The following is a 55,522-nucleotide window of genomic DNA, read 5'->3' as shown; positions in this document are numbered from 1 at the left end:
GTCGAGGGCAACAGCACCCCGGCGCGCTATGGCGATCAGCCCGGCGATGACAACGAAGCCCCGGTGCGCGCCCAGGACCAGGCAGGCGCGCGGGCGGCGCGACGCGAGACCCCGGTGCCGGTTGTCCTGACGCGCTTCGCCGCGCAGAACCTCTACGCGCCGCTACGCACCGTGGAGCCGCTGGCGGGCGTCATGCGGGTGAACTTGCGCCGCGACCTGGACCTCGGCACGCTGGTGCCGACGCTGCCGGTGCGCGCGGTCGCGCTCGCCTCATGGCGTCTGGAAGACCAGTGGGTCACTGCCGTGCGCCTCACCAATAGCAGCGGCGGCTGGATCACCCTCGACCCGCGCGTGTTGCAGGGCGATTTCCTCACCGCCACCTTTCAGCACGAAGCCCTCGGCCCGCGCGGGACGCCAGAGGACACGACCGTCCTGTATTTGGTGACGCGGGGGCACAGCCTCGCGCAATCGCTGCTGCCGGCGATCAACCGCTTCGATCCTGCCGCGCATCTGCCGCAGCCGGAAGCCAGTTCCCAGGACCTCACGGAGGCCCGCCATGCGCAGTAACGGACTCCTGAAGTGGTTGATGATCCCTGTGGCCTTGCTGGTGCTGTTCATCGCCATTCGGCTGTTCTCCGGTGGAAGCACGTCGGCGCCGCCCGCCGCGGATAGTGGTGCCCAGCTCACGCCGGAAGAAATGAAGGCGCTGGGCATTGAAGGCGATACCCCACGCGACACCGTGGCAACGCTGGTAGCGCAGGTGAAGCAACTGCGAACCGAGCTTCAGACCGCGCTCTCCGACAACAAGTCCCAGCGCGAGGAAAACCAGCGCCTGCGCCAGCGCGAGAACTCGATCGATCAGCGCATCACGTCCGCACTCGAATCCGAGCGCGCCAACCTGCGCCGCGACCAGCAGCAGGCGGCCAGCGAGCGCCAGCAGACCGAGGGGCTGCTCGCCGACCTGCAGCGCCGGCTGGACAGCATCGGCGGGCGCGGCGGCGGCCACGCCGATCTGCCGGTGGGCCTCGGCCTGCGCGACGGCGACGACGCCGGCATGGAGGGCGGTGTGCGCTGGGTGGAACCGGATGACGCGAAGCAGACCGATGGACGGGGAAGCAGCCGCGGCACAAGCGGCAACCTGAGCTTCCCGACGAGCTTCGGCCCAGCGCAGCGCACGCTTGAAACCACGGCGGAGACCGTGGCAAACGTAGGTGCGCGTGCCGCCGGGGTCACGTCCGCCAAGCCCGTCTATACCGTGCCGACTAACTCCACACTCATGGGATCGGTGGCGATGACGGCGCTGATTGGCCGTGTGCCGATCGACGGAACCGTCAACGATCCATACCCCTTTAAAGTCCTCGTCGGCCCCGACAACCTCACCGCCAACGGCATCGATATTCCCGACGTGGCCGGTGCTGTATTCAGCGGCACGGCTTCAGGGGATTGGACGCTTTCATGCGTGCGCGGCCAGGTGCGCAGCATCACCTTCGTTTTCCACGACGGGACAGTTCGCACCATCCCGGAGGACCGCGACGGTAACCAGCAAAACGACCAGCAACGCGACGGCCTGGGCTGGATCAGCGACCCGTATGGCATTCCTTGCGTCAGTGGGGAGCGGCGCAGCAACGCACAGCAATACCTCGGCTCGCAAGCCCTGATTACTGCGGCCGGTGCCGGCGTCGCCTCGCTCATCGACAGCGACAGCAGCCAGATGTCTTACGTAGGCGCCGATGGCTCCATCGGCAGTGTCGGCATCTCAGGCAACGAGGCCGTGGGCCGCATCCTGGCCGGGGGCGTGCGCGACATGGCCGATTGGGTGAACAAGTTGTACGGCCAGGCATTCGCCGCCGTCTATGTCCAGCCCGGCGCGAAGGTTGCCGTCCACCTCGAAAAGCCGCTCGCCATCGACTTCGATCCCGAAGGCCGCAAGGTCGATCACCGCGCAGGAGAAAGCCATGCTCTCGAACTTGACTAAGGGCCTGGCGCTGGCCCTCGCCGTCGCGGTGCTCGGCGGCTGCGCCACCAGCAAGGAAAAGCTGCTGCCGCACGGCGACAGCACGATGATGGACATCTGGCAGCAGAGCGCCGGGGACGGCGGCGGTGGCAACGGCCAGGTGGCCCGCAGGCAGTTGCTCGATGCACGCCAGAGCCTGCGCCGGCCGCTGACCGAGGCGGACGTGCAGGCCGCGCCCGTCGAGCAGATGCGCTATACGCGCACGGCGCGCAACGAGGTCTATCGCCAGTTCCAGCGCCTGCCCAATCCCGATCTCGTCATGTACGTGTACCCGCACCTGGCGGGCACGGACCCGGTGCCGGTTCCGGGCTATACGACGGTCTTCCCGCTGTACCAGCGCGTGCAGTACGCCATGCCTGGCGAGCGCGTGGAGGACTACTGATGCGCTGGAAGCTCCCCTGGCCGAAGCCCACCACATTCGGCGCTGGCGATGACGAGCAGCCGGACGGTTGGCAGCGCCACGTCGAAGCCTTGCGCCAGACCGGCATCCCCGAACCCGGTGCAACGGTCCAGGGCCGCAGGCCGGCGACCCTGGCGGACGAACAGGCGCTGTATGACGTCGCGCCGTCGTTCGTGGAGTTGCTGCCCTGGGTGGAGTTCCTGCCCGAGTCGAAGTCCATGCTGCTGGAGGACGGGCAATCGGTGGCGGCCTTCTTCGAACTGGTTCCGCTGGGCACCGAGGGCCGGGAGCCCGGCTGGCTCGCACACGCCCGCGACGCCTTGGAGAACGCGCTCCAGGACAGCTTCGATGAACTGGACGAGAACCCTTGGGTGCTCCAGCTCTATGCCCAGGACGAACCCAGCTTCGACCAGTACATGCAGACCCTGCGCGACTACGTGCAGCCGCGCGCCCGCAATACGGCTTTCACCGAGTTCTACCTTCGCTTCTTCGGACACCACCTGCGCGCGGTCGCGAAGCCGGGCGGGCTCTTCGAGGACACGGTGGTCACGCGGCTGCGTTGGCGCGGCCAGACGCGGCGCGTGCGCATGGTCGTCTATCGCCGGGCCACCGGGCAGGCGAGCCGCCGCGGCCAGACGCCCGAGCAGATGCTGAACATCGTCTGCGATCGCCTGTGTGGTGGGCTGGCGAACGCCGGCATCCAGGCCCGGCGCATGGTCGCGGCCGACGTTCATGACTGGCTGCTGCGGTGGTTCAACCCGCGTCCCACGCTGCTCGGGCCTGGGGTCGAGGACCGCGAACGCTTCTATGCGCTGGCACGCTACCCCGACGAGACAGAAGACGGCGAGATCGAGCTGGCGAGTGGGCGGGATTTCAGCCAGCGGCTTTTCTTCAGCCAGCCACGCTCGGACGCAGAGCACGGAACCTGGCACTTCGACGGCATGCCGCACCGTGTGCTGGTCACTGACCGGCTGCGCATGCCGCCTGGTACAGGTCACCTGACTGGCGAAACTCGTAAAGGCGATGCGATCAACACGCTGTTCGATCAGATGCCCGAGGACACGACGATGTGTCTGACCATGGTGGCGACACCCCAGGACATCCTCGAATCGCATCTGAACCACCTGGCGAAGAAGGCAGTCGGCGAAACACTGGCATCGGAGCAGACTCTCAAGGATGTGCAGGAGGCCCGCTCGCTCATCGGCAGCGCTCACAAGCTCTACCGGGGAACGCTGGCCTTTTATTTGCGCGGCCGGGATGAAGCTGAGCTGGACCGGCGCGGCCTGGACCTGGCGAACGTGATGCTCAACGCTGGTTTGCAGCCCGTGCGCGAAGACGATGAAGTCGCGCCTTTGAACAGCTACCTGCGCTGGCTGCCATGCTGCTACAACCCGAGCCAGGATCGGCGGAACTGGTTCACCCAACTGATGTTTGCCCAGCACGTGGCGAATCTCTCTCCGGCCTGGGGCCGCAGCCAAGGTACGGGCCATCCCGGCAATACGTTCTTCAACCGAGGCGGCGGGCCGATCACCTTTGACCCGCTCAACCGCCTGGATCGACAGATGAACGCCCATCTGTTCCTGTTCGGCCCGACCGGCTCCGGCAAAAGCGCAACGCTCAACAACCTCTTGAATCAGGTCACGGCCATCTACCGGCCACGCCTCTTCATCGTGGAAGCCGGCAACAGCTTCGGCCTGTTCAGCGATTTCGCCAAGCGTCTGGGCCTGACCGTGAACCGGGTCAAGCTGGCCCCAGGCTCAGGCATCAGCCTCGCACCCTTCGCTGACGCGCGCCGGCTGATCGAAACGCCGAGTGACGTGCAGACGCTCGATGCGGATGCGCTGGATGAAGACCAGCCGCCGGACGTCTCGGCCATGGAGGCGGACGAGCAGCGCGACGTGCTCGGTGAACTGGAAATCACTGCACGGCTGATGATCACTGGCGGCGAGGATAAAGAAGAGGCCCGGATGACTCGGGCCGATCGTTCGCTGATTCGACAGTGCATTCTCGACGCCGCCGAACACTGCGTGGCCGAGAAGCGCACCGTACTCACGCGCGACGTGCGCAACGCGCTGCGCACGCGCGGCCAGGACTCGACACTGCCGGAGATGCGGCGCGTGCGGCTGCTGGAGATGGCGGACGCGATGGACATGTTCTGCCAAGGCACGGACGGCGAGATGTTCGACCGCGACGGCACGCCGTGGCCCGAGGCCGACATCACCCTGGTGGATCTCGCGACCTATGCGCGCGAGGGCTACAACGCGCAGCTCTCCATCGCCTACATCAGCCTGATCAGCACGGTGAACAACATCGCCGAGCGCGATCAGTACCTGGGCCGCCCGATCATCAACGTGACCGACGAAGGACACATCATCACGAAGAACCCGCTGCTCGCGCCCTACGTCGTGAAAATCACAAAAATGTGGCGCAAGCTAGGAGCCTGGTTCTGGCTCGCTACGCAAAATATCGACGACCTGCCGCGTGCTGCGGAGCCCATGCTCAACATGATCGAGTGGTGGATCTGCCTGTCGATGCCGCCCGATGAGGTCGAGAAGATCGCACGCTTCCGCGAACTCTCGCCCGCGCAGAAGGCGCTGATGCTTTCGGCGCGCAAAGAGGCGGGGAAATTCACCGAGGGCGTCATCCTCTCCAAGAGCATGGAAGTGCTGTTCCGCGCCGTGCCGCCGAGCCTGTACCTCGCGCTCGCGCAAACCGAACCCGAAGAGAAGGCAGAGCGCTACCAGCTCATGCAGCAATACGGCTGCACCGAGTTGGAAGCAGCTTTCAAGGTCGCCGAGAAGATCAACCAGGCACGCGGCATCGAGTCGCCTGCCCTGGAACTGTCGTAAGCCGGAGAACACCATGGAGCAGAAGCGTCCTTCCATTCCGATACAAGTTCAGGCGTTCCGCCGTCGCCACGGGCGGCCCCGCTGGCTTTGGGCTTTAGCTGTTGCGCTGGTCGCGCTGCTGCTGATCTGGCTCGTGTCCCGGTCGCCCGGCGAACCCTCACCACAGTCGCCCACGCCGGTCAGCACGGCACTGATGTCCGGGCCGCCCTGGCAGATGGGCAATCCCGAAGGGCGTTTCACGCTGACGCTCTATGCCGATCTGGAATGTCCGTTCTGCCGGGAGTATTTCCCGCAGCTCAAGCGCTGGGTCGGCAGCAACGCCGACGTGGCCCTGCAATGGCACCACCAGCCGCTGGCCGCACATGAGCCGGCCGCGTCGGCCGAGGCGCGTCTGGTCGAGTGCGTCGCCGAAGCCGGCGGGCATGCTGCCTTCTGGCATGCCGTCGAGTGGGTCTATGCCCACACGCGCAGCGACGGCCAGGGATTGCCCGATGGCCTGCGCTACCCGGAATCGACGCCGGCCGTTGAGCAGTGCATGACAAGCGAGCGAGCCGATGCAGTCATCCGCGCCCAGGCCACGGAAGCCACGAAAGGCGGCGTGACGGCCACGCCGTCGCTGCGCCTGCTTGATCGCCAGACGGGCCAGTCCATCCTGCTGCAGGGGCCAATCGAAGGCGATGCCTTGCTGTCGGCCATGGACATGCTGGCGGCTGACGAACCTGCCGCCACACCTACCACCGAAATGCCTGCCGACGTTGTCGGCGACATGCCCAGGTAGCCCTGGTCTTCAAGGCTACGGCGCGGTTGCCCGCGCTGACCGATACCCGTTCGCTCCGCATCCTGGCCGCGAACAATCACCGCTGCGCGGTGGTGGATGCACCTCGTTCCCTTGTTCCTATCCCCAGGAGGGCTTGCCCTCCCAGGGCGTGCGCCCTCCGATCTCACCTTCCGGAGGTTCGCCATGTCTTTCGTCGTCAATGACTCCTGCGTGGAGTCGCTTTCCGCCGTCGCAGCCCAGCATGAGGACTGGATCATCAAGCAGGCTATCGCGTTGCTGGAGAGACGGATCTTCAAAGTCGGACCGTGCCTCAGCCAACCGGCCGCCGTGCGGGACTACCTGCGTCTAAAACTCGTCGCTGAGCCCAACGAAGTATTCGCAGTCGTGTTCCTGGACAGCACGCATCAAGTGTTGGCCTACGAGCCACTGTTCAGGGGCACGATCAATTCGACTGCAGTCTATCCGCGTGTCGTCGTACAGCGTGTATTGGAGCTGAAAGCCGCCGCAGTGGTCTTCGCGCACCAGCACCCTTCGGGTGCCACCGAACCGTCGAACGCCGATCGCGCGCTGACCCAGCGATTGCAGGCTGCGCTGGCACTCATCGATGTTCGGGTACTGGACCACATCGTCGTCGGCCTGGGAAATCCGTACTCCTTCGCTGAGCACGGCTTGCTGTAGCGCATCGCTTCATTGATCACTGCGGGGGCTTCGGCCTCCGTTTTTCTTTGCGGCGAGACAAGCAGGTATGCGGGGTGTCCGCGATGCGCATTGTTTGTTGGGGCTGCATCAGGTTCGGCGTTTGACTATGGCCCTGATCAACTTCCCGGGGTACGCGACATGCCGGCATCTATTTCCAGGTTCTCGCCGGGATGGCGAACCCTCGGCCTGGCCGTTGCGCTGCCGGTCGCTCTGGTCGTTTTCAGCCCGGCCACCTTCGCCGCCGACGTGCTGGTCGTCACCGACAGCCGGCACCCCCTCAAGACCGTGGGCGGTGAGCGGCTGATCGAGTTGGACGAAGCGCATCGGATCGAAAGGGAGCTTGCTGCCGAACTCCCCGCAGATCCCGAACAGGCTGCCGTCATCGTCAAGCGTCGGCTGAACGGTGGCGGTGGCGACCTCCACCGCCGCATTGCGTCCGCATACCAGGGCGTCACCGACGCATGGAGCCTGGGCATCACCAGCATCCCGGCCGTCGTCGTGGACAAGCGCTACGTGGTCTATGGCGAGCCGGACGTGGCCCGCGCAGTCGCGCGCATCGAGCAGCACCGGAGGACGCAGCCGTGACCCATCGCCCATTTGACCTGCTGCGCCGTCTGCGTGTTGTCGTGGCCTCGGTGCTACTGGTCGGCGCCACGAGCAGCTACGCCCTGAATACCGCCACCATCGTGTCTTCCGTCATGTCGCCAGACTGCCTGGAATACCGGGTGGTTGGCATCTGCTATTGGCTGTTCTGCTCCTGGGGTGGCTGCACGGTGCGCACGTCCATCAAAGTCCGCCACTACATCCCCGATGCGGTCGTCTCCAGCTACAGCAACACCGGCGAAAACCCGTGGATCGAAGTCCGGGCGATGAGCACACCCAACCCGTCGGCGCAAGCCGGCGGCGATGGCACCACGAACGAAGACCACGAAAACAACCTCGCCAAGTTCAAGAACGCGGACGTCATCGGCCACCCGGGGGTCGAGGTGTTCAACCAGTTCGTGTCGTCCTCAGGCTACTTCTGTGAAGGTGCGGGCACGGCGTTCATGCCGTACTTGCTCAGCACCCTGGACACGCTGGCCTGGCGCTACAACGTGCCCGAGATGGCCTACCCGGAAGCGCTGATTCCCGGCATGCGCGAGGTCGGCGCACGCACCACGATGAACCTCTGGGGCAACGTGTATCCCCGCGGTGGGTTCTTGCACCAGACCGACGACCACAAGGCCGGCGCCGTGGTGGCCCAGCGCGCAGGCGATGTCGTCACGCGCCGCGGGCAGATCCATGTTTATCAACCGCTGCTCGCCAACTCCCGTGATGGCTACTGGCCGGCTGGCGCGCTCATGGAGGGCGATGCCTCGACGGGCAAGTGGCAGGAACTCACGCCTGTCCTGTCCTCGTCCTGCGCGGTGTTTCCCCGCGATGGCTCCCTGACGCAAGCTCAGCAAGGCGACTACGCCTGGGCGCTCTGGCGGCCGTATGCCTGCTGCGAGCGCCGGGGTCAGGTGTTTCTCGGCAGCGTCGATTTCCTTTGAGGTGGTGCCATGAAGTTCCGTCCTGCATTCAATCCGTTCGCCCCCCGGGTACGTCGCACGAATATCATCCTGGCGCTGGCCGGTGCGCTCGCGCTGACGAGCGGTGTGGCCTTGGGCCAACTGGGCTATCAGACCGGCGGCAGTGTCATCGGCGATGACGTTATGTACTCGATCGGCGGCGGAAACGCCGTGTCGATGGGACGTGCGGCTGGCATGCGCTCTCTTGGGGTCGGCGTGGGCTGGAACAGCAACTTGATCTGCGGTGACATGAGCATCCAGACCACGTTGAAAAATCAACTCAACGGCGTCACCAACGGCTTCCAGCAAATCATGTCATCGGTGATCCAAAGCGCCACCAGCGCGGTGGCATCGTTGCCGGCACTGATCATTCAGCGGGCCGATCCGGGCCTTTACAACCTGCTTACCAATGGCGTGTTGCAGGCACGGCTCGATTTCGACCGTTCCAAGCTGACATGCCGTGCCATGGCGGAGAAGATGGCCGAGACGGCGGGCGGGCAGCTCGGCTGGAGCCAGATGGCAGAAGGCTTGGCGTTGCGCGATGCGGTGTCGAGCACGGATGCGGTCTCAGCCATCGAGCAGGCGGAGACTCGCCGCGGCAATGACGGTGTGCCGTGGGTCGGGGGCAGTAACGCGGGGGGCTCCGGCCAGCCCGCGATCAAGGTCGTCGGCGATGTCACTCGTGCCGGCTACAACCTGGTCAACGGCCGCGGCGTGACCGATACGTCGTCCATCGCACCGACCAGTTGTAGCAGTCTCTCGTGCCAGACCTGGAACTCGCCGCAGGCCGCCGTCGATTGGGCCACACGCGTGCTCGGCGAAAAGGAACAGCGCACATGCGATGCATGCACCAAGACCGAAACGACGCCCGGCGTAGGGCTGACGCCGCTGATCCAGGAAGAATACGACGCCAAGCTGCAGGCGCTCCAGGATCTGGTGTCCAAGGCGAAGAACACGACTCCCGAGAACCTGCGCGAAGCTGGCAGTGCATCGCTGCCCATCACGCGCGGCGTGATCGAGGCGCTGCGTGACGAGCCGGACCAGCACCTGCTGTCGCAGCGCCTGGCGTCCGAGGTTGCGCTGGCGTCGGTGCTGGAGAAAGCGCTACTGCTGCAACGCACGCTGCTGACCGGCAAGAAAGAGCCCAACGTGGCGGCCAACCAGCTCGCCGTGGAAGCTGTGAACCACGAGAGCGACACGCTCGATCGCGAGATCCGCAACCTCAAGACCGAGCTGGAGCTGCGCCGGGAGCTGGCAAACAATTCGCCCATGGCGATCATCCAGCGCCACGGCACGCGCGCGGCGGGCTCGCGTGGGATCTACGAAGGCGATCCGGTGCCTGACCGCCTCGATCAATTGCAGAAGGGCAATCCGGGAGGCCGGCCATGAGCCCGATGCGTGCCGCTTGGCTGCGCCCGCGCTGGCTGTTCAGCCGGCGCGCAGCGACGGCGCTGCTGTGGACGGTGGTACTCGCGGCCGTCGCCGTGGGCGCCAACATCGTTGGCATCTACCTCGTCGGAAGCGTCGCAGGCTGGGGGCGTTGGCTGGCGGCAACAGCGGGTTACTTCCTGATCTGGCGGCTGTGCCTGTACGGCGCGACGGCCTACGGCTGGGTCTGGATGCGTCGCCGACTGCTGGCGCGCGAGGACGACGCGCAAGCGCGGCGCCGCCTGGTGCGCAGCGAGATCGCCGGCGTCATTGCCATCGTGGCGCTTGAAGCCTGCCTGTTGATGCAGGGCTGAGGGGAGATCCGAGCCATGACGCTTTTCACGACCGACTACCTGGAGTACTACCTCACCCTCGTGTCCTGGATCGTCAACAACGGCATCTGGGCGGTACTGGTATCCAGCGGGGTATTCGCACTGCCCTTCGTGGCGATCATCGTGCAGGAATGGCTCAAGGCCCGTGCGGAGGGTGCTGACGAAGGCAATAAGGGCGTGCTCTCGGCCGCACGCATTGAGAACCGGGTGTTCGTCGCCATCGTGGTCGTGATGTTCGCCGGCATCCCCTTCATCGACGTGGACCTCAACACCATTCAGTACGACAGCTCGCGCTCGGCTCAATGCCAGGTCAGCGTGCCGCAGCCCACGGATACCGGCTGGTCCCAGTCCTTCAGCACCATCAACAACCAGAGTGCCAAGGTGCCGGTCTGGTGGGCCTTCATGCACGCGCTCTCGCGCGCCGTCACCAGTGCCTCGGTGGCAGCGATCCCGTGCGGAACAGACCTGCGACAGATGCGCATGGAGATCGACGCTACCCGCATCAACGACCCGGTGCTGGCTCAGGAAGTGGCCGATTTCACACACGACTGCTACGGGCCTGCACGCGCTAAATTGTTCATGGCGCGACCGGAGCTGGACGAAGCTCAAATGAACGACGTGACCTGGATCGGTTCGAGGTTTTTCACGAACACCGGCGGCTACTACGACAGCTACCGCTCCAGCACGGCGCGCGAGTCATGGCCCTATGACGACACTCGCGACGCAGGGCTTGCGCAGGTGGCCAGTGGCGGCGGCTACCCGACTTGCAGGCAGTGGTGGGCCGATGGCAGCAACGGCCTGCGAGCACGGCTGCTGAGCCAGGTGGCCCCCAGCCTATTGAATCGCTTGGCGGGCTGGGCCGGGTTCCTGAGCCGTACCGAGGTGGACGATTCGGTGGTCCGTACCATCGCCTCACCGCGACAGCAGAAGCTCAACCAGGGTTCGGTCTATACCGACTACGGCGGCCAGATCGACAAGACCCTGCCGAACATCGTGACGCGGGCCACGGGGGACGTAGGAATGGCGGTCGGGGCACTTGCCGCATTTCCCGCCATGGACGTGGTGCGCCAGGCGCTGCCCATGGTGCTTGCCTTGCTCAAGATGGCGCTGGTCATCTGCATCCCGCTCGTGCTGGTCGTCGGCACCTATGACCTGAAGACGGTCGTCACCGTCAGCGTCGTGCAGTTCGCGCTGTTCTTCACCGATTTCTGGTTCCAACTCGCACGCTGGATCGACAGCACCATTCTCGATGCGCTCTATGGGTGGGGCTTCGGCTGGAACCGGCCGCACACTAACTTCGATCCGCTGGTGGGGTTGAACAATGCCTTTGGCGACCTGCTCCTGATGTTCGTCATGGGCACGATGTTCTTGGTCTTGCCGGGTTTTTGGCTTGCGAGCCTTACTTGGGTTGGGATTCGGGCCGGACACGTCATCCAAGGGCTTTCGGATGGCAGCAAGAGTGCCGGCCAAGCAGGCGGTAAGGGCGCTGGGGCCCTCACCGGAGGTAAGCTGAAGTAACGCGGCGCCGGTCAGTCGTCGGTGTACAACTCGTGCGACGTATCGTTGTATAGGTTGGGATCGTAGCCCGGCGTCTTGCGCAGTTCGGTGAGGTCGGTGAAAGGCCACTCGTCTTCATCCGGGGTATTGGCAGCAGCCGCCCATCCCGCCACCACGACTCCCAACAACACGAGTGCGAACCAGAAGGCGACGTAGAGCAGCGCGCCCAGCACAGCCAGCTTGACCGCCCACAGCAGCACTGTGGCACCAACCAAAGGCACCCCTTTGGCCATCAACCAATTCGATACCCGCCGTTCGCCACGCGCATAGGCACGCCATCCACGGCCAAATGCGCGGCCGATACGTTCTGCGGTGCTGATGCGGGTTGTCGTGTTCATGGTCATCACCTGCTACAAGGGGTGGACTTGCTCCAGTCTGTTCCAATCGGTTCTGCTTCTGGCTTCAATGTGTTCTCTATCTGGTTCAGGACGCTTCGTCATCAAGTTCTACTGGGCCTGGGTCAGGTCCCACGCCGACGCGATAGGTGGCTACGAAACGCGGCCAATCCACATGGTCAACCAGGTCGATGTCCTCGATGACGCTGACCTTCGTTCCCGCACGCTCGAACAGGGCGATGCTCGTGGCGGGATAGTTGTTGCGCGACGGATAGAGCACCCCGTCGAACAGTGGCTGGCCGTCGTCACCGAGCAGCGCATGCACCTGGGCGGACACGTGCTGGGTGTGCCTGTAGTCGCGGCTGGCCAACTGCTCCAGATTCAGGCCGAAGTAGCCCGCCATGACGCCCGGCGCCGTGAGATCGGCCAGGCGCAGGTCGCGCAAGACGCCCACGGCACGCACCATTCGGCTCTGGACTTCTTTCAGCGCGATCGAGCGCTTCGTGTCCGCGAGCCACTGGTGCTTGTGAAACACCGACTCCATCAGCGCCGTCGGCAAGTCGCGGCCCAGGTAGAGCACGCCGTAGGCCCGCGCCGGGTCATCGTAGCGATTGGTGCTGCTGCGTCCATAGTACAGCGGGCTGCCCCGATAGGCGATGCGGCTCACATGCTGGAGCAGTTCACCGGCATCGATCAGGAACGGAGGCAGCTCGTGGCTCATGGCGGTCTCGCTTCAATGCACCTGAACGCCCAGCACGTTGAACACGGCCCCGGCCACGTCGTCGATCGTGCCATGCGTCACCGCATCCACCGGCGAGCGACCGCCCAGGCCTTCGAGCGGTTCGGACAGCGCGCGGTAGATCGTCCAGTTGTCGATGCCCTCGACCTCCTGGAGCACGGTCTGCGTCAACTGCTGCTTCACCGGGTCGAGTTGCCAGTCGGGCAGCTTCTGGCCGCGCGGCCCCACGTTCAGCGCCAGCAGCCGACGGGCAACGATGTCCTTGTAAATCTGCGCGCGCGACTTATCCGCCAATTTGGCGAACTCGGGGATCGGCAGGTTGTGCGGCTGGCCGAAGGCTTCCAGCAACACGGCGCGGCCACGCTGGATGTCAGTTTCGCCAGGTGCCCAGCGCGTCTCGGCGCGCAGCGCCGCCGTCTTGCGCTTCAAAGCCTGCTCCACCGTTTCGCCTTCGAGGCTGGCAGGCAGTTTCACCGCCTCCACACGCTCGTGAATGAACGCCTGCAACTCGGCCGCGAAAGCCGGCGCATCCCGGATTTCAACGGTACCCGCGAAACGGCGCACATCCTCCACGGTGACGCGCGGCAGACGGTCGGCAATGAATTCAATGGCGGTGGGCATGATCATCTCCCAGGTAGGTTTGAGACAGGATTTACTCTAGTCTCCTTTGTCTCTCTTGTCAACTTGGTCTCCTGATCGGGAGCCAACCTGCCAGGGGTAGCGTCCCCGCAGCATAGGCCGAGGCCAGCGCCGGGTCCCCCTCCAATCCATTCGTGCGGGTTCCACATTGACGCTGGAGCCGCAACCCTGGCCCCGCTATACCGAAACGGTTAAAGGCCAAAGGCCGAAACGGCAAGGGAATGGGGTGCAAGGGGAAAGGCCCTACCTCGAAAAGGCCAAAAGGCCTCCCGGTCAGCTCGCCACCAGGACATCCGCATGCTCTCTCTGTTCCAGCGAAAACGGCCATCGGTCGCGGCTACTCCGTCGCCAGCACCCGCCACTGATCCTCCGAAAGGGCTGCTGCGGCCCGAGTCGGCCGCATCCCTACTGGCGACACCGCGCCGGCAGAAGCTGCTGGAACACATCTGGCAGCGCACGTCGCTGTCGCGCAAGCAGTTCGCCACCCTCTATGGCGCACCGCTGGAGCGCTACGCCGAGCTGGTCCAGCAGTTTCCCGCATCGGAGGCCCATCACCACGCATACCCCGGTGGCATGCTGGACCACGGCCTGGAGATCGTTGCCTACGCCCTCAAGCTGCGTCAGTCGCACCTCCTGCCGGCCGGCAGCACCCCCGAGGACCAGGCGGCGCAATCTGAAGCCTGGACCGCCGCCGTGGCTTACGCGGCACTGCTGCACGACATCGGCAAGCTCGCTGTCGATCTGCACGTCGAACTGGCCGACGGCAGCACCTGGCACCCCTGGCACGGCCCCCTGCGCCAGCCGTACCGCTTCCGCTACCGCGAGGACCGCGAGTACCGGCTGCACACTGCCGCAACAGGCCTGCTATATCGCCAACTGTTGGACGCCCAGCTTCTGGACTGGCTCAGTCGCTACCCCGCCCTGTGGGCGCCGCTGCTCTACGTATTGGCTGGGCAGTACGAGCATGCCGGCATGCTGGGCGAGCTTGTCGTACAGGCTGATCGTGCTTCGGTGGCGCAGGAACTGGGCGGCGACCCGGCGCGCGCCATGGCCGCACCCAAGCACGCACTGCAGCGCAAGCTGCTGGACGGGTTGCGCTACCTGCTCAAGGAAGAGTTGAAGCTGAACCAGCCGGAAGCCTCCGATGGCTGGCTCACCGAGGATTCCTTATGGCTGGTAAGCAAGACGGTCTCGGATAAGCTCCGTGCGCATCTACTGTCCCAAGGCATCGACGGCATCCCCGCGAACAACACCGCCGTGTTCAACGTGCTTCAGGATCACGGCATGCTGCAGACTACATCGGACGGCAAAGCGATCTGGCGCGCCACCGTGACCAGCGCCACCGGCTGGTCCCATTCGTTCACTCTGTTACGTCTCACCCCCGCCTTGATCTGGGACGCGACCGAGCGGCCTACGCCATTCAGCGGCACGATCCAGGTGGACACCGTTACTGCGACGGCGCCACAGATAGAGATAACAGGCGAGTTTGCATCAGGAGGTAGCGCTGGGATGCCAGCACCCGCCGCTCCGGCTCAATCCATAACGGCACCGACTGCTGACGGCGTCGATGTGCTGCTTGGGTTGCTAGGCCCTGACATGCAGCCCATTACGGAAAGGTTTGAATCTGCGCCAGTTGCATTAACTGGGGATGCGACGCAGCAAATTATTGTTCCGGAGCAGAAGGTCACTGTTCCGAACAAAGCCCAAGTGTCTGGCGAGCACTTCATGGATTGGCTCAAGAAAGCCATCTCAAGCCGCAAACTCATCATCAACGACGCACGTGCGCTGGTGCATACCGTGGACGGCACGGCCTTTCTAGTCAGTCCTGGCCTGTTTCAGCGGTATGCCCAGGAATATCCGCAGGTTGCCAGCCTGGCAGGGCTGGAGAACGCGGCCGACTGGCAGTGGGTTCAGAAACAGTTCGAACGGTTGCATCTGCATCGCAAGCAGGCGAGCGGCCTCAACATCTGGACGTGCGATGTGACCGGCCCGCGCAAGGCGCGCCGCTTGCACGGCTACCTCTTGAATGCCCCTTCGGGGCTGTTTGAGGAAATCCCGCCAGACAACCCATACCTGTCGGTACAGGTTCGTTCCTCGGCTATCTGACCCGCTTTCAGAGCTCCATCAGTGAAAGCTTCGAGGCGGCACGGAAGCATCTCCGCCCGAGGAGTAGCGAGTCGACCGCTGGTCCGCGCACACAAAATTCTCGATCCGAAGCCTTGAATGTAACTCCATGATCCTCCGAGAATTAAGTACTATTCTCCGAATTTGTAGACTTCTTGGAGCATGGATAGCCAGTATTGTGTAAATTGTGATGGCACATTCCTAGACTAAAATAGTATGGATCTACTAGATCATAAAACGCCGCTGACCTCCCGAGAGACCATCACCAGTGAGCTTGCCTCGATCGTGGAGCGCTTCTCGCCCATCGATGGCGAGCATCGCGTTGCGATCCCATCTCTGACGTTCTGGCGCTTCTCCGCACCGTCGAAGGAAGAGTCAGCCTTCAGCAAAGTGGCACTTATCTTCGCCGCGCAAGGAGCAAAGACTGTTACTGCGGGCGATATGAGTTACGACTACGACTCTGAACGGTGTTTGGTCACATCGATTGATATCCCGATCATCGGGCGAGTGACCAAAGCGAGCCGCGAAAAACCTTACCTGTGCTTCTCCTTTGAGATTGACATGGAAAAGGTCGCACATCTGGTTGCCACTCGTGAACTGCCGCCTCCCGATGAGACCCCGCTCGGGCTCGGCATCAGCGTAGGGGATCTATCGCTGGATTTGCTGGATGCCGCATACCGGCTGGCTAGGCTCCTTGACACGCCTAAGCACATCCCAGTACTGGCGCCATTGATCGAGCAGGAAATCATTTATCGGCTGCTGATGAGCAGTCAGGGGATGCGCCTGCGTCACGCTTTAGTGGCCGACAGTCGCGCTTTCAAAGTGGCCAAGGCTGTCGAGTGGATTAAGGCTCACTTCGATGTACCTATGAGGATCGACGATCTGGCAGAGCACGTAAACATGAGCGTTTCCTCATTGCATCAACATTTCAAAGAAGCGACGGCACTGAGTCCTCTGCAATATCAGAAACGGTTGCGACTCTTCGAAGCGCGCCGTCTTATGCTTAAGCGCGCAAGCGATGTGGGGGTCGTTGCTTCGATGGTGGGCTATGACAACCAGTCGCAGTTCCATCGTGAATATAAGAGGCTGTTCGGTGCGCCCCCTATGCAGGATGCGATGAGACTTCGAGCGGAGTCTTGAAACATGTCGCGCCAACGTGCCAATTAGTCTACGACTTCTCCATGGCGAACTCTCGCGGGCGCTGGACTGGTCGACTACATGTGAGGCGTCCACAGATAGCACCACGTAGAGACAAGCACTCAGCGGGATGCGCCACGTATCTTAAACTCATTGCTTGCCCAGTCGAGAAACACTCGTACCCGTGGCGACAATTGCCGGTTGCGCGGATAGACGAGCGACACAGGCGCCGACGGCGGTGGGCGTTCGCGCAGCACGGGGACGAGGCTACCGCGCTTGAGGTCTTCATCGATATGGAAGCGCGGCATCTGCGCTAGACCGAAACCAAGCCGTGTTCCGGCCAGATAGCTTTCCGGTCCTGTCACCGATAGTGTGGCCGGTAGCGTGATGCTCTCGTGCGCCTCGCCGCCGGTGAATTCGAGCGGCATCAAGTTGCCACTCGAAATCAGGCGAATGCCCACCATACGATGCCCGGAGAGGGAGGCGACATCGGTCGGCGTGCCGAACTTCTTCAGATAGCCGGGCGTGGCGCAGGTCACACGTTCCAGCATCGCCACCTGCCGCGCGACGAGATCGCTGTCCGGCAGCCTGCCGTAGCGCAGCGCGCAATCCATGCCTTCCTGCACCAGATCGATCCAGCGGTCGCTTTCGCTCATCGAGAGTTCGATGTCCGGATAGTGCTCGAAAAACGCTGGTAAGCCGGGCATGAGAAAGTGGCGGGCGAGAGTACCCTGTACTTCGACACGCAACTGCCCCTTGGGTTGCGCGCCAAGAAAGGCTCCTTCCGCGTCCTCCAAGTCGTCCAGGATGCGGACGCATCGCTGGTGAAAAGCCTCACCGTCAAGCGTTGGACGCACCACGCGTGTGGTCCTCTGTAGCAGCCGCGCACCCAGCCTAGCCTCCATCTCGGCGACTACTTTCGTTGCTGTCGAGCGAGGGATTTCCAAGTCGTTTGCCGCCAACGTGAAGCTGCGCCGCTCCACGATGCGCACAAAGAGCCTTAGTGCATCCAAACGATCCATGACATGTTCCCCAGATTGCCTATTGTTCGTCCTCAAGAAATAGTGATGTGCACTTTACACCGATTATCTCTAGCAGGGGAGATTGCATAGTTCTTCTAACGCCGCGATCCCCGCGGTCTGAAAGGAGAACTTCCATGACTACCCAAGAGAAAATTGCCCTAGTGACGGGCGCTTCGCGTGGCATCGGTGCGGCCATTGCCCGACGTCTGGCCGCGGATGGCTTCACCGTCGTTGTCAACTACGCCGGCAATGCGACCGAGGCCGAACAAGTGGTCGCCGATATCGAGAAGTCCGGCGGACGCGCGATCAGTGCCCAGGCCGATGTCAGCGATGCGGCCGCCGTGTCGCGCCTGTTCGACGGTGCCGAAGCGGCCTACGGCGGCATCGACGTTCTCGTCAATAACGCCGGCATCATGAAGCTCGCGCCGCTTGCCGATAGCGACGACGCGTTGTTCGATAGCCAAGTCGCCGTCAACCTGAAAGGCACCTTCAACACGTTGCGCCTCGCATCGCGCCGCCTGCGCGATGGCGGCCGGATCATCAACTTCTCCACCAGCGTAATCGGGTTGAGGCTGGAGAACTATGGCGTCTATGCCGCGACCAAGGCTGCAGTGGAGACGCTGACCGCCATCCTGTCGAAGGAGCTGCGCGGCCGTTCGATTACGGTCAACGCCGTGGCGCCTGGTCCGACCGCGACCGATCTGTTCCTTCACGGCAAGTCCCCTGAATTGATCGAGCGCATGTCGAAGATGAACCCGCTGGAACGCTTGGGTACGCCGGATGACATCGCACATGCGGTGGCCTTCCTGGCCAGTCCGGCCGGCGGCTGGATCAACGGCCAGGTTCTGCGCGCCAACGGCGGGATGGTCTGACCGCGGGCTCCCCGCCGCCCGAATCCGCAGTCTTTCCCATCAGGAGAAGTTTCATGAGCAAGATCATCCTCATCACCGGCGCTTCCAGTGGCTTCGGCCGCCTGACTGCCGAGGCACTGGCCCGCGCCGGCCACACCGTCTATGCCTCGATGCGCAACACCGCCGGCCGCAACGCCGCAGTCGTCGAACAGATGGCCGCCTTCTCGCAGGACAACGGCGTGGACCTGCGCACGGTCGAACTGGACGTGCAATCGCAGGACTCGGCTGATGCCGCCGTGGCGCGCATCATCGCCGCGGCCGGCCGCATCGACGTGCTGATGCACAACGCCGGACACATGGTGTTCGGTCCAGCCGAAGCCTTCACGCCCGAACAGTACGCGCAACTCTATGACGTCAACGTGCTGAGCACGCAGCGCGTCAACCGCGCCGTGCTGCCCCATCTGCGCCGCCAGCGCGAGGGGTTGCTGGTGTGGGTGTCCAGCAGCAGTTCGGCCGGCGGCACGCCGCCGTATCTGGCGCCATACTTCGGCGCCAAGGCGGCGATGGATGCGATTGCCGTGCAGTACGCGCGCGAACTGTCGCGTTGGGGCATCGAGACCTCGATCATCGTGCCCGGCGCCTTCACCAGCGGCACCAACCATTTCGCCCATACCGGCACGCCGGCCGATGCCGCGCGCGTGGCCGAGTACGAGGCCGGTCCATACGCAGGCTTCGGCGAACAGGTGCAGAAGGCCTTTGCCGAGATCGTGCCGGCGGATGCCGATGCGGGCCTGGTGGCCGAAGCAATCGTCAAGGTCGTCGATGCGCCGTTCGGCAAGCGTCCGTTCCGCGTGCACATCGATCCGACCCAGGACGGCGCAGACGTCGGCTTCACCGTGCTGGACCGCGTGCGTGCCGAGATGTTGCACCGGGTAGGACTCTCCGACCTGCTCAAGCCGCGGACCAATTGAACGATCCAACCCCGAATGAGTCGCCGATCGCTGTTTCCTTCCTTGGGTGCGCGACCGGTGACTTGCCCAATTAAACCCTAATATCTTGGAGCATCCCATGAGCCACGCTCGCCAATCTCCCACTTCTTTCATCGTCACAACTCTCGTTGCCGCTGTCACGGCCGCCGTCGCGGCAGCAAGTAGTGCGGCACTTTCGCTGCCCGTCTGGGCCATGTTCATCGGCTGGATTGCATTCTTCACGCGCGGTATGAATACGCGAGGCGCCTTTGAAAATCTCGCTTGCGTCGGACTGGGCCTGACGATTGGTGCGATTGCGGCATTCAGCCTGCCGCACGTGGGATCTATCCTTGGGCCACGCTTGGCACTGCCTGTCGTAGTGTTTGTCGTCGCACTGCTCGTGGTTGCCATGCGCGGCATGCCAATCCTAAACAATCTGCTGGGCTACTTCCTCGGCCTGGTCGCGTGGTTCGCCGCACACCTGGAACCGTCCGCCGAAAGCCTGGCGCATCTCCTGGGCGCTAGCACGATCGGCTCGGCGGCGGGATGGGTCTCGCACTACGTGCCAGCCAGAATCGTGAAGCCGTCCTAATGGCGGCGGCCACCGTGAAAATATTCGGTATACCTTCGGCAAGCGGTCGCTTCGCTTGCACATCGATCCTGCTTAGGACGGTGCGGACTCTGGCTTCGCGCTATTGGGCCTCGTCCGCTCATAGAACTGCATCGGATCGGACTGTCCGCCCAGTTCAAGCCGCGCGTCATTACGTAATAGGCCATAAACCACTCCACCTCAAAAGTGGGCGTGGCTGACGATCGGTATCGAAAACCCCTGCTTTGGAGCGCAGCTATGCCATCCGTCGACACGTTGTTGCCCTTTGCCGGCATCTCGCTACTGCTGGCGCTCACGCCGGGGCCAGACAATCTCTTCGTCCTCGTCCAATCCGCCCGCTACGGTGTGCGCTCCGGTCTTGCCACCGTATTGGGCCTATGTACCGGCCTGATGGCCCACACTGCTCTAGTGGCCGCGGGACTTGGCGCCGTTCTGACGGCCTCGCTCACGGCCTTCACCATTCTCAAGGCCCTCGGTGCAGCGTATCTGGCCTTCCTCGCGTGGCAAGCGTTTCGGGCACCAGTAGGCGTCACAGAGACATCGAAGCTGGAAACGCACTCCACAAGGCAATCGTATGCCAAGGGTGTCGCCATGAACCTGAGCAATCCTAAGGTGATCGTGTTTTTTCTGGCCTTTCTGCCGCAGTTCGTTACCCCCGAGCGGGGCCAAGTCGCGCTGCAAATTGCCGTGCTGGGGCTGGTTTTTGCGGTTGCAGCCCTCGTGGTCTTCGCTGGCATCGCTTGGACAGCCGGCGCAGTTGGTCAGACGTTCATCCGCTCGACTAGCCTGCAGCGCTGTTTGAACTGGTTCGCGGGAACAGTATTCCTAGCACTGGCAGTTAAGCTCGCCGTGACATCGCGTCGCTGAAGCCCCATAAGACGTTCAATCATGATGCGCCGCTCTCTCTCGATCTTGTTTTCCTTGCTCACGGTCGGGTGTGCGCTGTCCGTGGCACCGTGCCACACCACCCAGGTCGCCTCCATGATGAAGCCCTCCGTCACCTACTTGCACCTCTTGCGTCATACCCCGTTCTTCACGTCGCTCAACACATCGCAATTACGCTGGACAATCGATCATTCGCGCGAATGGGAGACCGCCCCAGGAACAGTCATCGCATCCGGACCAGGAGATTCTGCGATGACCGATGACTCGATCTGGATATTGCTCGACGGACGCTGGCAGTTGGAGGAGAACGGCCACTCGCACCCGGCCGGCCATGCCGATCCAGGAAAGTGGTTCAGTGCGAACGAAGCCAGCGGCACTTGGCGACTAGTCACGACTGAACACAGCTACGTTATGCGGATCACCCGCGAGGACATGGACATTATGTTGGCAAAGAACTTCACATTCGACTCGCATCTGCGCGATGGCAAGGCCTACTACAGGATGTTGTTCGGGCCGGTAGCACCCCACCTATAGATCCCAGCAGCCATAGGCCGCACAGCAGCCAGATGGCTGAATTCATGTCCTCAGCTAGCTGTCTCGTCCTCGCTCGCAAATTACCTGATCACCGTAATGCCGCTGACTTCATGAGGTGTATATGGAGCCTCCAAGTCCTTGATCTCTTCATCGGTCAGTTTCACCGACAGCGCGGCGACGGCATCCACTAGGTGTTGCGCGCGGGTGGCGCCGATGATCGGTCCCGTGACACCCGGTTTCTGGAGTAGCCAGGCGAGCGCGACCTGAGCTCGAGGAATTCCGCGCGCCTGCGCGATTGCTCCGACTCTCTCAACGATCTGAGCGTCGCTTTCGACATAGAGTGATCGTCCGATCTTGTCGGTCTCCAGTCGACTGGTGGTCTCATCCCATGCCCGAGTGAGACGACCGCGCGCCAAGGGACTCCATGGGATTACCGCCAGCTCCTGATCGCGGCAGAACGGCAGCATTTCGCGCTCCTCCTCGCGGTACAACAGGTTCAGGTGATTCTGCATGCTGACGAAGGGCGTCCATCCATTGAGGCGAGAAGTGTAGACTGCCTTGGCAAATTGCCATGTCGCCATGGAAGACGCCCCAATGTATCGAGCTTTACCTGCTTTCACCACATCGTGCAGGGCCTCCAGCGTTTCTTCGATCGGTGTATCGAAATCCCAGCGATGGATCTGGTACAGATCCACGTAATCAGTGCCCAGCCGTCGCAGGCTGTTGTCGATTTCCGCGAAGATCGCCTTACGTGACAGTCCGGCACCGTTCGGGCCAGCGTGCATGCGCATGAACACCTTCGTTGCCAATACGATCTCGTCGCGCCGAGCGTAGTCCTTGATCGCTCGGCCAATGATTTCCTCCGACGTACCATCGGAGTAGGCATTCGCCGTATCCAGAAAATTTATGCCAGCCTCCAGCGCTTGTTTAATGATCTCCCGGCTGGCGGCTTCGTCCAGTGTCCAGGCGTGATCGCCGCGCGAAGCATCGCCAAAGCTCATGCAGCCGAGCACCAAGCGCGACACCTCCATTCCCGTCCTGCCGAATTTCACGTACTCCATATCTGTATCCTTAAAGATGTGTGGCGCCTTAGATGACTAGTCAGGCCGCGCCTGGACGCCAGGGGTTGATCAAGCGCAGTTCCCGAAAGGAGCGCGCGAAAAGTGCTCAAAGACCTCACGCATCAGATCGGCCGAGTGGACATGATCCGTTCCTGGACGAATGCGGTGTCCGTCTAGGAACGTTTCATGCAATCGACGGGGACGGCAACGCAGCCACGATACTTCGCAAGGTAGTACTCGTATCGGCCGTAGTGCGCATGCCGTTGTTCACGACCGCCCACTGAATGTCTGGATCTGTACCGACCGCCCCTGAAGCCACCAGGCAACCTGTGTGGGCCACGAGGCGAATGGGGCTTTGGGGTCAACAGTGCCAAGTTCGGCTTCGGCATGTAGAGCGAAGTTCGGATCGGCCAGCGCCTCTCGGCCGATCGCGACAAGATCTGCCTGGCCGCTTTCCACGATAGCTTCCGCTTGACGACCATTGATGATCAGACCGACCGCAGCGGTGCCGATGCCTACTTCGCTGCGCACCTTCTGAGCGTAGGGAACCTGGTAGCCATAGCTCGACGGGTACTCGTAGCGCGGGGCGATACCTCCCGACGAGCAGTCGACGATGTCTACGCTGAGCGCTTTGAGACGACGGGCAAAGACTATCGTATCCTCGATAGACATGCCCTCACGTAGGCCATCGACGGCAGAGACCCGCACGAAGAGCGGCTTATCCTCCGGCCAGATCGCCCGCACTGCCTGTACGACCTCCAAGGGAAAACGCATTCTGCCTTCGAGATCGCCGCCGTACTCATCCTTTCGGTCGTTGGTCACAGGCGACAGAAAGCTGTTGAGCAGGTAGCCGTGCGCGCAATGCACCTCGATCACATCGAAGCCAGCTGCGTCGGCACGTCGCGCCGCATCGACGAAAGCCTGTTTAACCTCGGCCATTGTCGCGTTTGTCAAAGCCGTAGGCTTTAACCAGCCATCGGCATACGGCTTGTTGGAGGCAGAGACCACAGGCCACGGTTGCTCGCCGCGCTGGAAGTCGCTGTCATCGAGGGCGCCGTTGCCTTGCCAAGGCCGCTGGCTGGCCGCCTTCGGTCCGGCATGCGCGATCTGGATGCCTGCCACGGCGCCGTACATCTTGAGCGCCTCCGCAATGCGCCGCAGGCCGGGGATGTGATCGTCCGACCAGAGGCCGAGATCGCCATGGGTGATACGGCCCTCGGGAACGACCGCCGTCGCTTCGACCATGATCAGGCCAAAGCCGCCCATAGCGAATCGCCCGAGATTGATGAGGTGATGATCGTTAACATAGCCCCCCTGCGCCGAGTATTGGCACATCGGAGAAACGACCAAACGGTTGCGCAGTGTCACGTCGCGCAGCGCAACAGGTTCGAAGAGCTTCACTTTTCCGATCCTTTTTAATTAGGTTTTAAGTTGCGTCGGTTATCCGGCGATATTGGTGACCATTGCGCAACGGCGCAGATCCATTTCACCTTCCAGCACTTCGGGAAGTGCCGCGACGAATGCCTTCATGTAGGGCTGCTCGAAATGCAACGTCAGATCAGCTTCTGCCTTCCAGTTTTCGTAGAGCACCCAGACATCCGGATCGTCATTCGAGCGATGCAGGTCGTAATTGATGTTGCCAGCCTCGGCGCGCGAGGGTTCGACCAGGGTGCCGAGACGGCGTCCCAGTTCGTCACCGAGACCGGGCTTGGCTCGAATGAATGCGATGAGCGTGAGTTGTACGCCGTATGTCGGCACCGGTGTGGCGCGCGTGGATTGTGCGGTCATGATCTTCTTCCGAATCAGTAGAATTACGCTGCGTGCCTCCAAGTAGCGGCATCCTGCAGCCTTTAGTCAGGGCAGCGCGCGTGGGTGTATCCAGCTTCCCGGGTGCGCTCGTCTCCTGAGCTCAACGGCATTCGGCGACAGAGGTGGGGTCCGTCGTCGCAGGCGCTGGGCGCGGCGCCGGGGCGAGGTCGGCGACGAAGTGCAGGCCGCCCGCTCCTTCCGTGAGCGGACGCGCCAGGTTCCGCTCGAACATCGCAAAGAGTGCCTTGGTATAGGGACGCTCGAAGTGGCTGTCCAAAGCCTCCTTGTTGCGCCAGATCTCGTAGAGAACATAGCTACGCTCGGCGCCGAGGACCTTGTGGACATTGAAAGTCACGTTGCCAGGTTCCAGGCGGGAGCAAGTGACTGAACGCTGGAAAACCTTCTCGAACTCAGCTTCGGCGCCCGGCTTCACGTCGAAGTTGACGACGAGAGCAACTTCGCCGGTAGGCCCTGCCTTGATATCAAGGGCCAACGCGCTTTGCGACGAAATGATTGCCGTTGCGGCGACGAAAGCGCCAAGGATGTACTTCTTGAAGTGATTCATCAGATTCTCCTAAAAGGTTTGAGTATTCCGCGGCTTATCCCGGCACGGGATGACGTTGTAATCGGGATGGACACGCCGGATGTCTGGCAGGTCGTCTTCGATCAGGCAATCGAATAGCCGGCGTCGACCAGCAGGCCGTGGCCCGACACGAACGACGCATCATCGGAAGCAAGGAACGCCACCACGGTCGCTACCTCTTCCGGCAAGCCTGCCCGACCGGGAACGGTCGAGGCCGCGAAAGCGTCCTTCGCTTCAGTGCTCGGCCAGATGCGGTCCTGGAACGGCGTGTCGATGATTCCGGGATTAACGGCGTTGACGCGCACGCCTTGCTTGAACAATTCGATCGATGCGGTCTTGGTCAGCCCCAGTACTGCATGCTTGCTGGCGATGTAGAGACCAGCGTTGGCAAAGCCAATCACGCCGCCCATCGACGCGTTGTTGATGATGGTGCCGCCGCCTTGCGCCAGCATGGCCTTCGCCTCGTGCTTCATCGACCAGAAGACGCCACGGACGTTGGCATTGAAGATCGTGTCGTAGACCTCGTTCGACTGCTCCACGAACGGCGTGAACTCGCCTTCGGTACCAGCATTGTTGAAAGCGACGTCGATCCGGCCATAGGTCGAGATCGTCGTGGTGACTAGATCGATCACGTCCTGCTCGATGTTGATGTCGGCAACAGCGGCCGTCGCTTCACCGCCTTCGTTCCGGATCTCGGCCGCGAGCGCTTCGATTTCAGGACGACGTCGCGCACTGACGACCACTTTGGCGCCACGGCGAGCGAGCTCGATGGCAGTAGCTCGGCCGATACCGGAGCTTGCGCCGGTGATCAACGCGACCTTCCCGGAAAGCGTCCGGGGCGAGACTTTAATGCTCATTTTTTTCTCCAGATTCAAATGGTTAGACCGTAAAGAAGCGAGATATTGGGGTTCCTGCTCATTTCTTTGACGGTATTCTGGAGCGTTTGATTGATATGATAAAGTAGCCAATATTTGTTACGATGATGAATGAGGCTCACCAATGGAGAACGCAGAACTCGCCGAGTTGGCCGTATTTGCGTCAGTCGCAAGGCACCTGAGCTTCCGCCAAGCAGCTACGGAACGAGGGACGTCCGCTTCGGCGGTAAGTCATTCGATACGCAGCCTTGAGGGCCGCGTGGGTGTGCGTCTTTTTCATCGCACCACGCGCAGCGTGTCTCTGACGGAAGCAGGCGAAGCGCTGCATGCCCGGTTGCAGCCAGCACTAGCTGACATGCGGAGCGCCTTGGATGGGTTGAACTCGTTCCGTGCCACACCGTTCGGCACTATCAGGTTAAATGTTCCAAACTCGATCGCGCCCTATGTGTTGGGTGACGCAATGGAACTCTTGGCCGCCAACTCTGGGCTGAAGTTGGAAATCGTTGCCACCGACGCATTAGTCGATATCGTGCAGGAAGGTTTTGATGCAGGTATTCGCTTCGGTGAGCGCCTGTCGCAGGACATGATCGCGGTGCGAATCAAGCCAAAGTTTCGATTTACCGTAGTCGGTTCACCAAGCTACTTCGAGAGGAAGCCACCTCCCATGGCACCTCACGATCTGCATGACCACGATTGCATTCGATATGCTTTTCCGAGCGGGACTACCTTTAATTGGGAGTTCGCCAAGGAGGGCGAGATAGTGAAGGTCGAGGTCGCTGGTCCCCTGACGGTCGATAGCCAGGAGTTGATGGCGGATGCGGCGGCAAGGGGGCTGGGCCTCGCATACATATGGGAGGATCGCGCCGCACCGTATCTGCACGATGGCCGACTGCGCCGCTGCCTCGAAGACTGGTGCACCATCGACGAAAGCGTGTTTCTCTATTTCCCCAGCCGCAAACATCAATCAGCGGGGCTTAGAGCGTTGGTTGAGATCATGAAGGCGTGAGGAAAAAACCGGAATGCAGGAGTCGATACCGCGAGATGGACCAGTTCAAGCAATCTAATGGAATCGGGTGCCGCAGATCACCTTGTTTTGCTCTAGAAAAAAAGCGAGAGACGGATGGAATTTATTCAATTAATGCGTGTGTTCTCGAAATTGGCAGAGCTCGGAAGTTTCACAAAGGTCTCCGATGCGATGGAAATTGGTCGCCCTCAAGTGACGGTGGCGATTCAAGAGCTTGAAAATAAGCTCGGCGTCCGACTTTTCCAGAGAACGACAAGAAAGGTCAGCCTCACCCAAGAAGGCGAGAGCTTTTACCAACGAGCCGAAGAGATTCTTCGGAGCGTATCAGAGATTTCGACGATGTTCGGTACTTCCGGCGCCCCGCCCACAGGCAGGGTACGCTTAAATATATCTGCCGCACTCGCACAGCAGAAGTTCATAGATTTATTAATGCAATTTCACAAAATTCACCCTGGTATTGAGCTCATTCTGGGGGTCACTGACCGTGCGGTCGATTTGATTTCTGAAGGGGTGGACTGTGCATTGAGAATCGGCGAACTACGAGACTCCAGCATGGTGGCGCGGAGGATCGGCAACGCGGTAATGGTGACTTGCGCGTCGCCAAGCTATCTTGCGGAGTTCGGAAACCCTAGCTCAATCGAGGATCTTCCGAGCCATCGAAGCGTAAGTTTCGTATCTGGCATGAGCAACCGCCCATTGCCATGGAACTTCAGTATTAACGGAGAAGATCGTACCTATACCGGCCGCGGAAGCATAAGCGCCAACGAGTCGAAAGCGTATATTCGGTGTGGTTTAGCGGGATTCGGCATTATCCAAGCCCCCGGCATAGCCGTCGATAAACATCTTGCCAGCGGTGCACTAGTTGCGATTCTTGAGGATATTAAACCGGCGCCCCGCCCTATATCGCTTATCTATCCGACACGCAGCCATTTAGCACCTCACATTCAAATTTTCTTCAACTGGTTAGCGGAGAGATTTGCGAGCATCGACGATACTTGGATAGAAAGTCAAACTTAGCCGCTCGATACCCTTAGACTTGTCTTAACTTCCCAAGCCCCTTTGCCCCGCCTCCTAGCGAGTGCGTTAGAAGACGGGGTGAAAATTGGTAGCGAAAGCTAATTTCGCAATTCCAGTAATGAGGAACGTCAGATCGGATAATTCACCCTAAGAGGCGAATGAGTTATACGGCCAGCTCATCCACCACTTCGGCAACAGTCTTGATGCGACGAATGTTTCCAATACCTGTTCCGAGCGAAATATAGCCGTCGTCAGTATTGCCTTCCAGCATACCAATTCGCAAACCACGCAGCCCGCCCATCAGCTTGCCAAGCTCTTCGTTGCTGGCGCCCGCTTTATCCAACTCTACTAATTTATGCGCCAGTTTTCCGGGCAGGGATCGGTAGTAATCAGGCATTGTGCGGAAGAGAAGCAAATCAAGCCCGTTGGAAGAGACAATCTTGTCCTTTACAGATTGAGGAACGCGGCTTTCCACGGTGCCAATAAACGCGGAACCCACGGAAACTCCACTGGCACCCAAGGCGTGCGCTGCCCGAGCCGTGCGCTTGTCGGAGATCCCACCGGCGGCCAAGACGGGTACATCTCTTGCCGCATCGACGATCAGTGGAACAATAGAGAAGGTGCCAAGGGCCGTGCCAGGCAGAGTACCTCCTTCGTCAAAACCAGTAGCGACAATAATATCAGCACCAGCATTCTCGGCGAGTCGAGTGTTTTCCGGCGTAGGGTTAAGGTCGCGGTAGATGATTTTGATCCCGGCCTCCTTTAATTCGTCAAACAATTTTGGAATTACCGCTCCTTCACCGTAGCCGGTATATAGGGTCGCTTTGACACCCTCTTCCTTCATCACTTTCAGGATATGCGGAGTCCAAATGTCGTTCCCCGGCGTCGGGATCAAGTTAACGCCAAACGGCTTATCTGTGAGCGATTTTGTTTTTCTGATTTCGTCGCGCATCTTTTCGGCGGTCTCGTCCGGTGTCGATACTGCGGTCTCGGCAGTTAAGCCTGCATTGGGGCCGAGGACTCCCAGGCCACCAGCATTGCCAACAGCCGCGACTAGACGCGCGTCAGTCAACCATGAGAGAGGAGCCTGAATAACCGGCTTTTCGATTCCGAGAATTTTACAGATGCGATTGATATGCATGGCGACGCTCCAGTGTGGATTCAGTAAAAGCAAAAAAATTGGGCGCTTCGGATGATCGATGAGCCTTGAACGAGAGGCTACGCCAAGTGAAGACGGAAAAAATTAGCCCGTCGGATAAAACACTATTATTGATTTTCTTAACAAGCGACTTCTCGATATCCCAGACGATCTTTCTTCTATCGACTGAACATGCTTGGGGCGCAAGCGGCTCTGATCCGTCTTCAGTAAGTCATTTATAAAAAAATGAATCTAGATAGGAGAATCTCTGCCGAGAAGTGCCCAGCACGTTAGCACGCTCAAATATGGCAACCCGCGCGACCAACATCCCGCACACCTGCTCGGACGGGACAGCCTTCGTGCCGTATCAGTAAGTCTGGAAAGTGCGGGCGGGGGATGTGACCGCTGGCCCACAACGCGCTGGCGCTCACGCTGCGGTACGCGGTCTACAATCCGCATAAGCTGGCGTGGTTGGTCAAAAGCAGACGTGTGTCTGCGGAGACTGTACGAAAAAAAAACCGCCGCGAGGAACTGCGGCGGGTTCGATAACGACAGCACCCTGTGAATCTATCCATGGCTACCGCCATCTATACATTAGGTCTGCCAGGGGACTTCAGGAAGTCCCTATAGACCGAATCACTTGTCAGAACAGGTAAGTTCCCTTGTTGTGCTGGATCGTGACCCAGTGGTCTCTTGTTAGTTCATGGAGAATCCACTCACCACCGAAGCGCCCAAGACCGCTGTTCTTTTCGCCGCCAAAGGGGCCTGAGCGTGAATCGTCAACACTATGATCGTTGATGTGCGTCATTCCTGCTTCGACGCCCAGTGCGAACCGGACTCCTCGATCTTGGTCTTGAGTGAACACTGCGGACGATAATCCGAACTCCGTCTCGTTGGCGACGCGCAAAGCTTCCTCGTCGCCGGTAACTTTGATAATCGGCGCGATTGGGCCGAACATTTCACTTTGAGCAAAGGCGGAGTCGTTATTGACATCGACGAATACATGGGGTGGCAGCACCAGACCTTGAGCATCTCCTCCCAGTAGCTGCTTAGCGCCGGTATCTTGGGCGAGCTTCAGCATGGCAAGATGCGCGGTGAGCTGCTTTTGGCTAATCACCGGCCCAATCGCCACAGCCGGGTCGCGCGGGTCGCCATATTTGAGCGTCCTGACGTGCTCAACAAATCGCTCCACGAATTCATCATGCACCCTTGCGTCGACAATGATTCGATTCGAGCTCATGCATATCTGACCTTGATGCAAGAATCGCCCGACGACAGCGCTACGAACAGCATGCTCCAAGTCGGCATCATCAAGCACAACGAGCGGCGCGTTACCGCCTAGCTCAAGCGCAACGCGCTTTATCCGTGGCCCAGTCATAGCGAGAGACCCGACCCGCCTGCCAACCCGCGTCGAGCCAGTAAAAGAGATCATTCTGGGTACGGGATGCAAAGTAAAAGCATCTCCAATCTCTTCGGATGGACCAATGACGACGTTGAGCAGGCCACCGGGTAATCCTGCTTCCTCAAAGATCTTCGCCAGCAGCAAAGCCCCAGTGACAGGGGTATATTCGGCAGGCTTCACAACAACAGCGTTTCCCAGAGCTAACGCCGGCGCCACTGACCGCTGGGTTAGATAGAGAGGAAAGTTCCAAGGGCTGATCACTCCCACCACGCCGAGAGGCTGACGATACGCGCGACTCTCTTTGCCAGGCGCATCAATGGGCAACAGACGTCCCTCGGTCCTGTATGGGAAGGTCGCAGCTTCTTGGGTGATTCCAACAGAGACCTGCCACTCCATTTCAGCCTTGGTTCGGGTGCTGCCCGCCTCGCTGATAAGCCAATCCACGATTTCTTCGTGCCGGGAAATCATGATGTCCGCAGCGCGGGTCAGGACTCGGGCCCGCTCGTGCGGCGTTGCGGTACCCCATTGACGTTGGGCCTGCTCTGCTGCGCGATAGGCCTCATCCAGATCGCTGGCGTTGGCGTTTGGGATTTCAACCAAGGTTTCGCCTGTATAAGGATCGGTATCCATCCGCACAGTGCCAAGCCTACCCGTTCGCCAATGGCCTGAGATGTACTGATCCGCAAACCCTTCATAACGCCGCGGTGCGGTCGCCGCAGCGGAAAATTCGACATGAGACATGATGTTTTTCTCCGGTTAAGGACCAGCCAATGGGTGCGGCAAGGTTGGGGATAGCACCTGGCACAACTCAAACCGACGGAAGGGCCTAGATAACAAGGCTGATGGCGCAACGCGCCATTGGAGATGGGTTGGCGCTAGAGATGTCGCCGCATCTTCAACGGTCTTGGGGATGGGCATATTTCCCCTTGACTCGCCAATAGGCCTGCCCGCCCCTCGTATGCACCGCACTTAATCAGGGAAGTCAGTTGCGTCAGATACTTCGCGCCAGGCCGTTAGATCCTTTTCCACTGCTGCCAATTTCTGGAGTGCAAGATCGTTTGCAATCTTTCCCGCGAACAGATGCAGGGGAGGCTCAGCCGCACCTGCGGCCTGGATGATCAAAGAAGCGAGCTTGTTCGGGTCGCCCGCTTGCTTTCCGGCCATTTCATCCAGATGCACGTCGAGCAATGTTTGCGCGGCGGTATATTCCCGGATGCTGTGCTGTGCGACTACCAGCGAACCGGACGACAGAAACTCGGTACGAACAGGCCCCGGATAGACCAAGGTTGCCTTGACACCGAATTCCGCGATTTCGGCCGCGAGAGCTTCCGTAAGTCCTGCAAGTGCGAATTTGGTAGCCGCGTAGATGCCCCACCCTGCATACCCGCCCTGAAAGCCGGCAATCGAACCGACATTGAAGACGTGTCCACTGCGCTGCTGGCGCATATGAGGTAGCACGTGGCGGAGGACATGTGCTGGTGCAAAGACGTTCACTTCAAAGTTGCGACGCAGTTCTTCGTCGGATATGCCCTCTATGGTGCCCTGCAGACCATAGCCTGCGTTGTTGACAATCACATCGATTCGCCCGAATTGGGCGATGGCTTGAGCTACACAGGCCTGCACGCTGCGCTCATCGACGAGATCGACCTGTACGGGCAAAAACGTATCGGACGCAGGCCCAATCAGATCGACGAGCGAAGCCAATGTACGCGACGTAGCGACCACGTTGGCGCCGCTTTTCAGAAGCTCGCGCACAAGCGCCAGACCGATGCCCTTTGACGCACCGGTGACAAGCCATGTTTTCTCGTTCTTACTCATGATGATCCTCTAAGCGGATGGATAAAAAGCGATGCAAGCCGCAATGGTCACCGTGCGGCAGTGTCGCTGCTGGCCGCACTTGCGGCGTAGGTTGATTGATTATCTTCTCCACCACATCCATCGAGGTGCACGATCAGGGATTAATGATGCATAAAAGTCCGAATCTTCCCCAGGACCGCACCTGACGCTCGTAGCAGACGATAGTCTTCACTGGTTTGTTCGCCTCGACCTATCTGCCGGGTCAAAATTCGGATTTTTATGCACTAACTATGGAAGAACAGACAGCCCAACTTCGCTGCTTTACCCGATAGTAAACACAGCTACTGAGGTAGGAGACACCACATGTCGAGTCCACTTGGGCGACTAATGGTGATACCTCTCCCGCGCACGCTCCGGTTCAACTAACACATCTATCGAGGATTGATATGAAACACGCCTTAGTTATTAATGCATTTCAGTTGTATGAAGGATTCTCCAAGGGAGAGCTCAATAAGACGATGGCCAGCGTAATCCAGGAAGAGTTGGAGCGCAGGGGCTACGAGGTCCGAACGACGAATATCGAGCAGGGCTACGTCGTACAAGAAGAAGTCGAAAAGCATCTGTGGGCGGACGTAATCATCCTGCAGACCCCAATCCATTGGTTTGGCGCCCCTTGGATCTACAAGAAGTATGCCGACGAGATATTTACGGCAGGACTGCTGCAGAAAGTTCTGATCGTGAACGATGGGCGCGTCCTGGGCGATCCCTCCAAACAGTACGGCACTGGCGGCTTGATGCAGGGCAAGAAGTACATGCTGTCCTTGACCTGGAACGCCCCGCGCGCCGCTTTTGACGACAAAGGCCAGTACCTTTTTGAGGGAAAGTCCGTCGACGACGTCATGGTCGCCAACACGGCCAACTACCGGTTCTGCGGCGCAGAGGTTCTCCCTTCCTTCTCGTCCTTCAACGTCATCAAGGACCCGCATGTGGGCGAGGACATCGTGCGGCTTCGCGAACACCTGGCGCAGCTCTTCCCGATCCCTGCAGCGGACGGCGGAGAAGAGACGGTGGCATGGCATGCGCAGGCAGAAACTGCCTGAGCGGGGGAACACGATGCGCCGTCTTGAAGCGTCCAAGACCTACCGGATACTTGAATCTGGCCCCATCGTCATGGTCTGCACAAACGATGGCGCACGCTCCAACATCATGACCATGGGGTTCCACATGATGGTTCAGCACGCGCCACCGCTGATCGGATGCGTCGTCGGCCCCTGGGATCACAGCTTCACTGCGCTCCGCGCGACCGGCGAATGCGTTCTCGCGGTGCCCGGTGCTGACTTGGCGCGCACCGTCGTTGACGTCGGAAACTGCAGTGGCGCGGAAGTGGACAAGTTCGAACACTTCGGCTTGGCCACCTCTAAAGCGGCGAAGGTCAAAGCCCCGCTATTGAGCGACTGCCTCTACAACATCGAATGCGTCGTGCACGACGACACACTGGTCGACAAGTATCAGCTTTTCATCCTTGAAGCTGTTGCTGCCTGGTCCAACGATTCGCGCAAGGAACGCCGCTTCTTGCATCACCACGGCGACGGCACGTTCACTGCCGACGGGGAGCGCTTCGATTTGCGAGACCGCATGACGCTTTGGAAGCAATTCCAAGTTGACCTGTAAATGCCTACACCTTTGGAGTTTCGGATATGGATCAGACCAAGTACGCCTTCATCATCAAGGCACCCGGCTACCGCCGGAACACGCACAAAGCACACATGAAATCGCCTACGTTCGACGCGAAATTCATCGGTGTGGAGGACTTTGACGAAGCGCTGGCTGCCATCGACGACCTTGCCGGTGCAGGTACACAGGTTGTCGAACTTTGCGGCGGCTTCTCGGCGCAGGAGGCGACAAAGCTGCGTCGCCGTTTCCCCGACTGCGAGATCGGGCGCGTGACGTACCCGTAAGAGATCCCACTCTACGGGTAGCTTTTTTTCATCTACTTCATTCCTATTGGAGATCCATCATGAAATACAAGACTCTAGGCAACACCGGCCTTCTCGTTTCCCAACTGTGTCTCGGCACTATGACGTTCGGTGACGGTAGCGGGATCTACAAGCACATCGGCGCCGCTGGACAGAAAGACGCCGACGATCTCGTCAAGGCTGCGCTGGACGCAGGCGTCAACTTCTTCGATACCGCCGATGTCTACTCCGCCGGCGCCAGCGAACAGATGCTGGGTCAGGCCTTCAGAAATCTTGGCATCGCGCGCAAAGATTTTGTTCTCGCGACCAAGGTGTACAGTCGAATGGGAGAAGGCCGCAACGACGTGGGCGCCTCGCGTGGGCACATCATGGACGCCGTGGAGGCGAGCCTGAAGCGCCTGCAGACCGATCATATCGACCTGTACCAGATTCACGCCAACGACATGGTGACGCCGGTGGAAGAAACGCTGCGCGCCCTTGATGACTTGGTCCGACAAGGCAAAGTCCGCTACATCGGCGTCTCGAACTGGCAAGCCTGGAAGATCGCTCGTTCGCTGGGGACCTCTGAACATCGGAATCTGGCGCGCTTCGAAACGTTGCAGGCTTACTATTCGCTGGCCGGGCGAGACCTCGAACGAGAACTCGGCCCACTGCTGGAAGCAGAAAAGATGGGCCTGCTGGTATGGAGCCCGCTTGCCGGCGGCTTACTCTCGGGCAAATTCACTCGCAACAATCAGAAGCCTGGCGATTCGCGTCGCTCTGAGTTCGACTTCCCGATCGTCAATCGAGATCGCGCCTGGAACATCATTGACGTTCTGCTGCCTATCGCAAAAGCCCACGGTTGCAGCCCGGCGCGCGTCGCTTTGGCGTGGCTGCTATCCCGGCCGGTCGTCACCTCGGTGATCATGGGGGCCAAGCGCCTGGACCAACTCCAGGACAACCTGGCAGCTATCGACCTAATCCTGACCGAGGATGAGTTGCGCCAGCTCGACGAAGTCAGCGCACTTCCGCCCGAGTACCCGGGCTGGATGTTGAATACCCAGGGTGCCGACAGGCTAGGCCCAGTCGATCTGTGGTCGGCAGCTAGCACTTCCTGAGACCGGTAACGAGCATCTCGCCTATATCTTCTGCCGTGTCCGAGTCGCCTACGGTTCGGGCATGGCTGCAGCAAGGGAATCCGAATCATGACCTCTATACAAGGCAAGACCATTATTGTTACTGGCGCAGCCAACGGCATCGGACGAGCGGAAGCCGATCTGCTCGCGCAGTCGGGTGCGAACGTTGTCTTCACCGACCTCGACGAGGTCAACGGCACATCGGCAGTCGAAGCATTTAGCGGCCACGCAATTTTTGTGCGCCACGATGTTTCCTCCGCGTTGGATTGGGAACGAGTGATCGCTACCACCATTGAACGCTTCGGCCGCCTAGATGGGCTAATCAACAATGCTGGCATCTACCGGCCAGGCTCGCTGGAAGAGACGACCGAGGAGATCTTCGACAGACAGGTCGCCATCAATCAGAAAGGCACCTTTCTCGGTATGAAGTACGCTGCTGCCGAGATGAAAAAGGTTGGAGGCGGTTCTATCGTCAACACTTCGTCGATCTGCGGCATCCGTGGCATCCGTGGCTGTATCGCCTACAACGGTACCAAGTGGGCGATACGCGGCTTGACCAAAACAGCCGCCGCGGAACTTGGTGAGTACGGCATCCGCGTCAATGCGATCCTGCCCGGCTTCATCGACACCAACATCCTCGCCGCCAACCCGCCAGAGATGAATCAGCAGGCAGCCAAGGACGCCGTCCTCAACCGCTTGGGGTCCCCGGGAGACATCGCGTCACTGGCGCAGTACCTAATTTCGGACGAAAGCTCCTTTGTGACCGGTGCGGACTTCTTAGCTGACGGCGGCTACACCCTTTGAAGTACGCCGTACCAGATCGAGCATTCGATCGCCGATGGCGCGGCCTTGGTGGGCTGCAGTTACGCTTCTCGATGAGAGACGAAACGGTGTTTGACGGATTGAGCCAGGAGGGCAGCCTTTGGAGCTACGACATCTTCGCTGCTTCGTAGTCCTCGCTGAGGAACTGCATTTCACGCGGGCCGCTGAACGCCTGCATATCGAGCAACCCCCTCTATCTCGCGCCATCAAAGACCTTGAGGATGAGCTAGGGGTGCTCCTTTTCGATCGAAACCGCCGAGGAACGGAACTGACAGCAGCGGGTGCCGCATTCTTGCAGGACGTTCGCAGACTATTCACCATCTTGGAGCAGGCACGCGAGAATGCCAAGGCTGTAGGGGCGGGCTTGCGAGGGAGCATTCGCATCGCAGTATCTGACGGAGCGATCGATCCTCGACTCTCGGCGTTTCTCGCCCGGTGCCGCGCAGAGGAACCAGAAATCGAGATACGCCTCTGCGAACTGCCTTTGTCTGAGCAGTTGCGCGGCCTCCGCTCGGGCGACTTTACGCTCGGGTTCGCTCACACTGCCGATGTCGGAGAGGGCATTGTTGCTGAACCCATCTGGCAAGATCCATTGGTGATCGCCGTACCAGCCCGACACTCACTCCTAGCCCACAAGGAGGTGCCACTCCACGAACTCGGAGGTCATCCGCTTGTCTTGTGCGACCCGCACGCATGCGAGGGTTATTGCCGCGAGCTCGGGCGTCTCCTACAGGCAGTGGAGCACAAGCTGAACGTCGTGGAGGAAGTGTCCTCGCTGGATATGATGCTCACCTTAGTCGGTGCAGGCTACGGCGTCGGCTTCATGACCTCGACCAAGATTCCGGTCTCCCAACGGCCGGATGTGGTGATCCGTCCCCTGGCGATGGATTCCGCCATGATCACCACTTACCTGCTTCGGCCCGACAACAGCACTTTGTCGGCTTCGCTGGAGCGGTTTATCGTTCGCCTACGCGACTCTTCGGGCGGCTGACGGAACACCGCCGGCGTACCCCCTCACTGATCGGTTTCGGCACGCAGATTGCGTTCGGTCGCCGTCATCAGTTCAGCCGCGCTTATCCTGAGCGCCGTAGAAATTTTCAGTATGAGCGGAAGCGTGGGCACGTGCTCACCACGCTCGATCTTGCCCATGTGCGAGCGCGAAATGCCTGCCCGAGATGCGAACTCGTCTTGCGCGATTCCTTGAGCGACACGCGCAGCGCGCACGGCTTGTCCGAAGGCTGACGCCGCCTCGGATTCATATGTCGATGTGCCAGAAGGACGGCCTGGCTTAATTGTCGGTTTCTGCATCAGCAGAAGCGTCAATCAATCCTCCAAAATTAACCACGTTAAAGATGACGACGTTAAACTTCACTCTTAGACTTGTTGACTCGTCTTTCTGACCAGATCGCTTCTTGGGGGCCCTCATGCACGATGCCACCAGCCGGTTTTCCCACTTCAGGCTTGCTATAGCGCCTGGGGTTCCGTCCCCATGTCTCTCCACGCTTCTTGCCCTGCAGCGCGCGGAAGAGCCGGACATCACCATCGCGTTCTTTGAGACCTCGGGTGACGACTTGGTGACAGGCCTTCATGAAGGCCGCTACGACGCAGGAATGTCGCTTAGAAACGTGAATGCTCCATCCTTGAAAAGCCAACCGCTATGGAGCGAGAGCATGGCCGTTGCCATACCGTTGCGGTCCCCCTTGCTCGGCCAGGCGAAGCTCATGATCGCCGAGCTTCTGGACTATCCCGTGTTTCGCTGGCCGGCAGAAACCTGCGCACTGCTGGATCAGCGGCTGTCCTCCCTCCCGTCGGTGAGCCAGCCGAGCATCCAGCACGTGACCTCGTTCGAGATGATGGCGCTATGGGTCGCTGCCGGCTATGGGGTCGGGATATCCGCGCAATCGCGCATTGAGCACGCGCGTGGATGGGAGATCAGCACACGGCCGCTGTCCGACGGCCCCTACGAGGTCGTGACGCATCTGCAGCGGCCCAGCGGACAAGCCAATCCTGTTTCTGATCGGTTCGAGAGCAGAGCACTACAGGTTGCCAGGGTTGGAATAGCTTAGGGAGCCCTATGGCCGAGGGCATCTTTCCCCGGCCATAGGGTGGCGCATCGGGGCTAGGCCTGTTCAAGCACCACAGCACTATCCACCAAACGGCGGACGCTCTGCCGCACATTCTCAGGGATAGGCCGCGAGGGCGAGACCGCATCGGGAACATCTGCGTGCTGTTGGCTGCCTGCGATGACGTGGACGACCATGCCCAAATTCGTCGGCGTCACCACATCAATGGCCGCGCGATCACCCAGGTCCGGGTGCGGTCGGGTCAGCATGCGGTAAAGCTCCCACGAATCCGCATGCGGGCACTGGTTCATGAGCACCTGGGCCAGCTTGTGCTTGAGCGGCACCAGTTGCCAATCGGGAACACGCTGCCCCCGATTGCCCAAACTGATGGACAGCAACTTGCCCGCTTTCAGTTCGCGGTTGATCTGGTCCTTGGACTTCCCGGCCAGCTTGCCGAACAGCGGGACCGGCAAGCTGCTTGGCGACTCGTAGATGGTCAGCATTTCCTCGCGCTCGCGCTGGATCGCGGACACTTCCGGCTCCGGGGCATTCGTCGGAGGAGGCGGCACCTGAGACAGCCGCTGGAACGTGATCCCGCCGCTGCTCGGGGTTACGACAATAGGCGTGGCCACGACGGGCGGGACGCCGGGGGGAGTGGGCTCGGCCATCGTGAGGGTCGCATCCACCGCTTCCTCCACTTCTGCCATCGCCGGCACCCCGTCGATACGGATGGTCAGGTGCGCGCTCGCGGCTTCCACTTCGCCCTGTTCGAGCAGGTCGAGCCGATCGGCCCAGTCCTGCATCATCCGGCGGCGCGGTTCCACGTACTTGGCGTGGTTGTAGGCCGAACTCACCTTGTTGGGGTCGGAGTGCGAAAGCTGCGCGTCCACCCAAATCTTCGGATAGCCGATCTCGTTGAGCGCCGTCGAGATAGTGCCGCGGATGCCGTGGCCGGTCAGGCGCCCCTCATAGCCCATGAGCTGCACGGCCTTGTTGAGGGTGTTCTCGCTGATGCGCTTCTTGAGTTCGCTACGGTGCGACAGCAGGTACTTCTGCGCCGGCCGCATCACACCCAGGAGGTAACGAACGATCTCGATGGCCTGCAGGGACAGAGGCACGATGTAGGGCGGCACGTCCTGCGGCCGCTTGCCGGCCTTGCGCATCTCGTCCTGAAGTTGCTTGACGACCTGTGGCGGGATGATCCACAAGCCCCGGTCGAGGTCGAACTGATCCGGTTCCGCCAACCGCAGCTCGCCCGTGCGCACCCCCGTCAGGAACAGCAGCCGGACGCCAAGCTGGGTCTGCCAGCCACGAGGGTTGTAGAGCCGGAGCTTCTGGAGGAACTCGGGCATCTCGGGCAGATGCAGGTAGGGGTTATGGGCCACGGGGGGCTTAGGCTCGGCAACCACGTCCAGGTCGGCGGCCGGGTTGACTTCCAGCCCCTCGGCGATGACCAGGGCATAGCGGAACAACTGGTTGAACCAGGTGCGGACCTTCTCGGCGGTGGTGAACGCCTTGCGTTTCTCGATCGCTGCCAGGACGCCCAGGAGCTGGGGGCGGCGAATGTCGTAGATGGACATCTTTCCAAGGGTAGGCAGCACATCCTTGTTGAAGATGCGCAGGATCTGCGAAAGCGTGCTCTGACGGCCTTCCTTGAGTTCCTTGCGGCGATGCTCGACCCAGGCATCGAAGACGGTCTTGAAGGTGTGTTCGCCTGCCAGCTTGGCGGCGTGCCGCCTCCGGTCGCGCTCGACCTGGGGGTCGATCCCCCTGGCGAGTAGGGCCTGGGCCTTGTCTCGCTCGGCGCGTGCCTCGCGCAGGCTGAGGGCGGGATAGCCACCCAGGCACAGGCGCTTTTGCTTGCCCAGCCAGTAGTAACGGAATTGCCACGACTTGCCGCCTGCGGCGGAAACCATCAGGCCCAGGCAGTCGTTGTCGGAGATGGTGTAGCGCTTTCCGGTGGTCCTTGCCTGCCGGACGGTCAGATCAGAGAGTGCCATTTCGAGGCTCCTAAGTTATGACTTAGGCCCTATGCTCGTCATGGTCCCCGCTCAGCCCCAGCAACTATCCGGTAGCCAACCCACCCGCATTCTTGTGCCTCATTTGGCGACTCAAAAACGCTGGCTGTGGGTGGATTTCCGTGGCGCTCGCTGGAATGAAAAAAGGGGCCGAAGCCCCTCTTTTCAACGACATACAGACGTCAGTAGAAGTCTGTAGATCATAACTTGGAGCGGGAAACGAGACTCGAACTCGCGACCCCGACCTTGGCAAGGTCGTGCTCTACCAACTGAGCTATTCCCGCGTCGTGAGCCGGCCATTATAGGGATTGGCGAAGGATGTGCAACCCCTCTATCGCAACTCGGGTTAAAACCCTTTGCTAAGTGCCAGGGTGCCGCATGGCGTACCCTGTCGGCATGGGCCCCGACCGCGTGGTTGCGGCGCAGGCACATCGTTCCCCATTCATCGATTGAGGCCCCATGCCCCTCGTCCTCCTCGCCCTGTGCATCGGCGCTACCCTTGGCACCTTCCTTCGCTACGGCCTGGCGGAGGCCTTCAATGCCATCCTCCCCACGCTCCCCTTCGGCACCCTGGCCGCCAACCTGCTGGGAGGCCTGATCATGGGCCTGGCCATCGCCACCTTCATGGCTTACCCGCAGATCCCCATCCCGGTTCGTCTTGGCGTCACCACCGGCTTCCTCGGCGGCCTTACGACCTTTTCGACGTTCTCGGCCGAAAGCTTCCTGCTGCTGCAGCGAGGGCAATACGGCGCCGTGCTGGTCCACACCGCGGCCCATGTGCTCGGTGCGCTGGGCTGCGTCGCTATCGGGTTCGCGATAGGCAGGCTCATCGTCCGCTGATGGCGGCACGCCTACGCGGGGGTGAAGACCTTGGCGATAGCGTCGACGGGCTTGCGCAGGATCGTTTCGTTGAAGGTGAGATGCAGGCGGCCGTTATCGGGTTTGCCAACCACGATATCGACGTGCCGCGCGCGTTCCTGCAAGCCGTCCGCCACGCTGGGATCCAGTATCGCAATAGCGATATTGCTGCCCCGCTCCACCCGCTCGATGCGAATGCCGGGCATGCCGGCAAGCCTGGCCAGCAACGCCTCGCCCGCCGCGCGAACGCGGGTAAAGCGCTCAGCGAAGTGATCCAGCCCGTGCAAGGCCAGCACCGCTGCCGGGAACCCGCGGAAGATCGTGCCGCCGAAGATATGCCGTACATGGCGAGCGCGATCGATGTGCGCCTTGTCGCCGGCGAGGATCGCGCCGAACGGCGCGCCCAGGTACTTGTAGAGCGAGACATACACGGTATCGAAGGGCGCCGCATAGGTCTTTGGGTCGAAGCCTTCCATGCCCGACATCAACAGCAGGCGTGCGCCATCCAGATGCATGCCCGTGCCATTTTTCTTCGCGACCGCGGCGATGCGCAGGATGGTATCGAGGGCGATGGTTGAACCATCGAGGCGGCGCACGGGACTTTCGAGAGAAATGGCACCGATCTCGAGCGGATACGGGTCTTCCGAGCGCTGGTTGTAAGCGGCCTCGATGGAAGCGACCAGCGCCTCGCCCGTACCTCCCTCGATGGGCACGGGATTGATGCCGCTGAGCACCGGTGTCGCATCTTCTTCGTCGCGATAGACATGGCTCTCCTTCTGCAGGAGAAGGTGCCGGCGATCGCCACAAAGAATACGCACCGCGATCTGGTTGGCCATGGTGCCGGTAGGCATGAACGCCGCGTCTTCCTTGCCCAGCAACTCGGCGAAGCGCTTTTCCAGCTTCTCTACGGAGCCCTCGTGCAGGTAGATATCGCCGATATCCGTATCGGCACCCATGGCATCCTTGAAGCGCTGCGGAAAGTAGATCGAGCGGGTGGGCACGTCATCACCTACCAGGGCCACCACCCTCTCCACCGCAATGGGCTTATCGGGTGGCGGTGCCGCAGGCGCCGGGGCGGCAGCCAGGGCCAGGGGAGCACCTGCCGCAGCCAGGGAAAGCGCGCCCAACGGCACGGCCTGGAGAAACTCACGACGACTGACCATGGACAGCTCCCTGCGTGGTGGTGCGCGGAGCGTCACACGGAATGCGTCAGCCCGGCAATGGCTCGCGCAGGGCGGCCGCATCGCGACGGGGCGGCGCACCGAACATGCGGGCGTATTCGCGGCTGAACTGCGACGCGCTCTCGTAGCCCACGCGCCAGGCTGCCGTTTCCGCGTTGGCCTCGCCCGAGGCGAGCAGGTGCCGCGCCTCCAGCAGGCGCAGCTGCTTCTGGAACTGCAACGGCGTCATCGAGGTGAGCGCCTTGAATTGGCGGTGAAAGGCCGACGGGCTGAGCTGGGCGATAGCGGCCAGCTCATCGATGCTCATGGCCTCGGTGAACTTCGCTCGCAACGTGTGCACGGCAGTGAGCACGCGATGCGTGCGGTTATCCGCCAGCGCCACCTTGGCCACATCGGCCGCGTGCGGGCCGCTCAACAACCAATAGGCGATCTCGCGCAACACCAGTGGTGCCACATGGGGAATCGCCTGTGGCGTATCGAGCAACCGCAGTAAACGAATCACACAGTCAGCCAGCGGCCCGTCGTAATCGGTAACGAACACGCCGCGCGGTACGTGCGACGACACTTTCACCGGCGCAGGCAGCGTCTCCATCACGGCGGTGATCAGCTTCGGATCGAGCCCGATCACCACGCCGAGGAACGGTTCATCCGGACTGGCCGCGGCCACCCGGCTGAACGCCGGCATCTCCACGCTCACGACCAACGCCTGGCCCGCCCCGTACTCGTACCGGCGGTTACCGAACGTGCTCCACTTGGTGCCCTGGGCCACGACACACAAGGACGGCTGGAACAACAGGGGTGAGGGGCGCCGCGGCAGGTCGGAGCGCAGGATGCCCACGTTCTCGATCGCCGTCATCCACGGGTTACCGCCCGGGTGGGTATCGGTATAGCGGCGTACAAGCTCTAGAAGGGCCTGGGACATGGGCAGGGGCTCCGCGGGGACGGCTTGATGGTAACCAGCCTACGCCTTTTCAATCGGGACACGAGCAGGATCAGGCAAGAAGGGGCCGGGTTCCGGCATTCGGTGCCGCACGCGCCGGCCCTACCTTTTCCGTACCCCTTTCTCACCCGGAGTACGCCATGTCCACCCACGCATCCCCCGTTCGCCGCATTGCCCTCGTGACCGGCGGCAGCCGCGGCCTGGGCCGCAATGCCGTCATTCACCTCGCCCGCCGCGGTGTCGATAGCGTGATCACTTATCACACCAACGAGGCCGAAGCCCAGGCCACGGTCGACGCCGTCGCCGCCGAAGGTGCCCGTGCGGTCGCGCTGCGCCTGGATACCGGTGACACAGGCACGTTCGACCGCTTCGTCGATGCGTTGCGCCCTGCCCTCGCCCGCCTCGGTGCGGAACGTTTCGATTACCTCGTGAACAATGCCGGCACGTCACACCACACCCCGATCGCGGACACCACCGAAGCCCAGGTGGATGCGCTTTACAACGTGCACTTCAAGGGCGTGTTCTTCCTCACCCAGAAGCTGCTTCCGCTGCTCAACGATGGCGGACGCATCATCAACGTATCCAGCGGCCTCACCCGCTTTGCCATGCCAGGCAGCGCGCCGTACGCCGCGATGAAGGGGGCCATCGAGGTGCTTACGCGTTACTTCGCCAAGGAGTTCGCGGTGCGCGGCATCACGGCCAACTGCGTCGCACCTGGCGCCGTGGCCACCGACTTCAGCGGCGGCATGGTGCGCGATAACCCGGAGGTGAATCGCCGGGTCGCCGAGTTCACCGCGCTTGGCCGCGCCGGCGTACCCGACGATATCGGCCCGATGATCGCCTCCCTGCTCTCTGACGATAACCGCTGGGTCAACGGGCAGCGCATCGAGGTATCGGGCGGCATGCTGCTTTGACGTGAACAGCGGGCCCGCACCGCGGTGCGGGCCCGCCATGCGTCATGGACAGCCCGGTGCAGGCGCACCCACCCGCGGACTCACCACAAGGCGATCCAGATCGGGCGCATAGCCCGATGCGTTGCCCAACTGGATGGTGTTCGTGCCTGCGCGGAGCGGCACCTCCAGTACCCGCGCCACGGGATCGTCGAAGCTGCTGCCATCCAGGTCCAGCTGCGTCGCGGCCTGCCCATTGATCGACAGCATCAGCGAGCGCGGCCCCTTGGTCGCGTAGTCGATTTCGAGCTGGTACACGCCGGCACGCGGCACGCTGACATTCGGGAACGTCACGCTGTTGGCCGCACCACCACCGATATTCCCCGCCTTGGCCAGGCCCGAGAAATAGTTGCTGAAGCCGGCGGTAACCGTGCCGCCCAGCGTGGCCGCCTCCGCTTCGTATACATCGGCGGACGGCGCGGGAACGCCCATGCCATCGCGTATCACGATGCGGTCCAGGTCTGGCGGATAACTCACGTCGTTACCGAAGCGGATGCGATTGGAACCCGCCTTCAGGCACACTGGCAGCGTGCTCGATGACGGCAACTGGAAGCTTCCGCCGCCGGAGTTGAACGTGTGGTACGGACCATCGTTCACCCGGTAGAGGTACGAGCGAAGGCCCTGGGTCAGCGAATCCACCTGCATGAGGTAAACGCCATCACGCGGCACGGTGACATCGGTGAACGTCACGGTGTTGTTCGTACCCAGGCCAAGGCCGCCGACCTTGTTTCCACCGGAGCAGCCAGGGCATGCATAGGCCTGCGCGCTACCGGAAAGCGCTGCGGCCTCGGCTTCGTACGCTTTCGAGGGTGGCGCGAGCACCAGGCCCGGCAGGCGGTCGACCCGCAGCAACTGCGTCGCGTGCGCGGGCAGCACCACCTCGTACTTGCCTGCCGATGGGCCCAGTTCGCGGTGCGACCACAGGTCGCGCACGCGCAATGCGCCGGGCATGCCCAGCACGCGCCATGGCAAGGTCACCGTCGCCGGCGCACCGGTCATGTTGAACAGCGCCACGTACGAGCGGCCGTTACCGAGATCGCTGACCCACACCTGGTGGTCACCGCCCAGCACCTGGCGTGCGGGATGGCCGGACTGATCCACGGCCAGCACTTCGTCATTGGTGGCGAGTTTCAGGCCTTCGGGGTCGACCTTGGTCAGGTCCCCGCCGAGATACAGCGGCGCGTTGGCCATGGCCCAGATCGTCATGGCCGAGCGCTTTTCGTCGAGGCTCAGGCCATCGAGCTCGCCATCGGCGATATCGAGCGTATCGAGGTCGTTCCAGCCTTTCGTGGGGCCTGCGGCATCCTGCCACGACGGCAGGTCGCGAAAGCGCTTTTCGATGCGCGGCCAGTTGGTCAGCGTGGCGCAACGGCCCTCGCACTCCACGTCATCGTCGATGCGCCGCGCATTCGCATAGCCCGACCAGATGTCGTTGTAGTCCTTGTCGAGCTGCCAGGACACCGTGAACCACATGGGCCGGCCACTGCGGGCAATCGCCTTCGACCACGCGACAACGTCTTCGCGGTTATCGATGCTGAGGTCATCGCTGTAGGAGCCAGGCGTCACGCCATCGAGCTTGATGAAATCGACGCCCCACGACGCGAACAGCGCGACGACGGAATCCATGTATTCCTGAGCGCCAGCCTTCGAGAAGTCGATCTTGTAGTGATAAGGCGACTCGCCGGGACCACCGAACGCGTTACCGGCGCGATGCGGCAGCGCGAGGATGTCCTGGATGTGCCGGTCACTGCCCAGGATGGGCGAGTTCGCCTGCACGGCGGGCTCCTCGACACCGGGGATCCAGTAGATGCCGGCTTTCTGGCCATTGGCGTGGATGTGATCGATCAACGCCTTGATGTCGGGGAACGTATTCGGGTCGGGGATGGGCCGGCCGTTCGCATCGAACGCACCCATCCAGCCCGAATCCAGGTTGATGTAGGTATAGCCATGCGCCTGCAATCCCGATGCGGCCAGCGCATCGGATTGCTTGAGCATGTTGGCCTGCGTGAGGAACGCAGGATCGAGGGTCTGCTGGCTGAAACTGCTCCAGCCCAGGTAGGGGCGTTGCGCCACCCCATTGACCTGGGCGTTGGCGGTGCTGGCCAGGGCGGCGAGGCCACAGGCCAGGGCGAGGCGGGACAAGGTCGGAACATGACGAACAGGCACGGCGCGACTCCTTGCGGGGAAAAGCCCTAGCGCTTGTCGAACACGACTCCTGCGGCGTCGAAATCACCCTTGATCTGCAGGTTGATGCCGTGTTGCATCCAGTACGCACCGCTCGCGACCTCGGGTGTGCCGGGCGCCGCCGTGCCATGGATAAAGCGAACGTGGTAACGCGCCGCCGCGTCGAGCCCTTGCAAGTACAGCGTCGGGAAGGCACGAGCCTCTTCACCCTGGCGCTGGAACGCGAAGAGCACGGCCTGGCGGCGGTCCGCGGCCACGGAGAACGTGGCCGACCAGGGCGCGCGGCCCTGCGGGGAAAGCAGGCGGTAAAGATCCCCCTTCTGCACCGTCGCGCGGATGGTTTTGTACTCGGCGATGTAGTGGCGAGCCGTAGCGTTGTCGGCATCGTTCCATTCAAGCAGGTTCGCACCGATGCCAAGCCCACCCTGCATCGAGGACAGGAAACGGAAATCCAGTGTCGTGGCGCGCTTGTTCACCCAGTTGGGCGAGCCCGTCACCCACGCCATCATCGTGGCGGGCGTATACGCCTGGCTGAAACCGTCCTGGATCGAAAGGCGATCGGAGGGATCGGTATTGTCGGACGGCCACACTTCGTCGGTGAGCGCCATGATGCCGAGATCGACGCGGGCACCGCCGCCCGAGCACGATTCAATCTCCACGCTGGGATGCTTCTCGCGCAGCCGGCGCAGGATGTCGTAGAGATTGCGGGTATACGCCACATACACCTTCTGCTGCTCCTCCGGCGACATCTGCGGCCAGCCCGGCTCGGACCAGTTGCGGTTGTAGTCCCATTTCAGGAACTGGATGTCGTTCTCCGCGAGCAGCTTGTCGAGCACCTCGAACACATGCGCCTTCACGTCTTCGCGCGCCAGGTTCAGCACGAGCTGGTTACGCCCCTCGCTGCGCTGGCGGTCGGTGAAGTTAAGCACCCAATCGGGGTGCGCACGGTAGAGATCGCTGTCCGGGTTCACCATCTCCGGCTCAACCCACAGACCAAAGCTCATCTTCAGGCCGTGCACCTTGTCGATCAGCGGCTTCAGGCCGTTGGGGAACTTGGTGCGGTTCACCACCCAGTCGCCCAGGCCGGCGTGATCGGTATTGCGTGCACCAAACCAGCCATCGTCGATCACGAATCGCTCGACTCCGAGGGCCGCCGCACGCTCGGCCAACTGCTCCTGGCCTTGCTCGTTCACCTTGAACTCGGTCGCTTCCCACGAGTTGTAGAGCACGGGGCGAAGCTTTGCTTCGTCACCTTTCGGCAGGATGCGGCTCTTCTCGAAGCGATGCAGCAAGCGCGATGCCTCGCCCATGCCATCACTGGTGTAACCGCCGTAAAACACTGGCGTCTCCAGCGCCTCGCCGGGCTTCAGCCGGTACCCGAAATCGAACGGGTTGTAGCCACCGGTCACGCGCACCTGGCCAAGGATGTCTTCATCCACCCGAATGCTCCACGACCCGCTCCAGCCCAGCGCGCCGAACCAGACATCGCCTTGCTGTTCGTTCCACGCCCCACCGCGATTGATCGCGAACCACGGGTTGTTTTCATCACCGGTGGAACCGCGGCGGCTTTCCAGCACCGTGGAGCCCGGTGTGATGGCGCGCGTTTGCAGGTGCCACTCGCCCGCCCACGTGCCGGTCAGGTAACGCAACGAGTAATCGCTGCCCGCCGGCAGGCTCCACGTGGCGGCGGCCGCGCTATCGATCGTCAGCGCCTGCTTGCTCTTGTTTTCGATGCGCGCCGAACGGCCGATCACGCCGGTGGCCTCATCAGCGGTGTAACGCAGGGTCACGTCCACGCCCGCCTGCGCATCGCGAAGCAGGATCGCGAGGGCACCGTGATCGATCCGGTAGCTGTCGTAGCGCAGGATGAGGTCACGGTTACCGTCATCGAAGCGCACCTTCAAGGCGGGTATCGCCGTGAGGTTGCCACCCCACCCCGCGTATTCCTGCCGCGAGAGCGCCCCTTTCGGATCGAACGACGAACGTTCCACCGCAGGCACGGCCGGGCCAAGCGGATCATCCGTCGCGAGGCGCGCGCCCCAGTACAGCGTCTGCAGCTTGCCATCGGGATCGACGCCCATGGCGTAGGTGACCTTGCCCGCATCCAGGCGGAACACGTGCGCTGATGCGTCGTAACGTGGCGTGGCATCGCGCGGCGCCGGAGCGGCGGCCAGCGGCGTGGCGAGGGCGGCGGCGAGCGCCAGGGACAACCGGGTGATGGTGGCAAACGACTTCAACGGTCTTACCCCTCTTGGGAAACACGGAATGCAAAGGATCGTGCCAGTACCTGCCCCGGTGCCAGTACCGTCATGCCGTGAGCGGCGGCACCGCCAGCCTGGTGCACGGCGTTGACAGGATGATCGACCGGCTCGAAGCAGAAGAAGCCCTCGCCCTCGGGGGCGTAGAGGATGTAGGTGTCCACATCCGCCGTGATGTGCAGGCTCAGGCGCTCACGTGGCCAGGTGATGCGCGCCGCGCCCGGCCAACCCTGGAACGCGTTATTGAGCCCACCCTCGGGGAGGCTCGTGTCGGAAGAAAAATCCCACGCCGGCGGGACCGTGCTGCGAGCGAGAGGGATGAGGTTTCGCTCGTCGTTACGCCACACGGACCGCGCCGGGGCGTACAGCTGCACGCTACCGTGGCGGGGAAAGAATGGGTGCAGGCCAAGCCCGAACGGCAACGCAGAGCGGCCGGTATTCGTGACGGAGAGTTCGACACGCAGCGCATCGCCCTCAAGGCGATAGGCCATCCGCGCGCGGTAATCGTACGCGCCCTCCACGGCGTCATGGAGTGCCAGCACGGCGGCGTCATCATCGTGCTGCTCCACATGCCACCGGCGCTGCCAGCCCGTACCGTGGATCGGATACGGATCATCGGCGCGGTTGAGCGGCAAGCGCACCTTCACCCCGGCGTGCTCGAAGCCACCCTCCGTGATGCGGTTGCTCCATGGCACCAGCGGGTAACACGCGAGCAGGTTGGGCTCATAGCGGCCCGGGCCCGCCACGGGCACCTGGTCGCACGGCCGCATCAGCGGCACGGGCTCGGCGCCAGCCAGCCAATCGAACCGCGCGACGCCACCGCCCACCTCGGGCAGCAACGTCACGCCAAGGCGCGCATTGGCGAGCTCCAGCATCTCCAGGTATCCCCCAGGGCACAGGGGAGCAATAGTAGTATTTTATGATTATCCGACCGCAAGCTGCGGCGCAGCATCAGCGCCGCATCGGCGCTGCCATGCGGGTTACAGGGGTCGGGCAACGCTTAGCGACGGCGGCGAATGTTGCGGCGGGAGGCGTCGACCATGTCGAACATGGCCGTGCGTGCCACTTCGGGCTGCTTGCGGCGGATGGCCTCAAGTACCTTGGCATGCTGAGGCAGGGCCGCCTTGAAATCGACCGCCTTGCGCGCGGAAAGCAGGAAATACTGCCCCAACGCGGTCTCGATCACGGTGAACAACGACACCATGAGTTCGTTGTTCGTCGCCAGCAGCATGGTTTCGTGGAAAGCGAGGTCCGCTTCGGCCCAGGCATCGAGGTCTTCGGCAGCGGCCATGGCCTCGTAGGCTGCCTTTAACGCCGCTAGTTGCGCGGTCGTGCGACGCTTTGCCGCTGCCGCGGCCGCGCCAGGCTCGATCAGCTCACGCATTTCCACGAGCTTGTCGACGAAATCCGCGGTAGGCATGGAGGCGCAGCGCCAGGCCAGCACATCCTGATCCAACTGCTTCCAGTGGATTTCCTCGCGCACTCGCGCACCGGTGCGCTGGCGCGATTCGATAAGGCCCTTGGCCACCAGCACTTTCATGGCCTCGCGCAGCGCCGTGCGGCTTACGTTGAGCTTTTCCGCAAGCAAATCTTCGCGCGGCAAGCCCTCGCCCGGCGCCAGCTGGCCGCTCACGATGAGCTGGCCCAGCTGTTGAACTACCTGGCTATGCAGGTTGCGTGCTGCCACGGGCTTCAAGTGGGGGCGCTCCTTGTCTGGACGCCCACACGGTATTCGTCAACCCGTGACGTGGCAAGGTGGTTGCACCTGCAACGGGCGGCGCCTGCGTGTTCGCAGGCGCCCGACCGGGGTTAAAACTCGGTCCAGAGCTCGGCTTCTGCCACGGCGGGGCGCGGTGTCCGAACAGGCACGTGCGAGGCGGCCGGCGCCGGGGTAGCGGAGGTGCGCGCGGGCGCCGACACCGCGGCGGCTTCTTCACCGTCGATGCTGAAGAACGCCACCTGGCGCATCAGCTCCTCGGCCAGTTCCAGCATCTGCTTCGCGGCGGCACTCGCCTCCTCGACCAGTGCTGCATTCTGCTGGGTCACCTCGTCGAGCGCGGTAACCGCACCATTCACCTGTTCTATGCCGGCCGATTGCTGCAGCGATGCGGCGGCGATATTGCCGACGATGCCGGAGACACGGGTGGCCCCGTTGCCGATCTGCGTCAGCGCATCGCCCGTGCGGCCAACCAGTGCCGCGCCGGTCTCCACACGCTCGGAGGCGTCGGCGATGAGCTTCTTGATGTCGCGAGCCGCCGAGGCGCTGCGCTGCGCCAGCGAGCGCACTTCGCCCGCGACCACGGCAAACCCCCTGCCCTGTTCGCCAGCGCGTGCGGCTTCCACGGCCGCGTTCAGTGCGAGCAGGTTGGTCTGGAACGCAATCTCGTCGATCAGCACCGCGATCTCGGCCACGCTACGGCTGCTGCGGGTGATCTCGCCCATGGCCGCCACCGCCTCTTCCGCGACCGCCTGGCCTGCTTCGGCATCGCCGTGCAGCGACGTCGTGAGATCACGCGCCATCTCGGCGCCTTCGGAGTTTTCGCGCACGGTCGCGGTCATTTCTTCCATGGAGGCAGCGGTTTCCTCCAGCGACGAGGCCTGCTCCTGCGTGCGGCTGGACAGGTCGTCAGTGCCCGCCGAGATATCGCGCGCGGCGTAGGTCACCTGCTGTGCGTTGCTGCGTACCTGGCTCACGATGCGCGTCAGCTGTTCGTCCATCGTGCCCAGTGCACGCAGCGTTTCGCTGAGTTCATCGCTGCCCTGCACTTCGAGGTGATGGTTGAGTTCACCCTGGCTGATGCGTGCTGCGAGATCGCGGGCGCGAAGCAGCGGGCGCACCACGGCGCGCGCCAGCAGGAAGCCGAGCAACGCAACGAAGCCTGCCGCCACGACCAACACCGTAAGCGTGATCACCACCGTGCGGCGTTCGCGCGCCGCCGCAGTGGCGTAATCGCCATCGGCCTGCTGCTCGTTGATCGTGATGAGCTGGGAGATCTGTCCGGTGGCGGAATCCATGGCCGGGCCGACGTCCTTGATCAGGAAAGGCACCGCGTCCTTGTCGCCTTTCTCGAGCTTATCGAGCAACGTTTTGACACGATCATCCGAGATCTCGCGCGCTGCGATAAAGGCCTTGGCGGATGCACGCTCGGAATCGCTGCTGAGCAGATCCGGGTAATAGCCCGACCAGTCCTTGGCGAGCTTCGCCTGGGCGGCCGCAACGGTCTGCCGCGCGTCAACAATCGCATCGGGCGTGCCGCGTGCGATGGCGCGGTTTACGGCGTTGCGCTCATTCATCAGCGAGGCACGCACCTCGCTCACGTGCACGATGGGGATCAGCGAGGTCCGGTAGATGCCTTCGAGGCTGGACTGAGTGTTATCCAGGGCCACGAGGCCCGTGATACCGATAACGATAGCGGCGAGGAGTGCTGCCGCCATGGTGAAGATGATGCGCCACCTGATGCTCATGCTGCCGAAACTGCCCTAGGAAAAATTCTTAGGTGTTAACGGCAGTTATTGTCGTGGCTTTAGTCTCAATGTTTCATGCAACGTCATGATTTTATTGATAACGCAACACTCGGTTACCGAATCGAGACAACTTTCGAGCGCGTTTCACAATATGCCGAACTTTCATAGTGTTCCCACTTTGGAGCTCCCAAACGGCTCCGGTATAAGGATTCGTAATTGTTTACGTAGTAGCAGTATGTTTCGCCAGCACCATCGCCGTCAGAACCTCTCGCTCATCCTCTCCGCCCTCGAACTCGCCGGCATTTCCACGCCCCAGGCGCAGTCAGAAGCCTTTGGAAGCATCGTCACCCCACGCAAGCTCACCCGGATGATGCTGGGCGGCAACGTGCCGTCCATGTTCGCCCGGGGCGCGGAGCACGCCTTCGGGTTGAAACGGGGGTGGATGGATCTGCCGAACAATTCGCTGCCGGTGTTGCCGAAGCGGTTGGTGCGGCCGGTTTACTCGCAGACTTTTATGTCGGAGTCGCTGTCGCCGGACCAGGAGGTTTCCGGCGACGTGCCCGCCTGACAAGGCCGCTTGTATTGTCGTTGATAGCGCGACCGCCGAAATACTCCTTCGGCAAACAAATGGCCATTCCTACGCCACGAAAAAGCCAGCTGTACCGATCACATTACGCTCTCACCTGCGTGAGGGGAGAAGCTGCGATGAGCAAGGGACAATGGATGGGTTTGCTGGCGGCGCTGTTGCTTTCAGCGACCGCAAGGGCCGGCACTTCTGGCGTAGAACCGCTATTGAACCAGCAAAACAAGCCGTGGCAGCCGCCAGCGGGGATAGAACAAATTCCCCTATGGCCCGCCGATCTCCACATCGCCGCGCCCGCGACAGTCGGGCCGGAACGGTTCGGTCTCTCCAAAGGAAAAATTGCTGACCAGCCGATCACGATGATCGAGCTGGTATCGCGCCCCACGGTGAGCGTTTATCCGGCAAAGGGAAAGAACACCGGCGCTGCCATGCTCGTCTTCCCTGGCGGGGGCTACCGCGTACTGGCGATCGATCTGGAAGGCACGGAGATATGCGACTGGCTCACCGCCAAGGGCATTACCTGCGCCGTCCTTAAGTACCGCGTGCCTGGTTCAGGCCCCTATTGGGCCGATGAGTGCAATTGCCGACGGGAGCCCAAGGAGCCCATGGCCCTGCAGGATGCACAGCGCGCGATGGTGTTGCTGCGACAGCGCGCGTCATCCCTGGGTATCGATCCACACAAGGTCGGCGTGGTTGGCTTCTCCGCCGGCGGCCGCATGGTGGCCGACATCAGCAATCACACCCGGTTGGCTTACAAGCCGGTCGATGACGCCGACAAGCTCAACTTTCGTCCGGACTTCGCCATCGCGGGTTATCCCGGTCATCTTTGGGTAGGGCCCGGGATAAAGCTGACCAACGAGGTTCGTATCGATCCGAAGGGGCCGCCCACCTTCATCGTCCAGGCCGAAGACGATGCCACGGACGACGTTCGCGAATCGCTTACGTATTTCGTCGCCCTGAAGCAGGCCAACGTACCGGTGGAAATGCATCTTTATGCGAAGGGCGGCCACGCCTTCGGCGTACGCAAGACGGCAAACCCCATTACTCAGTGGACTGATCTTGCGGAAACCTGGATGCGCACGATCGGGATGATCTGATTCGGCTGGGAGGCACAGCCCGAGCTGTGGCTTTGTTCTCCTGGCGCCCCGCCTTTGATCGTTGATTAAGGCGGAACCCACCATGCATCAACCCGGCAAACGGGATGCCGGTCACAAATACACTTCGCTGTCATGCGACGTAGGAGAAACCCTACACGCCACTAGGCCCACACCTACAGACGCGCCGAATTCCCGAGCCTCATGATCCACCCCGCCATACGTATGGCAATCCTAAAGGGGAAGACCATGAAGATTGGAACCATCCGCCGCGCCGTCACGTGCGCTTGTCTGGCCGCCACTGCATTCGCGGCTGGGGCCGCCAACGCATCATCGGGTTTCGATGCGCCCGTCAATGGCTGGCTCATCCAGGATTACCCAACCAGCGTCGCGCTTTGGTATACGCCGTCCACCTGCGTAAATGGCGGCGTCACGTTTACTTCCAGCGACTCGCAAGATCGCCAGAACCGGTTGGTCGCCATGGTGCTTGCCGCCAAGGCAATGGGCGCAAAGATGCACATTACCTACGAGGTCTCGGGTGGGAGCTGCATCATCAGCGATTTCGGCGTCATTCCGTCCTGAGTTGGTTGCCCAGCGTCTCTTGGCGCACGTGTTACAGCGGACGTCCCCAAGCCACAGGCACGCCTGAGCCGTTCAGTGCGTACGTGGCATACCCAAGGAAAACATCATGATGAAGAAACTTCGCGGCGCGGCCGTTGCCGCATGCCTGTCGATCGGCGTTCTCGCAGCTGGCGCGGCTAATGCGTCTACCGGTTTCGATGCTCCCGTCGCAGGGTGGCTGGTCCAGGATTACCCCGCACCGCAGGGTGTCGTGCTTTGGTACACCCCCTCCAGCTGCGGCAATGGGCAGCTCGTATTCAACTCAAGCGATTCGCAGGTGCGCCAGAATCGCCTGGTCGCCATGGTCCTCGCCGCAAAGGCCGCGGGCGGGAAGATGCACATCACGTACGACGTGGTCAACGGCGGCTGCGTGATCAGCGATTTCGGCGTGATTCCGTCCTAAGGGACCAGCATTGATCTAAAGGACTAACCATTGTGAAGATCAATCGACTTGTCGCGTTGCTCGCAGGTTTGACACTGAGCATGACTGCCGCGGCCCAGACCACGACACAGAAATACTTCGGATACTTTGCCGGTGATACGGTAAACACCCTGACGTCGCCGCCTTCCGATATCGGCTTCAACGAGATGAAGGACCACAGCAACCTCTACGCGATCATGGCGTGGCCTGGCGATACCTCTCCATCAGGAAAGGCAGTAACGCAATCGCAAGTTCTTGAGAAACTCGCAGCGGCCAAGGCGGCCCACGTGCATGCCATCGTTCCGGCGTATCCATTCGTATTCCAGGCCACGAGAGCAAGTAACGGCGAAATCACCTGCTGGAACAATGACCCAAGTGCTGCGGCATCCTGGGCCTCACTGTCACAGGCCATGGTCGATCAGGGATACCTGATACCTGGCGACCCGGTCCATAGCACCGTAGTCGCCGTCTATATCGTGGATGAACCGAACGGCCCTACATGCCTGAACGATGTAAATGGCCAGGCGAATCCGGCCTTTGTAAATGGGATGAACGCTGTCCGGCAGGACCCGCGCACTTCGGCACTCCCGATTGCCTCGATCCTGTCCGGCAAAGGCTTCGATAAGTTCTTCGCAGGCATGAAGATGCTCGATTGGGTCGGTTTCGACGAGTATGGTGATGACGATGGCAAGTGGTCGCGCACCTTCGCAGCACTGAAGCAGTACGCTCCCGGCAAAAAGTACATCGTGGTCCCCGGTGCCACACAGGGTTGCGATCAGGTCGACCTTGATCCAACAGCCAGGTTCTTCAATGCCA

At 61.6% G+C, this 55,522-nt stretch carries 55 protein-coding genes and 1 tRNA gene (2 of these 56 only partly in view); 34 read left to right on the top strand and 22 right to left on the bottom strand.

What is annotated here, in order from left to right; translation table 11 throughout:
• From L2Y97_RS07435 to L2Y97_RS07385, 11 genes are all read left to right on the top strand, one after another.
• Positions 1-567 carry the 3' portion of a TIGR03749 family integrating conjugative element protein gene (locus L2Y97_RS07435; protein WP_425492851.1) on the top strand. Its footprint begins 306 nt before the window's first position, so 567 of the gene's 873 nt are visible here — the last part of the coding sequence; its start codon lies off the left edge, out of view; it ends in the stop codon at positions 565-567.
• The gene (locus tag L2Y97_RS07430; RefSeq protein WP_247434921.1) at positions 557-1,975 is read left to right on the top strand and encodes a TIGR03752 family integrating conjugative element protein; all 1,419 of its coding nucleotides are present in this window, start codon (positions 557-559) and stop codon (positions 1,973-1,975) included. The genes L2Y97_RS07435 and L2Y97_RS07430 overlap by 11 nt, the downstream gene beginning before the upstream one ends.
• Positions 1,956-2,396 carry a TIGR03751 family conjugal transfer lipoprotein gene (locus L2Y97_RS07425; RefSeq protein ID WP_247434920.1) on the top strand — a complete coding sequence of 147 codons (441 nt, stop codon included), beginning with the start codon at positions 1,956-1,958 and terminating at the stop codon, positions 2,394-2,396. The genes L2Y97_RS07430 and L2Y97_RS07425 overlap by 20 nt, the downstream gene beginning before the upstream one ends.
• Complete coding sequence (locus L2Y97_RS07420; protein WP_247434918.1) at positions 2,396-5,263, top strand: conjugative transfer ATPase; 2,868 nt, start codon at positions 2,396-2,398, stop codon at positions 5,261-5,263. The genes L2Y97_RS07425 and L2Y97_RS07420 overlap by 1 nt, the downstream gene beginning before the upstream one ends.
• Before the next feature lie 13 nt (positions 5,264-5,276).
• The gene (locus tag L2Y97_RS07415; protein ID WP_242558329.1) at positions 5,277-6,041 is read left to right on the top strand and encodes a DsbA family protein; all 765 of its coding nucleotides are present in this window, start codon (positions 5,277-5,279) and stop codon (positions 6,039-6,041) included.
• Positions 6,042-6,224: 183 nt separating this feature from the next.
• On the top strand, positions 6,225-6,719 hold the full coding sequence (gene radC, locus L2Y97_RS07410; RefSeq protein WP_247434916.1) for a RadC family protein: 495 nt from the start codon (positions 6,225-6,227) through the stop codon (positions 6,717-6,719).
• Positions 6,720-6,878: 159 nt separating this feature from the next.
• Positions 6,879-7,325 (top strand): TIGR03757 family integrating conjugative element protein, encoded by a 447-nt coding sequence (locus tag L2Y97_RS07405; protein WP_247434914.1) that lies wholly within the window; start codon positions 6,879-6,881, stop codon positions 7,323-7,325.
• The gene (locus tag L2Y97_RS07400; protein WP_247434912.1) at positions 7,322-8,272 is read left to right on the top strand and encodes a TIGR03756 family integrating conjugative element protein; all 951 of its coding nucleotides are present in this window, start codon (positions 7,322-7,324) and stop codon (positions 8,270-8,272) included. The genes L2Y97_RS07405 and L2Y97_RS07400 overlap by 4 nt, the downstream gene beginning before the upstream one ends.
• 9 nt (positions 8,273-8,281) lie before the next feature.
• A complete protein-coding gene (locus L2Y97_RS07395; protein WP_247434910.1) occupies positions 8,282-9,679 on the top strand; it encodes an integrating conjugative element protein in 1,398 nt (465 codons plus the stop codon).
• A 5-nt stretch (positions 9,680-9,684) separates the two neighbouring features.
• On the top strand, positions 9,685-10,032 hold the full coding sequence (locus L2Y97_RS07390) for a hypothetical protein (protein WP_425492850.1): 348 nt from the start codon (positions 9,685-9,687) through the stop codon (positions 10,030-10,032).
• A gap of 15 nt (positions 10,033-10,047) precedes the next feature.
• Positions 10,048-11,568: a conjugal transfer protein TraG N-terminal domain-containing protein gene (locus tag L2Y97_RS07385; protein WP_242558325.1), complete on the top strand. Its 1,521-nt coding sequence runs from the start codon at positions 10,048-10,050 to the stop codon at positions 11,566-11,568.
• 11 nt (positions 11,569-11,579) lie between these two features.
• On the opposite strand, the gene L2Y97_RS07380 is transcribed toward L2Y97_RS07385, so the two are convergent.
• The 3 genes from L2Y97_RS07380 to L2Y97_RS07370 form a co-directional block, all read right to left on the bottom strand.
• Positions 11,580-11,945 (bottom strand): DUF3742 family protein, encoded by a 366-nt coding sequence (locus L2Y97_RS07380; protein WP_247434907.1) that lies wholly within the window; start codon positions 11,943-11,945, stop codon positions 11,580-11,582.
• An 85-nt stretch (positions 11,946-12,030) separates the two neighbouring features.
• On the bottom strand, positions 12,031-12,663 hold the full coding sequence (locus L2Y97_RS07375) for an RES family NAD+ phosphorylase (RefSeq protein ID WP_247434905.1): 633 nt from the start codon (positions 12,661-12,663) through the stop codon (positions 12,031-12,033).
• Positions 12,664-12,675: 12 nt separating this feature from the next.
• Positions 12,676-13,302, bottom strand: coding sequence for an integrase (locus tag L2Y97_RS07370; RefSeq protein ID WP_247434903.1), 627 nt, complete (start codon positions 13,300-13,302; stop codon positions 12,676-12,678).
• A 315-nt stretch (positions 13,303-13,617) separates the two neighbouring features.
• Here L2Y97_RS07370 and mobH point away from each other — a divergent pair, with 315 nt between their 5' ends.
• Both mobH and L2Y97_RS07360 read left to right on the top strand, forming a co-directional pair.
• The gene (gene mobH / locus L2Y97_RS07365; protein WP_247434901.1) at positions 13,618-15,426 is read left to right on the top strand and encodes a MobH family relaxase; all 1,809 of its coding nucleotides are present in this window, start codon (positions 13,618-13,620) and stop codon (positions 15,424-15,426) included.
• Positions 15,427-15,660: 234 nt separating this feature from the next.
• Entirely contained in the window at positions 15,661-16,584 is a 924-nt protein-coding gene (locus L2Y97_RS07360) for an AraC family transcriptional regulator (RefSeq protein ID WP_242558321.1), read from the top strand.
• A gap of 119 nt (positions 16,585-16,703) precedes the next feature.
• Here L2Y97_RS07360 and L2Y97_RS07355 read toward each other — a convergent pair whose 3' ends face one another.
• Positions 16,704-17,603: a LysR family transcriptional regulator gene (locus L2Y97_RS07355; RefSeq protein ID WP_242558320.1), complete on the bottom strand. Its 900-nt coding sequence runs from the start codon at positions 17,601-17,603 to the stop codon at positions 16,704-16,706.
• 134 nt (positions 17,604-17,737) lie between these two features.
• Here L2Y97_RS07355 and L2Y97_RS07350 point away from each other — a divergent pair, with 134 nt between their 5' ends.
• From L2Y97_RS07350 to L2Y97_RS07330, 5 genes are all read left to right on the top strand, one after another.
• Positions 17,738-18,475 (top strand): SDR family oxidoreductase, encoded by a 738-nt coding sequence (locus L2Y97_RS07350; RefSeq protein ID WP_242558319.1) that lies wholly within the window; start codon positions 17,738-17,740, stop codon positions 18,473-18,475.
• 53 nt (positions 18,476-18,528) lie between these two features.
• Positions 18,529-19,425: an SDR family oxidoreductase gene (locus L2Y97_RS07345; protein WP_247434899.1), complete on the top strand. Its 897-nt coding sequence runs from the start codon at positions 18,529-18,531 to the stop codon at positions 19,423-19,425.
• A 97-nt stretch (positions 19,426-19,522) separates the two neighbouring features.
• On the top strand, positions 19,523-20,014 hold the full coding sequence (locus tag L2Y97_RS07340) for a DUF1097 domain-containing protein (RefSeq protein WP_247434897.1): 492 nt from the start codon (positions 19,523-19,525) through the stop codon (positions 20,012-20,014).
• Positions 20,015-20,269: 255 nt separating this feature from the next.
• Positions 20,270-20,899 carry a LysE family translocator gene (locus L2Y97_RS07335; protein ID WP_242558316.1) on the top strand — a complete coding sequence of 210 codons (630 nt, stop codon included), beginning with the start codon at positions 20,270-20,272 and terminating at the stop codon, positions 20,897-20,899.
• A 114-nt stretch (positions 20,900-21,013) separates the two neighbouring features.
• On the top strand, positions 21,014-21,451 hold the full coding sequence (locus L2Y97_RS07330) for a cyclic nucleotide-binding domain-containing protein (RefSeq protein WP_247434894.1): 438 nt from the start codon (positions 21,014-21,016) through the stop codon (positions 21,449-21,451).
• A gap of 80 nt (positions 21,452-21,531) precedes the next feature.
• On the opposite strand, the gene L2Y97_RS07325 is transcribed toward L2Y97_RS07330, so the two are convergent.
• The 5 genes from L2Y97_RS07325 to L2Y97_RS07305 all read right to left on the bottom strand — a co-directional run bounded on the left by L2Y97_RS07325 (position 21,532) and on the right by L2Y97_RS07305 (position 25,761).
• Positions 21,532-22,512: an aldo/keto reductase gene (locus tag L2Y97_RS07325; RefSeq protein WP_247434892.1), complete on the bottom strand. Its 981-nt coding sequence runs from the start codon at positions 22,510-22,512 to the stop codon at positions 21,532-21,534.
• A gap of 267 nt (positions 22,513-22,779) precedes the next feature.
• Positions 22,780-23,913, bottom strand: a complete 1,134-nt coding sequence (locus L2Y97_RS07320; RefSeq protein ID WP_247434890.1) for an NADH:flavin oxidoreductase/NADH oxidase — start codon at positions 23,911-23,913, stop codon at positions 22,780-22,782.
• 39 nt (positions 23,914-23,952) lie between these two features.
• Positions 23,953-24,300, bottom strand: a complete 348-nt coding sequence (locus L2Y97_RS07315) for a putative quinol monooxygenase (RefSeq protein ID WP_242558312.1) — start codon at positions 24,298-24,300, stop codon at positions 23,953-23,955.
• Between the two features lie 121 nt (positions 24,301-24,421).
• Positions 24,422-24,886, bottom strand: coding sequence for a putative quinol monooxygenase (locus L2Y97_RS07310; RefSeq protein ID WP_242558311.1), 465 nt, complete (start codon positions 24,884-24,886; stop codon positions 24,422-24,424).
• 101 nt (positions 24,887-24,987) lie between these two features.
• Positions 24,988-25,761, bottom strand: a complete 774-nt coding sequence (locus L2Y97_RS07305; RefSeq protein ID WP_247434887.1) for an SDR family NAD(P)-dependent oxidoreductase — start codon at positions 25,759-25,761, stop codon at positions 24,988-24,990.
• 142 nt (positions 25,762-25,903) lie between these two features.
• Here L2Y97_RS07305 and L2Y97_RS07300 point away from each other — a divergent pair, with 142 nt between their 5' ends.
• Together L2Y97_RS07300 and L2Y97_RS07295 are read left to right on the top strand one after the other, a co-directional pair.
• Positions 25,904-26,785 (top strand): LysR family transcriptional regulator, encoded by an 882-nt coding sequence (locus L2Y97_RS07300; protein WP_242558309.1) that lies wholly within the window; start codon positions 25,904-25,906, stop codon positions 26,783-26,785.
• Positions 26,786-26,899: 114 nt separating this feature from the next.
• Positions 26,900-27,820, top strand: coding sequence for a LysR family transcriptional regulator (locus L2Y97_RS07295; protein WP_247434884.1), 921 nt, complete (start codon positions 26,900-26,902; stop codon positions 27,818-27,820).
• A gap of 163 nt (positions 27,821-27,983) precedes the next feature.
• On the opposite strand, the gene L2Y97_RS07290 is transcribed toward L2Y97_RS07295, so the two are convergent.
• The 3 genes from L2Y97_RS07290 to L2Y97_RS07280 all read right to left on the bottom strand — a co-directional run bounded on the left by L2Y97_RS07290 (position 27,984) and on the right by L2Y97_RS07280 (position 32,178).
• Positions 27,984-28,961, bottom strand: a complete 978-nt coding sequence (locus L2Y97_RS07290; protein WP_242558307.1) for an NAD(P)H-dependent flavin oxidoreductase — start codon at positions 28,959-28,961, stop codon at positions 27,984-27,986.
• A gap of 640 nt (positions 28,962-29,601) precedes the next feature.
• Positions 29,602-30,990 carry an aldehyde dehydrogenase family protein gene (locus L2Y97_RS07285; protein ID WP_247434881.1) on the bottom strand — a complete coding sequence of 463 codons (1,389 nt, stop codon included), beginning with the start codon at positions 30,988-30,990 and terminating at the stop codon, positions 29,602-29,604.
• 339 nt (positions 30,991-31,329) lie between these two features.
• Positions 31,330-32,178: an SDR family NAD(P)-dependent oxidoreductase gene (locus L2Y97_RS07280; protein ID WP_247434864.1), complete on the bottom strand. Its 849-nt coding sequence runs from the start codon at positions 32,176-32,178 to the stop codon at positions 31,330-31,332.
• Between the two features lie 425 nt (positions 32,179-32,603).
• Between L2Y97_RS07280 and L2Y97_RS07275 the strand changes: the two genes are divergently transcribed.
• From L2Y97_RS07275 to L2Y97_RS07250, 6 genes are all read left to right on the top strand, one after another.
• Positions 32,604-33,257, top strand: a complete 654-nt coding sequence (locus tag L2Y97_RS07275) for an NAD(P)H-dependent oxidoreductase (RefSeq protein ID WP_242558304.1) — start codon at positions 32,604-32,606, stop codon at positions 33,255-33,257.
• Positions 33,235-33,828 (top strand): flavin reductase family protein, encoded by a 594-nt coding sequence (locus L2Y97_RS07270; protein ID WP_247434862.1) that lies wholly within the window; start codon positions 33,235-33,237, stop codon positions 33,826-33,828. Before L2Y97_RS07275 ends, L2Y97_RS07270 begins: the two co-directional genes overlap by 23 nt.
• Before the next feature lie 26 nt (positions 33,829-33,854).
• A complete protein-coding gene (locus tag L2Y97_RS07265) occupies positions 33,855-34,115 on the top strand; it encodes a DUF6506 family protein (protein WP_242558302.1) in 261 nt (86 codons plus the stop codon).
• Between the two features lie 59 nt (positions 34,116-34,174).
• Positions 34,175-35,230, top strand: coding sequence for an aldo/keto reductase (locus L2Y97_RS07260; protein WP_242558301.1), 1,056 nt, complete (start codon positions 34,175-34,177; stop codon positions 35,228-35,230).
• An 87-nt stretch (positions 35,231-35,317) separates the two neighbouring features.
• Positions 35,318-36,052, top strand: coding sequence for an SDR family NAD(P)-dependent oxidoreductase (locus L2Y97_RS07255; protein ID WP_242558300.1), 735 nt, complete (start codon positions 35,318-35,320; stop codon positions 36,050-36,052).
• A gap of 118 nt (positions 36,053-36,170) precedes the next feature.
• Positions 36,171-37,061 (top strand): LysR family transcriptional regulator, encoded by an 891-nt coding sequence (locus L2Y97_RS07250; protein ID WP_247434861.1) that lies wholly within the window; start codon positions 36,171-36,173, stop codon positions 37,059-37,061.
• Between the two features lie 23 nt (positions 37,062-37,084).
• Here L2Y97_RS07250 and L2Y97_RS07245 read toward each other — a convergent pair whose 3' ends face one another.
• A complete protein-coding gene (locus tag L2Y97_RS07245) occupies positions 37,085-37,378 on the bottom strand; it encodes a helix-turn-helix domain-containing protein (RefSeq protein ID WP_242558395.1) in 294 nt (97 codons plus the stop codon).
• 116 nt (positions 37,379-37,494) lie between these two features.
• On the opposite strand from L2Y97_RS07245, the gene L2Y97_RS07240 reads away from it, so the two are divergent.
• Entirely contained in the window at positions 37,495-38,136 is a 642-nt protein-coding gene (locus L2Y97_RS07240; protein WP_242558298.1) for a LysR family substrate-binding domain-containing protein, read from the top strand.
• A 53-nt stretch (positions 38,137-38,189) separates the two neighbouring features.
• Here L2Y97_RS07240 and L2Y97_RS07235 read toward each other — a convergent pair whose 3' ends face one another.
• Both L2Y97_RS07235 and L2Y97_RS07230 read right to left on the bottom strand, forming a co-directional pair.
• Positions 38,190-40,133: a tyrosine-type recombinase/integrase gene (locus L2Y97_RS07235; RefSeq protein ID WP_247434859.1), complete on the bottom strand. Its 1,944-nt coding sequence runs from the start codon at positions 40,131-40,133 to the stop codon at positions 38,190-38,192.
• 226 nt (positions 40,134-40,359) lie between these two features.
• Positions 40,360-40,435 (bottom strand) — tRNA-Gly (locus L2Y97_RS07230).
• 175 nt (positions 40,436-40,610) lie between these two features.
• Here L2Y97_RS07230 and crcB point away from each other — a divergent pair.
• Positions 40,611-40,991 carry a fluoride efflux transporter CrcB gene (gene crcB, locus L2Y97_RS07225; protein ID WP_247434858.1) on the top strand — a complete coding sequence of 127 codons (381 nt, stop codon included), beginning with the start codon at positions 40,611-40,613 and terminating at the stop codon, positions 40,989-40,991.
• Between the two features lie 11 nt (positions 40,992-41,002).
• On the opposite strand, the gene L2Y97_RS07220 is transcribed toward crcB, so the two are convergent.
• Positions 41,003-42,172 (bottom strand): threonine aldolase family protein, encoded by a 1,170-nt coding sequence (locus L2Y97_RS07220; protein WP_247434856.1) that lies wholly within the window; start codon positions 42,170-42,172, stop codon positions 41,003-41,005.
• A gap of 46 nt (positions 42,173-42,218) precedes the next feature.
• Positions 42,219-43,112, bottom strand: coding sequence for an AraC family transcriptional regulator (locus L2Y97_RS07215; protein WP_247434854.1), 894 nt, complete (start codon positions 43,110-43,112; stop codon positions 42,219-42,221).
• Positions 43,113-43,270: 158 nt separating this feature from the next.
• On the opposite strand from L2Y97_RS07215, the gene L2Y97_RS07210 reads away from it, so the two are divergent.
• The gene (locus tag L2Y97_RS07210; protein ID WP_247434852.1) at positions 43,271-44,044 is read left to right on the top strand and encodes an SDR family NAD(P)-dependent oxidoreductase; all 774 of its coding nucleotides are present in this window, start codon (positions 43,271-43,273) and stop codon (positions 44,042-44,044) included.
• A gap of 42 nt (positions 44,045-44,086) precedes the next feature.
• On the opposite strand, the gene L2Y97_RS07205 is transcribed toward L2Y97_RS07210, so the two are convergent.
• From L2Y97_RS07205 to L2Y97_RS07185, 5 genes are all read right to left on the bottom strand, one after another.
• On the bottom strand, positions 44,087-46,246 hold the full coding sequence (locus tag L2Y97_RS07205) for an alpha-galactosidase D (protein WP_247434850.1): 2,160 nt from the start codon (positions 46,244-46,246) through the stop codon (positions 44,087-44,089).
• Positions 46,247-46,272: 26 nt separating this feature from the next.
• On the bottom strand, positions 46,273-48,501 hold the full coding sequence (locus tag L2Y97_RS07200) for an alpha-galactosidase (protein ID WP_247434848.1): 2,229 nt from the start codon (positions 48,499-48,501) through the stop codon (positions 46,273-46,275).
• Positions 48,502-48,506: 5 nt separating this feature from the next.
• Positions 48,507-49,397, bottom strand: coding sequence for an aldose 1-epimerase (locus tag L2Y97_RS07195; RefSeq protein WP_247434847.1), 891 nt, complete (start codon positions 49,395-49,397; stop codon positions 48,507-48,509).
• A 125-nt stretch (positions 49,398-49,522) separates the two neighbouring features.
• Positions 49,523-50,209 carry a FadR/GntR family transcriptional regulator gene (locus L2Y97_RS07190; protein ID WP_247436733.1) on the bottom strand — a complete coding sequence of 229 codons (687 nt, stop codon included), beginning with the start codon at positions 50,207-50,209 and terminating at the stop codon, positions 49,523-49,525.
• Between the two features lie 122 nt (positions 50,210-50,331).
• Positions 50,332-51,987, bottom strand: coding sequence for a methyl-accepting chemotaxis protein (locus tag L2Y97_RS07185; RefSeq protein WP_247434846.1), 1,656 nt, complete (start codon positions 51,985-51,987; stop codon positions 50,332-50,334).
• A 235-nt stretch (positions 51,988-52,222) separates the two neighbouring features.
• On the opposite strand from L2Y97_RS07185, the gene L2Y97_RS07180 reads away from it, so the two are divergent.
• The 5 genes from L2Y97_RS07180 to L2Y97_RS07160 form a co-directional block, all read left to right on the top strand.
• The gene (locus tag L2Y97_RS07180) at positions 52,223-52,555 is read left to right on the top strand and encodes a hypothetical protein (RefSeq protein WP_247434843.1); all 333 of its coding nucleotides are present in this window, start codon (positions 52,223-52,225) and stop codon (positions 52,553-52,555) included.
• Between the two features lie 14 nt (positions 52,556-52,569).
• Positions 52,570-53,667 carry an alpha/beta hydrolase gene (locus L2Y97_RS07175; RefSeq protein ID WP_247434840.1) on the top strand — a complete coding sequence of 366 codons (1,098 nt, stop codon included), beginning with the start codon at positions 52,570-52,572 and terminating at the stop codon, positions 53,665-53,667.
• A 246-nt stretch (positions 53,668-53,913) separates the two neighbouring features.
• Entirely contained in the window at positions 53,914-54,246 is a 333-nt protein-coding gene (locus L2Y97_RS07170; RefSeq protein WP_247434837.1) for a hypothetical protein, read from the top strand.
• A 106-nt stretch (positions 54,247-54,352) separates the two neighbouring features.
• Positions 54,353-54,688, top strand: a complete 336-nt coding sequence (locus tag L2Y97_RS07165) for a hypothetical protein (RefSeq protein ID WP_247434834.1) — start codon at positions 54,353-54,355, stop codon at positions 54,686-54,688.
• A gap of 32 nt (positions 54,689-54,720) precedes the next feature.
• Positions 54,721-55,522 carry the 5' portion of a hypothetical protein gene (locus L2Y97_RS07160; RefSeq protein ID WP_247434832.1) on the top strand. It continues 227 nt past the right edge of the window, so only the first 802 of its 1,029 coding nucleotides appear in the window; the start codon lies at positions 54,721-54,723; its stop codon lies off the right edge, out of view.

It is taken from the genome of Luteibacter aegosomatissinici, assembly GCF_023078495.1.
GTDB lineage: Bacteria > Pseudomonadota > Gammaproteobacteria > Xanthomonadales > Rhodanobacteraceae > Luteibacter > Luteibacter aegosomatissinici.
This window is presented reverse-complemented; position numbering and strand designations above follow the sequence as displayed.

What these genes read in the sequence shown, in the direction of transcription:
- L2Y97_RS07430 (WP_247434921.1), top strand. Translation starts at nt 557, where the DNA reads ATGCGCAGTAACGGACTCCTGAAGTGGTTGATGATCCCTGTGGCCTTG.
- L2Y97_RS07425 (WP_247434920.1), top strand. Translation starts at nt 1,956, where the DNA reads ATGCTCTCGAACTTGACTAAGGGCCTGGCGCTGGCCCTCGCCGTCGCG.
- L2Y97_RS07420 (WP_247434918.1), top strand. Translation starts at nt 2,396, where the DNA reads ATGCGCTGGAAGCTCCCCTGGCCGAAGCCCACCACATTCGGCGCTGGC.
- L2Y97_RS07415 (WP_242558329.1), top strand. Translation starts at nt 5,277, where the DNA reads ATGGAGCAGAAGCGTCCTTCCATTCCGATACAAGTTCAGGCGTTCCGC.
- radC (WP_247434916.1), top strand. Translation starts at nt 6,225, where the DNA reads ATGTCTTTCGTCGTCAATGACTCCTGCGTGGAGTCGCTTTCCGCCGTC.
- L2Y97_RS07405 (WP_247434914.1), top strand. Translation starts at nt 6,879, where the DNA reads ATGCCGGCATCTATTTCCAGGTTCTCGCCGGGATGGCGAACCCTCGGC.
- L2Y97_RS07395 (WP_247434910.1), top strand. Translation starts at nt 8,282, where the DNA reads ATGAAGTTCCGTCCTGCATTCAATCCGTTCGCCCCCCGGGTACGTCGC.
- L2Y97_RS07390 (WP_425492850.1), top strand. Translation starts at nt 9,685, where the DNA reads ATGCGTGCCGCTTGGCTGCGCCCGCGCTGGCTGTTCAGCCGGCGCGCA.
- L2Y97_RS07385 (WP_242558325.1), top strand. Translation starts at nt 10,048, where the DNA reads ATGACGCTTTTCACGACCGACTACCTGGAGTACTACCTCACCCTCGTG.
- L2Y97_RS07380 (WP_247434907.1), bottom strand. Translation starts at nt 11,945, where the DNA reads ATGAACACGACAACCCGCATCAGCACCGCAGAACGTATCGGCCGCGCA.
- L2Y97_RS07375 (WP_247434905.1), bottom strand. Translation starts at nt 12,663, where the DNA reads ATGAGCCACGAGCTGCCTCCGTTCCTGATCGATGCCGGTGAACTGCTC.
- L2Y97_RS07370 (WP_247434903.1), bottom strand. Translation starts at nt 13,302, where the DNA reads ATGCCCACCGCCATTGAATTCATTGCCGACCGTCTGCCGCGCGTCACC.
- mobH (WP_247434901.1), top strand. Translation starts at nt 13,618, where the DNA reads ATGCTCTCTCTGTTCCAGCGAAAACGGCCATCGGTCGCGGCTACTCCG.
- L2Y97_RS07360 (WP_242558321.1), top strand. Translation starts at nt 15,661, where the DNA reads ATGGATCTACTAGATCATAAAACGCCGCTGACCTCCCGAGAGACCATC.
- L2Y97_RS07355 (WP_242558320.1), bottom strand. Translation starts at nt 17,603, where the DNA reads ATGGATCGTTTGGATGCACTAAGGCTCTTTGTGCGCATCGTGGAGCGG.
- L2Y97_RS07350 (WP_242558319.1), top strand. Translation starts at nt 17,738, where the DNA reads ATGACTACCCAAGAGAAAATTGCCCTAGTGACGGGCGCTTCGCGTGGC.
- L2Y97_RS07345 (WP_247434899.1), top strand. Translation starts at nt 18,529, where the DNA reads ATGAGCAAGATCATCCTCATCACCGGCGCTTCCAGTGGCTTCGGCCGC.
- L2Y97_RS07340 (WP_247434897.1), top strand. Translation starts at nt 19,523, where the DNA reads ATGAGCCACGCTCGCCAATCTCCCACTTCTTTCATCGTCACAACTCTC.
- L2Y97_RS07335 (WP_242558316.1), top strand. Translation starts at nt 20,270, where the DNA reads ATGCCATCCGTCGACACGTTGTTGCCCTTTGCCGGCATCTCGCTACTG.
- L2Y97_RS07330 (WP_247434894.1), top strand. Translation starts at nt 21,014, where the DNA reads ATGATGAAGCCCTCCGTCACCTACTTGCACCTCTTGCGTCATACCCCG.
- L2Y97_RS07325 (WP_247434892.1), bottom strand. Translation starts at nt 22,512, where the DNA reads ATGGAGTACGTGAAATTCGGCAGGACGGGAATGGAGGTGTCGCGCTTG.
- L2Y97_RS07315 (WP_242558312.1), bottom strand. Translation starts at nt 24,300, where the DNA reads ATGACCGCACAATCCACGCGCGCCACACCGGTGCCGACATACGGCGTA.
- L2Y97_RS07310 (WP_242558311.1), bottom strand. Translation starts at nt 24,886, where the DNA reads ATGAATCACTTCAAGAAGTACATCCTTGGCGCTTTCGTCGCCGCAACG.
- L2Y97_RS07305 (WP_247434887.1), bottom strand. Translation starts at nt 25,761, where the DNA reads ATGAGCATTAAAGTCTCGCCCCGGACGCTTTCCGGGAAGGTCGCGTTG.
- L2Y97_RS07300 (WP_242558309.1), top strand. Translation starts at nt 25,904, where the DNA reads ATGGAGAACGCAGAACTCGCCGAGTTGGCCGTATTTGCGTCAGTCGCA.
- L2Y97_RS07295 (WP_247434884.1), top strand. Translation starts at nt 26,900, where the DNA reads ATGGAATTTATTCAATTAATGCGTGTGTTCTCGAAATTGGCAGAGCTC.
- L2Y97_RS07290 (WP_242558307.1), bottom strand. Translation starts at nt 28,961, where the DNA reads ATGCATATCAATCGCATCTGTAAAATTCTCGGAATCGAAAAGCCGGTT.
- L2Y97_RS07285 (WP_247434881.1), bottom strand. Translation starts at nt 30,990, where the DNA reads ATGGATACCGATCCTTATACAGGCGAAACCTTGGTTGAAATCCCAAAC.
- L2Y97_RS07280 (WP_247434864.1), bottom strand. Translation starts at nt 32,178, where the DNA reads ATGAGTAAGAACGAGAAAACATGGCTTGTCACCGGTGCGTCAAAGGGC.
- L2Y97_RS07275 (WP_242558304.1), top strand. Translation starts at nt 32,604, where the DNA reads ATGAAACACGCCTTAGTTATTAATGCATTTCAGTTGTATGAAGGATTC.
- L2Y97_RS07270 (WP_247434862.1), top strand. Translation starts at nt 33,235, where the DNA reads ATGCGCAGGCAGAAACTGCCTGAGCGGGGGAACACGATGCGCCGTCTT.
- L2Y97_RS07265 (WP_242558302.1), top strand. Translation starts at nt 33,855, where the DNA reads ATGGATCAGACCAAGTACGCCTTCATCATCAAGGCACCCGGCTACCGC.
- L2Y97_RS07260 (WP_242558301.1), top strand. Translation starts at nt 34,175, where the DNA reads ATGAAATACAAGACTCTAGGCAACACCGGCCTTCTCGTTTCCCAACTG.
- L2Y97_RS07255 (WP_242558300.1), top strand. Translation starts at nt 35,318, where the DNA reads ATGACCTCTATACAAGGCAAGACCATTATTGTTACTGGCGCAGCCAAC.
- L2Y97_RS07245 (WP_242558395.1), bottom strand. Translation starts at nt 37,378, where the DNA reads ATGCAGAAACCGACAATTAAGCCAGGCCGTCCTTCTGGCACATCGACA.
- L2Y97_RS07240 (WP_242558298.1), top strand. Translation starts at nt 37,495, where the DNA reads ATGCACGATGCCACCAGCCGGTTTTCCCACTTCAGGCTTGCTATAGCG.
- L2Y97_RS07235 (WP_247434859.1), bottom strand. Translation starts at nt 40,133, where the DNA reads ATGGCACTCTCTGATCTGACCGTCCGGCAGGCAAGGACCACCGGAAAG.
- crcB (WP_247434858.1), top strand. Translation starts at nt 40,611, where the DNA reads ATGCCCCTCGTCCTCCTCGCCCTGTGCATCGGCGCTACCCTTGGCACC.
- L2Y97_RS07220 (WP_247434856.1), bottom strand. Translation starts at nt 42,172, where the DNA reads ATGGTCAGTCGTCGTGAGTTTCTCCAGGCCGTGCCGTTGGGCGCGCTT.
- L2Y97_RS07215 (WP_247434854.1), bottom strand. Translation starts at nt 43,112, where the DNA reads ATGTCCCAGGCCCTTCTAGAGCTTGTACGCCGCTATACCGATACCCAC.
- L2Y97_RS07210 (WP_247434852.1), top strand. Translation starts at nt 43,271, where the DNA reads ATGTCCACCCACGCATCCCCCGTTCGCCGCATTGCCCTCGTGACCGGC.
- L2Y97_RS07195 (WP_247434847.1), bottom strand. Translation starts at nt 49,397, where the DNA reads ATGCTGGAGCTCGCCAATGCGCGCCTTGGCGTGACGTTGCTGCCCGAG.
- L2Y97_RS07185 (WP_247434846.1), bottom strand. Translation starts at nt 51,987, where the DNA reads ATGAGCATCAGGTGGCGCATCATCTTCACCATGGCGGCAGCACTCCTC.
- L2Y97_RS07180 (WP_247434843.1), top strand. Translation starts at nt 52,223, where the DNA reads ATGTTTCGCCAGCACCATCGCCGTCAGAACCTCTCGCTCATCCTCTCC.
- L2Y97_RS07170 (WP_247434837.1), top strand. Translation starts at nt 53,914, where the DNA reads ATGAAGATTGGAACCATCCGCCGCGCCGTCACGTGCGCTTGTCTGGCC.
- L2Y97_RS07165 (WP_247434834.1), top strand. Translation starts at nt 54,353, where the DNA reads ATGATGAAGAAACTTCGCGGCGCGGCCGTTGCCGCATGCCTGTCGATC.